The organism is Paracoccus sp. SY (assembly GCF_002901215.1).
GTDB classification, from domain to species: domain Bacteria; phylum Pseudomonadota; class Alphaproteobacteria; order Rhodobacterales; family Rhodobacteraceae; genus Paracoccus; species Paracoccus acridae.
In genome coordinates, this window is the sequence record NZ_NWMQ01000005.1 from 110804 (window position 1) to 167371 (window position 56568).

Sequence of the window (56568 nt, forward strand, 5' to 3'; positions counted from 1 at the left end):
AAGCGCGAGGACGAACAGGCCTTTGCCGAACTCAACGCCTCGAACCCGATCTTCGTCGAGGATGCGGTGCGCGCCTTTGCCCAGCAACTGCTGGCCGATCCGCGCTTCGGCGATTTCCGGGTGGTTGCCAGCCATCAGGAATCGCTGCATTCCCATGACGCGGTCAGCCTGATGGTGAACGGGCCAACCTTCGCCCAGGCATCCCTGGATCCGATGACCTTCGTGGGCCTGCGCGCCTAATAGGCTGCAGACCCGGTGCCTTCGGGCAGCGCGCCATAGGGCAGCCAGATCGTCTTGGCCTGCGTGGCATGGCGCAGGAAGACCTCTCCCTGGGCCTGCGGGCCGCACCAGTCGCGATGGGCGGGCGCCCAGACGGGCTTGAGATTGCCGCCCGCGGCCTTTTCCACCGCCGCCAGATCGCCGCCCACCATCCACATCGCCGCGACCTCGTCATGCGCGGCCAGCACGCGGGCGAGGTCATTGCGGGGGCCGGTGACGATATTGACCACGCCCCCCGGCAGGTCGGACGTGTCGAAGACCTGGTACAGGTCCGTCACGGCCAGCGGATCGTCCTGCGCGGCAATGGCGATGACGCGGTTGCCCATGGCGATGGCGGGCATGACCAGAGACATGAACGCGGCCAGCGGCTGCGCATTGGGGCAGGCGATGCCCATCACGCCGAAGGGTTCGTTGACCACATTCAGCAGGTGGCCGGGCTTGGCCTGAACATTGGCGCCATCGAACTTGTCGGCCCAGGCGGCATAATGGAAGGCGCGGGCGATGGCGGCATCGACCTCGGCCCGGCCGGTGCGGGCGGCGAATTCGTCGGCGCGGGCCGACAGGTTCTCGGCGATGTAATACAGCACCTGCGCGCGGGCATGGCCGCCCATAGCGGCCCATTTCCCGGCCTTGGCGGCGGCTTCGACCGCGTTGCGGATGTCCTTGCGGCTGCCCAGGGGCGCAAGGCCGCCCGGCACGGCATAGCTTGCGCCGCCGTCCGGCCGCTTCTGCGCGCCGCCGATATACAGCTTGGCCGTGCGGTCCAGATCTGTGGCATGGCCTGTCCCGGTGGTGGCCGCGACCGGGGCTGCGGGGGCCGGTTCAACCGCCCTCTCGACCGCCGGTTCGGCCAGATAGTCCAGCATCCCCACGCGCCCGCCTTCGCGGCCAAAGCCGCTTTCGCGATAGCCGCCAAAGGGGGCCGCCGCGTCGAACAGGTTGGCGCAGTTGATCCAGACCACGCCCGCCTTCACCCTGGCGGCGATATCCGTTGCCACCGCCGCGCTTTCCGACCAGATCGAGGCGGCGAGGCCATAGCGCGTGTTGTTCGCCAGTTCGACCGCCTCATCCGCCATGCGGAAGGTCGAAAGCGTGGCGATGGGACCGAAGATCTCCTGCTCGAAGCCGGGATTGGCGGGGCTGATGTTGCGCAGATAGCCCGGCGCGATGAAGCAGCCCTCCTGCGCGCCCCCGCCGACCAGTTCCGCCCCGGCATCGGTGGCCGCCTTGCAGATCGACAGGATGCGGTTCTTCTGGATGGGATCCACGATGGCGCCCACATCGGTGGACTTGTCCAGCGGCGGCCCGACCCGCAGGCGGGACATACGGGCGGCCAGCAGGGTTTCGAACCGTTCCGCCACCGCCTCGGCCACCAGGATGCGCGATCCGGCGCAGCAGACCTGGCCGCCGTTGAACCAGATCGAATCCACCACGCCTTCCACCGCCGCATCCAGGTCGGCATCGGGCATGACCACGAAGGGCGACTTGCCGCCCAGTTCCAGCGTCAGCCGCTTGCCCGTCCCGGCAAGCTGGCCCGCAATCGCGCGGCCCACCTGGGTCGAGCCGGTGAAGGCGATCTTGTCCACATCCGCCGCGACAAGGGCCGCGCCGGTGTCGCCGTCGCCGGTCACGATGTTCACGACGCCTGCGGGCAAGCCGATCTCCTGGCAGATCTCGGCAAAGGCAAGCGCGGTCAGGGGCGTGTATTCGGCAGGCTTCAGCACCACCGTATTGCCCGCCGCAAGGGCAGGGGCGATCTTCCAGGCCAGCATCAGCAGCGGAAAGTTCCAGGGGATGATCTGGCCGCAGACGCCGATCGGGGCATGGCCGGGAAAGGCCGTATCGCGCAGTTCCGCCCAACCGGCATGGTGGTAGAAATGCCGCGCGACCAGCGGCACGTCGATGTCGCGCGACTCGCGGATCGGCTTGCCGTTGTCCAGCGTCTCCAGCACCGACAGGAAGCGTTCGCGTTTCTGCACATGGCGGGCAAGGGCATAAAGGTAACGCGCCCGCTGCGTTCCCGTCAGCGCCGCCCAGCCGGGCTGCGCCTGCCGCGCCACCGCCACCGCCGCCGCCACGTCATCGGCGGTCCCCTGCGACACCTGCGCCAGAACCTCGCCCGTCGCGGGATCGCGGCTGTCGAACAGGTGTCCCGGTTCGGTGAAGCTGCCGCCGATGAAATGGCCGAATGCGCCGCGCCGCGCCAGCCAGTCGCGCACGGCGGCGCTATCCTCGACCGAGGGGCCGTATTCCATCGTTTCCATCAATTCGCTCACGCTGGTCATGCGTCCCTCAGGCAATCGCTTGGCGGTAACCGGCGGCATAGCGGCCCGTCACATGGTGGCTGATCTGGCGTTCGATATCGCCCAGAAGGCTGGAGGCGCCGATGCGGAACAGGTCGGGGCGCAGCCAGTCGCGGCCCAGTTCCTCGGCCATCAGCACCTGCCAGTTCAGCGCGTCCTTGGCGGTCCGCAGCCCGCCCGCGGGCTTGAAGCCCACGACATGGCCGGTCTGGTCGCGATAATCGCGGATCGCCCGGCACATCACCAGCGACACGGGCAGGGTGGCGTTCACGCCTTCCTTGCCGGTCGAGGTCTTGATCCAGTCCGCCCCCGCCTGCATCGCCACATGGCTGGCACGGGCGACATTCTCCAAGGATTTCAGGTCGCCCGTAGCCAGGATCGCCTTCATCCTGGCATCGCCGCAGGCCTCGCGCATGGCGCGCAATTCGTCGTAAAGCGCCGTCCATTCGCCGCGCAGCACATGGGCGCGGGTGATGACGATGTCGATCTCGTCCGCGCCGTGTTCGACCGCGTAAAGGATCTCGGCCAGCCGCAGGTTCAGGGGCATCAGCCCGGCAGGAAAGCCGGTGGCGACGCTGGCGACCGGGATGCCGGAATTGCCAAGGGCACGCTTGGCGGGCGCGATCATGGTGGGATAGACGCAGACCGCGCCGGTCGTCAGGCCGGTGACGCCCATCGCCTCCAGCAGTTCGGACGCGATGGGCTGGCGGGCCTTGGCGCAAAGCCGCGCCACACGGTCGGGCGTGTCGTCGCCCGCCAGCGTCGTCAGGTCGATGCAGCGCACGGCGTTCAGCAGCCAGGCCGCCTGATGGTCCTTCTTCAGGCTGCGCCGGGCGGGCAGGCTGGCCGCGCGGCGTTCGACCGCCGGGGTATTGATGCGGATATCGGCGAACCAGTCGGTCCGCAGATCGGTGCCGGGATTGCGGGTCATGGCTTTCTCCGCCAGCCGCCGAATCCGCGTTCCTGGAACTGCGCCCACATGCGCCAGATCAGCGCCAGCAGCAGCAACAACACGATGCAGACGATGGAGGCTGCCCAGTTGCGCGGGCGTTCGTCCGGCCCGGCCAGCGTGTCGATGCTGACCGCGTTGGGATAGGTGGACAGCCACGCCATCCGCCAGCCATAGGCGGTCACGCTGACCCATTGCGGGTTTTCGCGCGTGGATTGCAGGTTCGTCGCCTCGGCCTGCAGGTTGGCGCTGTCGTATTTGAAATAGGGCGGCCAGATCCAGCCGGTATCCTCGTTGCGGTAAACGAAGACCTTGCCGTTGGGGCGCACGGTTTCGATGAAGCGCACGTCGCGCTGGCCTTGCGCGTTCTCCACCGTGCCGGTGTTGTCGGACGCATAGAAGATCGCGTTCGAGGCCGTGACCGAGGTCAGCCGGTTATAGGTATTGGTGATCCGCACCGTGTTCTTGGACGGCAGCGCATAGTCCAGGAACAGGAACACCGCGATGCCGAACAGCACGCCGGCCGCGACCTTGAGATAATGCATGGATGGCGCGCCCTTACTGCCAGTTGACCCAATAGATGATGCCCACGACCGCCAGGTTGGGCAGAACGAAGACCAGAAGCAACAGCCGCGATTTCAGCGTCCTGTCGAAGCCGATCATGGACCTGCGGACGAACGCGCGCCGCGCGGGGGTGTTCCCCGGCATGGAGGGGTGGCGTTCGTCCCAAATCTCTTCCAGCCGCTCGTGCCGCAGCGACCGGAGATAGACCCGCAGCAGCAGATAGAACACCGTCTCGGCGATCAGCAGGAACAGGATCAGGCGGATGAAGGCGGCCAAGGGCGGTTCCGGGATGGTTTCGCCCGAAGGCTAGCATCGCAGGGGGCAGGGGACCAGCGGTCAGAACGGCACGTCATCCCCGCCCGCAGGCTGGACATAGGCGGCCTTGATGTTCTTGAAGCCCGCCGCGAATTGCACGGTCAGCGTATCCTCGGCGATGCCCATCACCGTGCCCTCGCCGAACTTGGCATGTGTCACGCGGTCGCCCACGGTGAACTTCGACGCAGGCTCGGCGTCGATGATGATGGGCGCGCGGTGGACGGGTGCCTTGCGTTCGGATGCGCGGGCCTGCATCCGCTTCCATCCGGGAGAGTTGTAGACATCGGCCTTGGCCGCGCGTTCGTGCAGCGCATTGACCGGACCGCCTGCCGCGAATGCCATCGCCGCGCCATAGCCGCCGCCGTAAAGGCCGGGGGGCGTCAGGACCTCGACATGTTCGGGCGGCAGTTCATCGACGAAGCGCGAGGGCATGGAGCTTTGCCATTGCCCGTAAAGCCGCCGGTTGCCCGCAAAGCTGATCGTCGCCAGCCGTTCCGCGCGGGTGATGCCGACATAGGCCAGGCGCCGTTCCTCCTCCAACCCCTTGGTGCCGTTCTCGTCCATGGCGCGCTGGCTGGGGAACAGCCCGTCCTCCCATCCCGGCAGGAAGACGATCGGAAATTCCAGGCCCTTCGCGGCGTGCAGGGTCATGATGCTGACCTGCTCGGCTGCCTCGCCCTCGTCCCGGTCCATCACCAGGGCCACATGTTCAAGGAAGCCCTGCAGGTTCTCGAATTCCTCGAGCGCCTTGACCAGTTCCTTGAGGTTGTCCAGACGCCCCGGCGCGTCGGGCGACTTGTCGTTCTGCCACATGGCGGTATAGCCGGATTCGTCCAGGATCCGCTCGGCCAGTTCGACATGGTTCACGCGGTCGTCCAGGGCATCGGCGTGCCAGCGGCCCAGGGCCTCGGTGAACTGGCGCATGCTTGCCGCGGCCTTGCCGGACAGATCGCCCGCCGTCAGCGCCGCGACCGTGCCGTCCAGCAGCGACAGCCCGCGCGCCCGCGCCATGTGCTGAATGGCTTGCAGGCCCTTTTCGCCAAGGCCGCGCTTGGGCGTGTTGGCGATGCGTTCGAAGGCCAAGTCGTCGGCGGGGCTGACCACCAGCCGGAAATAGGCCATCGCGTCGCGGATTTCCGCGCGTTCATAGAAGCGCGGGCCGCCGATCACGCGATAGGGCAGGCCGATCGACATGAAGCGATCCTCGAAGGCGCGCATCTGGTGGGACGCGCGGACAAGGATGGCGATGTCGTTCAGGCTGGTGCGGCCGATGCTGGCGCGATGGCCGCCGTGGAAGGCCTCGATCTCCTCGCCGATCCAGCGGGCCTCCGCCTCGCTGTCCCAGTGGCCGATCAGGCGCACCGGCTCTCCGCCCTCGGCCTCGGTCCACAGGGTCTTGCCCAGGCGGCCCTGGTTGGCGGCGATCAAGCCCGAGGCGGCGGCCAGGATCTGCGGGGTCGAGCGATAGTTCTGTTCCAGCCGGATCACCTGCGCGCCGGGGAAATCCTTCTCGAAGCGCAGGATGTTGCCGACCTCGGCGCCGCGCCAGCCATAGATCGACTGGTCGTCGTCGCCCACGCAGCAGATGTTGCGATGCGCCTGGGCCAGCAGCCGCAGCCACATGTACTGCGCCACGTTGGTATCCTGGTATTCGTCCACCAGGATATAGCGGAATCGCTCCTGCCAAGACCGAAGCACGTCCGGGTGCGCCTGGAACAGCGTCACGCAATGCATCAGCAAATCGCCGAAATCGACCGCGTTCAGCGCCAGCAGGCGGTTCTGATAGGCCTGGTACAGCTTGCCGCCCCAGCCGTCGAAACCCGTGCCCTCGCCCCTGGGCAGGTTGGCAGGGGTCAGGCAGCGGTTCTTCCAGCCGTCGATCAGATGGGCCAACTGGCGGGCGGGCCAGCGTTTCTCGTCCAGGTTCTCGGCCTGGATCAGCTGCTTGAGCAGCCGGATCTGGTCGTCCGTGTCCAGGATGGTGAAGGAGGGCTTCAGGTGCAGTTCGCCATTGCCGATCAGTTCGGCATGGCGGCGCAGGATCTTGACGCTGATGGAATGGAAGGTGCCCAGCCAGGGCATCCCCTCGACCGTCTCGCCCAGCAGGCGGGCGATGCGGTTCTTCATTTCCCGCGCCGCCTTGTTGGTGAAGGTCACGGCCAGGATCTGGCCCGGCCGCGCGCGGCCCAGCATCAGCAGATGCGCGATCCGCGTGGTCAGCGCGCGGGTCTTGCCGGTGCCCGCGCCCGCCAGCATCAGCACCGGCCCGTCCAGCGTTTCCACGGCGGCGCGCTGCGCGGCGTTCAGCCCGTCCAGATAGGGGGCAGGGCGCGCGGCCATCGCGCGTTGCGACAGCGGCACGCCACCCATGTCGTCGGAATCGTCCAAAAGCTCCATCCCGCCAACATAGGCGGGTCGGCGGGACATGGAAAGCCCATGTTCCGCCTTCGTTCGCATCCGCGGTGGAATTACCGTCCCCGGATGCGGGGATCCATCGCGTCGCGCAGCCCGTCGCCGATATAGTTGACGCACAGCACCGTCAGCGAGATGAACAGCCCCGGCAGGATCACCCGCGACGGATACTGGATCATCTGGTCCACCGCGTCGTAAAGCAGCCGTCCCCAGGTCGGGAAGTCGGGCGGAAAGCCCAGGCCCAGGAAGGACAGCGCGCTTTCTGTGATGATCGCCGTGGCGATGCCCAGCGTGGCCGCGACCATGATCGGCGACAGCACGTTCGGCAGCACATGGCGCAGGATCATGCGATGCGCGGGGGTGCCGATGGACTTGGCGGCCAGGATGAATTCGCGTTCCTTCAGGCCCAGCACGTCGCCCCGCACGATGCGCGCGGCCTGCATCCAGCTTGTCGCGCCGATGGCGGAGACGATCAGGATGAAGGTGCCCATGGCGGGACCAAAGGACTGCGACAGCGGCTCGCGGAACAGGGTGACCATCAGCAGCAGCAGCGGCAGCAAGGGCAGGGCCAGGAACAGTTCGGTCATCCGCATCAGCGGCGCATCCAGGCGGCGGAAATATCCCGACGTCACGCCGATCAGGCTGCCCAGCGAGATCGCGATGATCATCGCGGTCAGCCCCACGGCGATGGACACCCGGCCCCCGGCCATCAGCCGGGCCAGCATGTCGCGGCCCAACTGGTCCGTGCCCAGCGGATGCGCGGCGGAAAAGCCCGAATTGCGGGCGCGGATGTCCACATAGGTCGGGTCGATGGTCCAGATGTAAGGGCCGACCAGGACGAACAGGATGGTCAGGATGAACAGCACCAAGGCCACCATCGCGCCCTTGTGGCTGCGGAACTGCCGCCAGACGTCGCGCCACTGGCTGCGGGTTTCCCCGCCGGCGTGAAGGGGATTGTCCGGCGGCAGGGCGGCCGTGGCGCCTGCCGCAGCGGCGGTCGCGTCCACGGTCTCGCGCAGGTCCAGGTGATGCTGGCGTTCGGTGTCAGTCATAGCGGATCCTCGGGTCCAGGATGCCGTAGAGGATGTCGGCAATCAGGGTGAACAGCACGATCAGGATCGCGAAGATGAAGGTCAGCGTCAGCACCATGGGAATGTCGTTGCCGTGGATGGCGGTGATCAGCAACTGGCCCAGGCCGTTCACCTTGAAGACCTGTTCCGTGATGATCGCGCCGCCGAAGACGGCGGGAAGGCCAAGCGCGATCACGGTGATGACGGGGATCAGGCTGTTCCTCAGCACATGCTTCAGGACCACGGTCCGTTCCGACAGGCCCTTGGCGCGGGCGGTGCGGACGTAATCCTGGCCCAGATTGTCCAGCATGGACGCGCGCATGAAGCGGCTGATCTGCGCCGCGTTGTACAAGGCCAGCACCGTCACCGGCATGACCATCTGCCGGACCTGCGCCCAGAAGCTGTCCCAGTCGCGCACCACAAGCGTGGTGTCATAGACCGACGGGAACCATTGCAGCTTCACCCCGAAGATGATGATCAGCACCACGCCGGTGAAGAAGGTGGGCATCGAGAAGCCGATCATCGACACGAAGGTGCCCAACTGGTCGAACCAGGAATACTGCTTGTAGGCCGAGATGATGCCGATTGGCAGCGCGATCAGCACGCCCACCAGATAGGAAAAGCCCACCACGGTCAGCGTCTGCGGCACGCGTTGCGCGATCACGTCGAAGACCGGGCTGCGCGACTGGAAGCTGATGATGCGCTGCATCCCGGCGCTGAACTGCGTGCCGAAGACATGGTCGAACCAGTACAGCGGCTCGACCCAGAAGAACTGCTTCAGCCACAGGACATAGCGCACATACCAGGGCGATCCCAGGCCAAGCGCCTCGCGCATTCGCTCCTTCACCTCGGGCGGGACGGTCAGCGGCACGTCGCCCAGCGGATCGCCCGGCGACGCCTCCAGCAGCAGGAAGATCACCAGCGATATGAACAGAAGCGTCGGGATCGCCAGCAGCAGGCGGCGGATGGTGAATGTCAGCATCGTGTGCCTCGGTCAGGGCGCTTCGTTTCGGCGCGGATGTCGTTGGGATTGACCGGTGTGAAACCGGCCCCGCGACGGATCGCGGGGCCGGGCGGGATCACTGCTGCACGCGGGTCCAGTCGGCCACGTTCCACAGTTCCGAATCCCAGGCGTTGATCTGGACGCCGCCCAGGCTGTTCGAATGGGCCGAGGCCGTGCCGCGATAGATCAGCGGGATGATCGCGTTGCTTTCCTTGGTCAGCATCTCGTTCAGCTTCTGGCCGATCTTGCCGCGTTCGGCGGGATCGACGGTCTTGCCCAGTTCGACCAGCAAGGCGTCATAGGCCGGGTCGCAGTAACGGCTGATGTTTTCGCCCTGCCACTGGTTCGCGGGGCTGGGGGCCTTGTCGCAGGTCCATTTCGCCAGATAGGGCGCAGGATTGCCGCCCTCGAAGTTGTCGGCATACATCTGCACGTCGGCATAGAATTTCTGCAGCGTGTCGGGCGAACCGGGATCGGTGCCGAAGAAGACCGAGGCATCGACGGTCTTCAACTCGGTCTCGATGCCGATTTCCGACCACCACTGCTTGATCAGCGCCTGGAAGTCCTGGCGCACCGCGTTGACCGAGGTCTGGAAGACCATCTTCAACTGCACGCCGTCCTTTTCGCGCACGCCGCTGCCGCCCACGGTCCAGCCCGCCTCATCCAGAAGCGCCTTGGCGCCCTCGATGTCCTGGGTCAGGCATTCCTGGTTGGGCGATGCCCAGGCCTCGGGCGCGGGGACATAGTTGCAGGTCGGCTGCCCCGAGGCGCCATAGCCGATTTCCGTCAGAAGCTGGCGGTCGATGGCCATCGACAGGGCCTTGCGGACTGCCGGGTCGGTCAGGAAGGGGTGGGGATGGGCGTTTGTCGAACGCTCTCCCTCGGGGTGGGACGACGACGGATCGGTCAGGTTGACGTGGATCCGTTCGACCAGGCTGCCGAAGGCCGCGCTGACCTTGCCGCGGCCCATCTGCTCCATCCCGGCGATCACGTCGGGGGAAAGCTGGGTGTTCCAGGCGTAATCGTATTCGCCCGTTTCCAGGACCGAACGCGCCGCAGCGGCCGCATCGCCGCCGCCCTTGATGGTGGCGGTCGCGAAGGCGGGCTTGGCCGGGTCGCGGTATTCGGGATTGGCCTCGAAGGTGATCACGTCGTTGGTCAGGAACTGCGTGACGCGGAAGGGACCGGTGCCGATGGGGTTGAAGTTCTGGTCGGTGCAGGTCGGCGCATTGGCGCCCAGGCAGTTCTCGAACTGGGCCTTCTGGATGATCGGTCCGTTCGCGCCCACAAAGGCCGAATAGGGATCGGGCATCGGTTCGGTGAAGTTGATCTTGACTGTCAGGTCATCGACCGCCTCGATCGACTCGATCCCCTCGAACTTGGCAAGCTGCGAACAGCCGCCCTGGGGGTCCATGCAATACTGGCCGGAGAACACCACGTCGGCCGAGGTGACGGGCGTGCCGTCCGACCATTTCAGCCCTTCCTGCAGCTTCCATGTGACCGATTTCAGATCCTCGGCAATGCCGCCGTTTTCCAGGGTCGGGATTTCGGCCGCCAGGCGCGGGACATGCTCGCCCTCGGGGGTCATGCTGGCCAGCGGCTCCAGCACCATGCTGGACGCGATCAGTTCCTTGGTGCCCCCCGAAAGATACGGGTTCATCGTGGATGGGGCCTGCCACATGATGATGTTCAGGGCGCCGTCGCTGCCGCGTTCGGCCATGGCGGCGGGGGCAAGGGCCAGGCTGGCCGCAGCGCCCATCAGCAGTGTCTTCAGCTTCATCGATCTCTCCTGTCGGAAGTTGCGACCCGCAGGCGCGGGGTCGGAACGCTTGGTGCCTTTGGCAGGCTTATATCGTTGTTTTTCCTTGGGTTGCCGGGACATTGTTCCGATCCCGCCATCCGCGGAATGCAATCAGTTTCAATCGAAGCCCGTTTGGAAAGCAAGCGTTATCGCGTGACACAAGCGGGGTCTTTCGCCTTTGACATTTCCCGCCCGCCCGCTAGCCTTTCCCAAAAGCACAGGCCGGGGGCGACGGGATGCTGGACGACAAGCCGCTTGTTTCCATCGAGAAGCTTCGGGTCGAGTTCGAGACGGGCGACGGCATCGTCGTCGGCGTCAAGGATGTCAGCTTTTCCATCAATCCCGGCGAATGCGTCTGCGTGGTGGGCGAATCCGGGTCGGGCAAGTCGGTCAGTTCGCTGTCGCTGATGCGCCTGGTGGAATTCGGCGGCGGCACCATCGCGGGCGGGCGGCTGATGTTCGACGGGGGCGACGGCAAGGTCATCGACCTGGCCCGGCAATCCTCGCCCGCGATGCGCGACATCCGCGGCAACCAGATCGGCATGATCTTCCAGGAACCCATGACCGCGCTCAACCCGGTCTTCACCGTGGGCGACCAGTTGACCGAAGGGCTGATGGTCCACCGCAACATGACCAAGGCCCAGGCCCGCGCCCGCGCGCTAGAAATCCTGCGCCAGGTCCGCATTCCCGAACCCGAACGCCGCATGGACCAGTATCCGCACGAACTGTCGGGCGGGATGCGCCAGCGGGTCGTGATCGCCATCGCCATGGCCTGCGAGCCGCGCCTGCTGATCTGCGACGAACCCACCACCGCGCTGGACGTGACCATCCAGGCGGAAATCCTGGCGCTGATCGACCGGCTCAAGCGCGAAAAGCGGATCGCGGTCCTGTTCATCACCCATGACATGGCGGTCGTGGCGCAGATGGCCGATCGCGTGGTCGTCATGTATCGCGGCGACAAGGTCGAGGAAGGCCCGGTCGAGCAGATCTTCGAGAGCCCGCAGCAGGATTACACCAAGATGCTGCTGGCCGCCGTGCCGCGCCTGGGCGAGATGACGGGCAAGGCGGCACCAGAACGGATGCGCCTGATGCGCGACGGCACCGTCAGCGCGCCGGAACCGATCATCGTGAAGGATCCGAAGCCCTTGCTGACGGTCGAGGGCCTGACCACCCGCTTTGCCGTCAAGGGCGGGCTGCTGCGCCGAACCGTCGCGCGCGTCCATGCGGTCGAGGATGTCAGCTTCACCATCAACGCAGGCGAGACGCTGTCGCTGGTGGGCGAATCCGGCTGCGGCAAGTCCACCTGCGGGCGGTCGATCCTGCGGCTGGTCGAGCCGGAGGGGGGCAGGGTCGATCTGGGCGGCACCGACATCCTTGCCCTGTCGCCCCGCGAATTGCGCCGGGCGCGCCGCGACATGCAGATGATCTTCCAGGATCCCTTCGCCAGCCTTGATCCGCATATGAAGCTTTACGACCAGGTGGCCGAACCGATGGAGAATTTCGGCATCGGTTCCCGGTCCGAACGCCGCGACCGCATCGCTGCGCTGTTCGACCGCGTGGAACTGCCGCGCAGCTTCATGCGCCGATACCCCCACGAAATGTCGGGCGGCCAGCGCCAGCGCATCGCCATCGCCCGCGCGCTTGCGCTGAACCCCAAGCTGATCATCGCGGACGAGGCGGTGTCGGCCCTGGACGTCTCGGTCCAGGCGCAGGTCCTGAACCTGCTGATGGAATTGCAGGGGGATCTGGGCATTTCCATGCTGTTCATCAGCCATGACATGGCCGTGGTCGAACGCGTCAGCCACCATGTCGGCGTGATGTATCTGGGCCGGATCGTGGAAATCGGCACGCGCCAGCAGGTGTTCGAGAACCCGCAGCACAATTATACCCGGCAGTTGATGGCCGCCGTGCCGGTCGCCGATCCTCGCCAGAAGAAGATCAGCGAGGATCTGAACTTCAGGCCGATCCCCTCGCCGATCCATCCCGTCGATTATCGGGCCCAGCCTTCGGTCTATAAAGAGGTCGCGCCGGGTCACAAGGTGCTGGTCGAGCCTGCGACGCATCACTGATGCCGCTCTGCGCCCAGGACCATGGAACAGGATCGGCACGATAGGGTCTCGTGCCTTGTTCCTTCAGGATTATCGCAATGCCCTGGATCCGGCTGTCGGACCCCGGCAGACGGCTTGCACAGCCTGCATAAAGGGTTCACCCTGTCGCCCGTGAAGGAGACCGAACATGCCCGTCAAGAACCGCTTTGCCGAACTGCTTCCCGAAATCACCGCATGGCGCCGCGATTTCCACGAACATCCCGAACTGCTGTATGACGTTCACCGCACCGCAGGCCGGGTGGCCGAACTGCTGCGCAGCTTCGGCTGCGACGACGTGGTCGAAGGGGTGGGCCAGACCGGCGTGGTCGGTGTCATCAAGGGCAGGACCGACAGCAAGGGCCGCGTGATCGGGTTGCGCGCCGACATGGACGCCCTGCCGATCAACGAGCAGACGGGCCTGGACTATGCCTCCAGGACGCCGGGCAAGATGCACGCCTGTGGCCATGACGGCCATACCGCGATGCTGCTGGGGGCCGCGAAATACCTGGCCGAGACGCGCAACTTCGACGGCACCGCCGTGGTGATCTTCCAACCCGCCGAGGAGGGCGGCGGCGGCGGCGACGCCATGGTGCAGGACGGTCTGGTCAGCCGCTGGAACATCCAGGAATTCTACGGGATGCACAACATGCCGGGGATGCCGGTCGGCAGCTTCTCGATCAAGCCTGGCGCGATGATGGCCGCGGCGGACCAGTTCGACATCACCGTCACCGGCAAGGGCGGCCATGCGGCCAAGCCCCACGAATGCATCGACACCACGCTGACCGCCGCGCAGATCATCGTGGCGCTGCAATCGGTCGTGGCCCGCAACATCGACCCGCTGAAGAACGCCGTGATCTCGGTCTGCGTGGTCAGCACGGATTCGACCGCGCATAACGTAATCCCCCAGGTCGTGAAGCTGAAGGGCACCGCCCGCAGCCTGGATCCGGCGGTCCGCGAGCAGCTGGAGGAAGGCATCACCCGCGTCGCCACCAATGTCGCCGCCGCCATGGGGGCCACCGCGCAGGTCGATTACCAGCGTGGCTACCCGGTCACCATGAACGATGACCAGGCGACCGTCTGGGCGGCCGAGGTGGCGCGCGACATCGCGGGCGACGTGAACCTGGACATGCAGCCGATGATGGGGGGCGAGGATTTCAGCTATATGCTGAACGAAAGACCCGGCGCCTATATCTTCGTGGGCAATGGCGACACGGCGATGGTCCACCACCCGGCCTACAACTTCAACGACGACGCGATCCCGGCCGGTTCCAGCTGGTATGCCGGCATGGTGGAATCGCGGATGCCTGCCGCCTGAACGCCCTTGCCGCCGGGGGATGTCGCGCCAGCCCCCGGCGGTGTCGGAAACATGATTGTCATTCCGCCGCAATCGTCCGAAATGCTGTCAGCCTGACAGCCAAGGAAGCGGAGCCTCATGAAAAGCTATACCCTGCGCGTGACCTGTGCCTCGACCCGCGGGATCGTGGCCGCGATTTCCGGCTATCTGGCGGGGCACGACTGCAACATCACCGACAGCGCGCAGTTCGACGACACCGAGACCGGCCGCTTCTTCATGCGCGTCAGCTTCCGGTCCGAAGGCCAAGCCACGCTGGGGCAGTTGCAGCAGGGCATCACCCCCATCGCCGAACGCTTCGGGATGGAGGCCGAATTCAGCGACGATGCGGTGAAGAAGAAGGTCATCATCATGGTCAGCCGCTTCGGGCATTGCCTGAACGACCTGCTGTATCGCTGGCGGATCGGCGCGCTGCCCATCGACATCGTGGCGGTGATTTCCAACCACATGGATTACCAGAAGGTCGTGGTGAACCACGACCTGCCCTATTACTGCATCAAGGTGACCCACGAAAACAAGGCGCAGGCCGAGGCCGAACAGATGCGCATCGTCCGCGACACCGGCGCGGAACTGATCGTGCTGGCACGCTACATGCAGGTTCTGTCGGACCAGATGTGCCAGGCCATGTCAGGCCGGATCATCAACATCCACCATTCTTTCCTGCCGTCGTTCAAGGGCGCCAATCCCTACAAGCAGGCCTATGAACGGGGGGTCAAGCTGATCGGCGCGACCAGCCATTACGTCACCGCCGACCTGGACGAAGGCCCCATCATCGAACAGGACACCGTTCGCGTCACACACGCCCAGTCGCCGGGCGATTATGTATCCTTGGGCCGCGATGTCGAGGCGCAGGTCCTGGCCCGCGCCGTCCACGCCCATATCCACGGTCGGGTTTTCCTGAACGGCGAAAAGACCGTGGTCTTCCCGCCCTCGCCCGGCAGCTATGTCAGCGAGCGGATGGGATAAGAAGAAGGGGGGCTTTGCGCCCCCGCCGCGCTGACGCGCGACTCCCCCGCAGGATATTTTCGCCAAGGCAAAGAGGCGAAAGGTTTTCTTAACCTTTGCCTGCTATGACCGTCTCACGGTACAGGCGGGGACGCCGATGACCGTCCAAGGCAAAGCGCCCCGTTTCCTTGCGGAAGCGGGGCGTCATCCTGTTTGCCTTGGCTGAAATATCCCGGGGGGTTCGGGGGGCTGGCCCCCCGTTCCTTCTTATTGCGGCAGTTCGGCGTTGATGCCTTCGACGAAGAAGTTCATGCCCGACAGTTCCTCGTCCGTGGCCGTCTGGCCTTCGGCCAGCCAGGCGGAGCCGTCGGCCTTGTTCAGCGGGCCGGTGAAGGGATGGTATTCGCCCGCCGCGATCTTGTCGCGCAGGGCCTCGGCCTCGGCCTTCACCTCGGCGGGGACGGCCTCGGTGATCTCGCCGATGGCGACGATGCCGTCGCCGATGCCGCCCCAGACGGCTTCGGGCTGCCAGGTGCCGTCCAGGATGCGGCCCACGCTTTTGACGTAATGCGCCCCCCAGTTGTTATAGACCGAGGACACGCGCGGCGTCGGCGCAAAGGAGGCCATGTCGCTGGCCTGGCCGAAGCCGATCTTGCCCTGCTGCTGCAACTGCGCCAGGGGCGCGGTCGAGTTGGTGTGCTGCAGGATCACGTCCACGCCCTCGGCCATTAGGGCGTTGGCGGCGTCGGCCTCCTTGGCGGGGTCGAACCAGGTATAGGCCCAGACCACGCGCATCTCGACATCGGGATTGACCTTCTTGGCATGGATATAGGCCGAGTTGATGCCCTGGATCACCTCGGGGATGGGGAAGGTCGCGATATAGCCGATCTTGTTCGACTGGGTCATGCGGCCGGCGATGGTGCCGGTGACGGCGCGGCCTTCATAGAAGCGGCCGTCATAGGTGCCCACATTGTCGGCGCGCTTGTAGCCGGTGTTGTGTTCGAACTTCACGTCGGGGAACTTGGCCGCGACGTTGATGACCGCGTCCATATAGCCGAAGCTGGTCGCATAGATCACGTCGTTGCCCGCCAGCGCCAACTGGGTCAGCGCGCGTTCGGCATCGACGCCTTCGGGGATGCTTTCCAGATAGGTGGTTTCGACCCGGTCGCCGAATTCCTCCTCGACCGCAAGGCGGCCCTGGTCGTGCTGATAGGTCCAGCCGCCGTCGCTGACCGGGCCGACATAGATGAAGCCGACCTTCAGCGGCTCGTCCTGCGCCCAGGCGGGCAGGGCGAGGCTGATCGTCGTCATGGCGGCGACGCTGGCGATAAGCTGTCTGCGGTTCATGTGTCCCTCTCTCTGATTGGCCCGGCGCGGTCAGCGCAGGGCGTGGAAATCCTGCCCCAGCGATCCGGGGGCCGCGCCGCCCGCGCGGCGGCTGAACTTTTGCCGGGCCGAGATGGCGACCAGCACGATGATCGTCGCCAGATAGGGCGCCATGGACAGAAGCTGCACCGGCACCCGCACGCCTGCCGCCTGCAGGCGCAGTTGCAGCACCGTGACGCCGCCGAAAAGCCAGGCCCCCGCCAGCACGCCGACAGCCGTCCAGTTGGAAAAGACCACGATGGCAAGCGCGATCCAGCCTGCGCCCGCGGTCATGCCTTCGGTCCATTGCAACACGGTCGCGACCGAGATGAAGGCCCCGCCGATCCCCGCCATGGCGCCGCCAAAGGCGATGGCCGCGATGCGGACGCGCCGCACGTCATAGCCAAGCGCATGGGCCGCGTCGTGGTTTTCGCCCACGCCGCGCAGGATCAGGCCCGCGCGCGACCGGTTCAGGAACCACCAGATCGCGGGCACCATCGCCAGGCCCAGCCAGACGATCCAGTTCAGGCCCAGTGGTCCGGCGGCCATGCTGGGCGCCTTCACGCCCTCGACCGGTTTGCCGAACAGCGCGGCCAAGCCCAGGCCGAACAGCGTCAGCGCAAGGCCCGAGGCGACCTGGTTCGACATCAGGAACTGCGTCAGGATCGCGAAGGGCAGGGCGACCAGTGCCCCTGCCAAGGCCGCCACGGCGAAGCCCAGGAAGGCGTTGCCGCTGTAATAGGCGGTGGCAAAGCCCGACAAGGCGCCCACGATCATCATCCCCTCGACGCCCAGGTTCAGGACGCCCGCGCGTTCCACGACCAGTTCGCCCAAGGCCGCGAACAGGATCGGGGTCGAGGCCGACAGAAGCAGCAGGAACAGGGCTATGGGGTCGATCATGCCGTGACCCTTCTGGTGATGCGGTAACGGGTCAGCAGGTCGAAGCCCAGCAGGAAGAACAGCAGCATCCCCTGGAAGACCTGGACGGTGGCGGCGGGCAGGTTCAGCGTCAGTTGCGCCAGTTCCCCGCCGATATAGGTCAGCGCCAGAAGCAACCCCGCCAAAAGGATGCCCACCGGATGCAAACGCCCCAGAAAGGCCACGATGATCGCGGTGAAGCCATAGCCCACGCCGACCTTGTCGGTGATCTGGCCCGCCGGGCCCGCGACCTCGAACAGGCCCGCCATGCCGGCAAGCGCGCCTGACAGGCCCAGGCAGAAGGCCACCAGCGTCTGGGGCTTCACGCCAGCAAAGCGCGCAGCGCGGGGGGCGGTGCCTGCGGCGCGGATATGGAATCCGCGGATATGGCGGCTCATCAGGAACCAGGTCGCCAGCACCGCGATCACCGCCGCGACCACGCCCCAATGCGCGCCGGTCCCGGCGATCAGTTCCGGGTTCGAGGCGGCGGGATATTGTTGCAGGTTGCGCGATCCGGGCATCCCGAAGCCCTCGGGGTTCTTCATCGGCCCGAAGGCCATCCAGGCGGCGATACGCTGCGCGACATAGACCAGCATCAGCGACACCAGGATCTCGGACGCGCCGAACCAGTTGCGCAGCAGCGCGGGGATCATGCCCCAGGCCCAGCCGCCAAGGGCGCCCGCGATCACCATGGCGGGAAAGATCCACATCTCGGGGGCGGGATAGGCGGCAAGGGCGACGGCGGCGCCGGTGATGGCGCCGATGATGTATTGCCCTTCGGCCCCGATGTTCCAGATGCCAGCGCGAAAGCCCACGGCAAGGCCGGAGGCGATCAGGATCAGCGGCGCGGCCTTGACCAGCAGTTGCGGGCGGGAATAGCCGGCGGCGGGTCCGAACAGCGGATCCCAGAAGATGGTGCGGATCGCGGAGACGGGGTCATAGCCCATGATCGCGAACAGCAGCCCGCCCGCCAGCATGGTGGCCGCCACCGCCATGACCGGCGTCGCGATCTGCCAGAAGACCGAGGTTTCGGTGCGGGGGACAAGGCGGATCATAGGTGGGCCACCTCCATCCCATGCGCGCCGCCCAGCATCAGGCCGATCTGGTCCAGGGTCAGTCCATCGGTCGGAACGGGGGCGGAAAGGCGGCCTTCGTTCAGCGCGCAGAAACGGTCGGAAAGTTCCAAAATCTCGTCCAGGTCCTGGGAAATCACGATCACGCCCGCGCCCTGGCCCGCCAGGTCCAGCAGCGACTGGCGTACGGCGGCGGCAGCGCCTGCATCGACGCCCCAGGTGGGCTGGTTCACCACCAGCACGCGGGGGGCCTGCATCACCTCGCGCCCGATGACGAATTTCTGCAGGTTGCCACCCGACAGCGCCTTGGCGGCGGTGCCAGGGCCGGGGGTGCGAACGTCGAAGGCGCGGATCACGTCCTGCGCGAAGGCGCGGGCGGCGGCGCGGTCGATCAGGCCCTTGCGGACCAACTGCTTGCGCGCGCCCGCCGTCAGCAACGTATTGTCGGTCAGGCTGAAATCGGGAACGGCGGCATGGCCCAGCCGATCCTCGGGCGCGGCCAGCAATCCCGCCGCGCGCCGTGCCTCGGGGCCAAGGCGCGACATGTCGGCCCCTTCCAGCAGGATCGTGCCGGGGGCGCTGCGCGTCTCGCCCGACAGGGCGGCCAGCAATTCGTCCTGGCCGTTGCCCGCGACGCCGCCGATGCCCAGGATCTCGCCTGCGCGCAGGGTCAGGGCGACGGATTTCAGCGCCGTGCCTTCCGCCGTGGGGGCAGGCAGGGACAGGCCCTTGACCTGCAACAGAACCTCGCCCGCCTGGCGGCCGCTGCGGTCGATGGGACGCAGTTCCCCGCCCACCATCATCGCGGCCAGCGTCCGGGCGGAATGTTCACGCGGATCGCAACTGTCCACCACCCGGCCATGGCGCAGGATCGTGGCGCGGTCGCAATGGGTGCGGATTTCTTCCAGCTTGTGGCTGATATAGAGGATCGCGGTCCCGTGGCCCGCCAGCTTGCGCAGGGTCGCGAACAGCAGTTCGGCCTCTTGCCGGGTCAGGACGCTGGTCGGTTCGTCCATGATCAGCAGGCGCGGGTTCTGCAACAGGCAGCGGATGATCTCGACCCGCTGGCGTTCACCCGCCGACAGGGTGACGACGCGGCGGGCGGGGTTCAGGGGCAGGCCGAAATCCTGGCTGACCTGCGCGATCCGGGCGGAGAGTTCGCGCCGGCGCGGCGGGTTTTCCATCCCCAGGGCGATGTTTTCGGCCACCGTCAGCGCGTCGAACAGGCTGAAATGCTGGAACACCATCGCCACGCCTGCCGCCCGCGCGGCCCGAGGGTCGGCGGGCTGGTGCGGCTGGCCGTTCAGGGTCATGTCCCCCTCGTCCGGGCGGACAAGGCCATAGATCATCTTCACAAGCGTGGATTTGCCTGCGCCGTTCTCGCCCAGCAGGGCATGGATTTCGCCCGGCGCGACGGTGAAGGACACATCGTCATTGGCGCGGACACCGGGATAGGATTTGCCGATCCCCCTGGCCTGGAAAACTGCCGCGTCGGTCAAACTTTGTCCCCTTGGTCAAATCCTTACCCATGCTTATCGCGCAAGTGACGCCCAGGGCAATTGCGCTGTTTCGGCAGGTTGCGATAGATGTCTGACCATGCCCGCAAAAACCCCCCGATTCATCCATCTCCGCACACATTCCGAGCATTCCTTGCTGGAGGGCGCCATCCCCGTGGGCAAGCTGCCTGGCTTGGCGGCGGATGCGGGAATGCCCGCCGTCGCGCTGACCGACACCAACGCGATGTTCGCCGCGCTGGAATTCAGCGTGAAGGCGATGGACAAGGGCGTGCAGCCCATCATCGGCTGCCAGATCACCCTGCTGGACGGGGCGACGGGGCCGGTCGTGCTGCTGGCGCAGAACCAGGCGGGCTGGCTGAACCTGATGGCGCTGTCCACCTGTCTTTACCTGCGCGACGGCGGCGCGCTGCCCCATGTCACGGTCGATGAGTTGTGCAAACATGCCGAGGGCCTGATCTGCCTGACCGGGGGGGCGACCGGGCCGCTGGGCTGCCTGATCGCGCAAGGGCAGCGCGACAAGGCCGATGCCCTGGCCGACCGCCTGGCGGCGGCCTTTCCGACGCGGCTTTACGTCGAATTGCAGCGCCATCCGGGCGAGAACGGCCAGTTGATGCCCGCCGAGGCCGCGTCCGAGGCCGGGCTGATCGACCTGGCCTATGCGAAATCCCTGCCGCTGGTCGCGACGAACGACGTCTATTTCCCCAAGGCGTCGATGTTCGAGGCCCATGACGCGCTGATCTGCATCGCGGAAAAGGCCTATGTGGACCAGTCTCAGCCCCGCCGCCGCCTGACGCCGCAGCATTACTTCAAGACGGCCGAGGAAATGGCCGTGCTGTTCGCCGACCTGCCCGAGGCGCTGGAAAACACCGTCGAGATCGCCCGCCGCTGCGCCTTCGCCGTCAAAAAGCACGCCCCGATCCTGCCGCGCTTCGCCGACGACGAGGTCAGCGAGTTGCGCCGCCAGGCGCGCGAGGGGCTGGAGCGTCGGCTGGCCGTCATCCCCCATGCCGTCAGCGTCGAGGAATACCACCAGCGGCTGGAGTTCGAGCTGGGCATTATCGAGCAGATGGGCTTTCCCGGCTATTTCCTGATCGTGGCCGACTTCATCGGCTGGGCCAAGGACCACGACATTCCCGTGGGGCCGGGCCGGGGGTCGGGCGCGGGGTCGTTGGTGGCCTATGCGCTGACCATCACCGACCTGGATCCGCTGCGCTACAACCTGCTGTTCGAACGCTTCCTGAACCCCGAACGCGTCTCGATGCCGGATTTCGACATCGACTTCTGCATGGACCGGCGCGAGGAAGTGATCCGCTATGTCCAGGGCAAATACGGGGCCGAGAAGGTGGGCCAGATCATCACCTTCGGCGCGCTTCTGTCCAAGGCCGCCGTGCGCGACGTGGGCCGCGTCTTGCAGATGCCCTTCGGCCAGGTGGACCGCCTGTCCAAGATGATCCCGGTCGAGGGCGTGAAGCCCGTCAGCATCGCCAAGGCTCGCGCCGACGAGCCCCGCCTGCGCGAGGCCGCCAAGGAGGAGGTCGTCAAGCGCCTGCTGGACTATGCCGAGCAGCTTGAAGGGCTTTACCGCAACGCGTCCACCCATGCGGCGGGCGTGGTGATCGGCGACCGGCCGCTGGATCAGCTTGTGCCGCTGTATCGCGATCCGGCATCCGACATGCCGGCCACGCAGTTCAACATGAAATGGGTCGAGCAGGCCGGGCTGGTGAAGTTCGACTTCCTTGGCCTCAAGACGCTGACGGTGATCCAGAACGCGGTGGACCTGATCAACGGCGGCGGGCGCCCGCTGCATGTGGCGGCCGACGGGCGCAAGCTTTACGATCCGGCGCCGGGGACGGAAAACCAGATCAACCTGATCCCGCTGGACGACAAGGCCACCTATGACCTGTTCGCCAGCGCCAAGACGGTGGCGGTGTTCCAGGTGGAATCCAGCGGCATGATGGACGCGCTGCGGCGCATGAAGCCCACCTGCATCGAGGATATCGTGGCGCTTGTCGCGCTGTATCGTCCCGGCCCGATGGAGAACATCCCGACCTATTGCGAGGTCAAGAACGGGCTGCGCGAACTGGAATCGCTGCACCCCTCCATCGACCCGATCCTGGCGGAAACCCAGGGCATCATCGTCTATCAGGAACAGGTGATGCAGATCGCGCAGGTCATGGCGGGATATTCGCTGGGCGGCGCGGACCTTTTGCGCCGCGCCATGGGCAAGAAGATCGCCAGTGAGATGGCCAAGGAACGCCCGAAATTCGTCGATGGGGCGGTGGCGAACGGCGTGGACGCCAAGAAGGCGGGCGAGGTCTTCGACCTGCTAGAGAAATTCGCCAACTACGGCTTCAACAAGTCGCACGCGGCGGCCTATGCCGTGGTCAGCTATCAGACCGCCTGGCTGAAGGCGAACCACCCGGTCGAATTCATGGCCGCGGTGATGAACTGCGACATCCACCTGACCGACAAGCTGGCGATCTACAAGCGCGAATGCGACCGCATGGGGATCACGATCGTGCCGCCCTGCGTGAACCGGTCGGCCCCCACCTTCAGCGTCCGCGAAGGCCGCATCCATTACGCCCTGGGCGCGCTGAAGGGCGTGGGGGTGGAGGCGATGAAGCTGATCCAGGACGCGCGGGGCGACACGCCCTTTCGCGACATCCACGATTTCGCCCGCCGCGTGGACATGAAGCGCGTGGGCAAGCGCCCGCTGGAGATGCTGGCCCGCGCCGGGGCCTTCGACGTGCTGGACGACAACCGCGCCCGCGTGGTCAAGGGCCTGGACGCGCTGTGTGCCTGGTCGGCGGCGGTGCAGGACCAGGCGGCCTCAAGCCAGACATCGCTGTTCGGCGGGGGCGAGGATTTGCCACCGCCGCGCGCGCCCATCACCGGGGTCTGGCTGCCGACCGAGAAGCTGGCCGAGGAACACAAGGCCGTGGGCTTCTATCTGTCGGGCCACCCTCTGGACGATTATCTGCCCGCGCTCAAGCGCAAGAAGGTCATGACCCTGGCCGAGATCAGCCAGGAGGCCTTGGGCGGGCCCCTGGTCGCCAGCATCGCGGGCACGGTCGCCGCGCGGATGGAACGCAAGTCCGCCAAGGGCACGCCATATGCCTTTGTCAGCCTGTCGGACCCGACCGGACTGTACGAGGTGACGGTGTTCTCGGACCTGCTGACCGCCTCCCGCGACCGGCTGGAGCCGGGGCAGAACGTGGTCTTGCAGGTCAAGGTCGAACCCTCGGGCGACGGGGTCAAGATGCTGGCGAACTCGGTTGCGGCCATGGACGAGGTGGTGGCGGACGCCGGGGCGGGCTGCCTTGCCGTGGAAATGCAGGGTAGCGACACCATCGCCCGCCTGGCCGAGACGCTGGCCCGCATCCGGACCGAGATCACCGTGCCCGCCCGGTCGCGCGGCCCCGTGTTGCTGCGCATTCGCGAAGGCGACGAGGTGATCGAGATCGAGGTGGCGAACGACGCGCCCCTGACCACCCCCGCCCGGCAGGCCCTGCGCGCCGTGCCGGGCGTTCTGGACGTGGTCGAGGAATAGCTTTGGCCCTAGGCAAATGTTCGCGTTTCGTGCTAGGCCTGCGGAAAACCGAAAGGGCAGTTGATGCGCGTTCTGGGCATTGATCCGGGGCTAAGGAACATGGGTTGGGGCGTGATCGCGGTTGACGGATCGCGCCTGCGCCATGTGGCCAATGGCGTGATCCAGACCGACGCGGGTGACCTGGGCGTGCGGCTGTTGCAGCTTTATCGCGGCCTGACGGCGGTGATCGCGGCCCATGCACCGGATGCCGCAGCGGTCGAACAGACCTTCGTCAACAAGGACGCGGTCGGCACGCTGAAGCTGGGCCAGGCGCGCGGCATCGCCCTTCTGGCCCCGGCGGAAGCCGGGCTGGCGATCGGCGAATACGCCCCCAATGCCGTGAAGAAGACCGTGGTGGGCGTGGGCCACGCGGGCAAGGAACAGGTGCAGCACATGGTCAAGGTCCAGCTTCCCGGCGTCACCTTCGACAGCGCGGACGCGGCCGACGCCCTTGCCATCGCGATCTGCCACGCCCGCCACCTGCAGGGCCGCAGCCTGCGCATCGTGGAACGGTCCGCATGATCGGCCGCATCGCCGGGATCATCCTGCACCGCGCCCGCGACCACGTCCTGATCGACGTGCGGGGCGTGGGCTATATCGTCCATGTCAGCGAACGCACCGCCGCCAGCCTGCCGCCGGTGGGACAGGCGGTCGCGCTTTATACCGACCTGATGGTGCGCGAGGATCTGCTGCAACTGTTCGGCTTTCCGTCCATGCTGGAAAAGGAATGGCACCGGCTGCTGACCAGTGTGCAGGGTGTCGGCGCCAAGGTGTCGCTGGCGATCCTGGGCACGCTGGGGGCCGAAGGGCTGGGCCGCGCGATTGCCCTGGGCGACTGGGCGTCCGTCCGCAAGGCCAATGGCGTCGGGCCGAAGCTGGCGCAGCGGGTGGTGCTTGAACTCAAGGACAAGGCGCCCTCGGTCATGGCGCTTGGGGCGACCCTGACGGTGGACATGGGCGTCCCGCTGGTCGAAGCCGATACAGGCGGATCTGTTCCCGAACCCGCCGCCGTCGCCGCACCTGCGGCGCCATCGGACGCCATGCTGGCCGCGCGCGCGACCTCGGACGCGCTGTCGGCGCTGACCAATCTGGGCTATGCTGCCAGCGAGGCCGCGCAGGCCGTGGCCGAGGCGCAAGCGCGGGAACCGAACCTCCAGACCCCTGCGTTGATCCGCACGGCGCTGCGCCTGCTGGCGCCGAAGGAATAGGGGACGCCGATGCACGGGAACGCCAAGGTCTTCATCCTGATGGCCGCCATGACTGCCTTGGTCATGGTGCTGGGCTGGATGCTGGGCGGGCAGGGGGGCGCGGTGGTCGCGCTGTTGCTGGCCGGTGGCATGAACGTCTTTTCCTGGTGGAACAGCGACAAGATGGTCCTGCGCCAGCAGGGCGCGGTGGAACTGTCGCCCCAGCAGGGCGGCGATCTTTATGCCATGACTGCCGAGTTGGCGCGGCGCGCCGACCTGCCGATGCCCAAGCTTTATCTGCTGCCCACCGAACAGCCCAATGCCTTTGCCACCGGCCGCAACCCGGAAAACGCCGCCGTGGCCGTGACGCAGGGGCTGGTCCGTTCCCTGTCGCGCGACGAGATCGCCGGCGTGATCGCGCATGAACTGGCCCATATCAAGCATCGCGACACCCTGACCGTGACCGTGACGGCGACCATGGCCGGGGCCATCGCCATGATGGGCAACATGATGCTGTTCACGGGCGGGCGCGACGACCGGGGTGGCGGGCTTGGGGCGATCCTAGCGATGATCTTTGCCCCCATGGCGGCCATGATGGTGCAGATGGCGATTTCCCGCGCGCGGGAATTCGAGGCCGATGCGACGGGCGCGCAGATCTGCGGGCAGCCGCGTGCCTTGGCCTCGGCCCTTGCGAAGATCTCTCAACTGGCGGGGCGCACGCTGAACATCCCGGCGGAAAAGAACCCGGCGGCTGCGTCCATGTTCATCGTCAACCCGCTGGGCGGGCTACGCATGGACCGCCTGTTCGCCACCCATCCCGCGACCGAGGACCGGATCGCACGCCTTGTGGCGATGGAGGGGCGCCCGGCCATGGCCGAACGTGCCTCGCCCATTCCGCGCAGCGGCGGGCGGCGCGACGATGGCCCCTGGGGGCGCGGATGATCCAGCCCGATCCCACCCTGCGCCCCGAACCGATGGACAGCGATTCCGAGGACCGCGCCCTGCGCCCGCAGATGCTGTCCGAATTCGTGGGCCAGGCCGAGGCGCGCGCCAACCTGCGCGTCTTCATCGAAAGCGCCCGGATGCGCGGCAAGGCGATGGACCACACGCTGTTCTTCGGCCCGCCTGGCTTGGGCAAGACCACGCTGGCGCAGATCATGGCGCGCGAACTGGGCGTGAACTTCCGCATGACCTCGGGTCCGGTGCTGGCGCGGGCGGGGGATCTGGCGGCGATCCTGACCAACCTGGAAGCCCGCGACGTGCTGTTCATCGACGAGATCCACCGCATGAACCCGGCGGTCGAGGAGATCCTTTATCCCGCGATGGAGGATTTCGAACTGGACCTGGTGATCGGCGAGGGTCCCGCCGCGCGCACGGTGCGGATCGAGCTGCAGCCCTTCACGCTGGTGGGGGCGACGACGCGGCTGGGCCTGTTGACCACGCCCCTGCGCGACCGTTTCGGCATCCCGACGCGGCTGGAATTCTATACGATCCCCGAACTGGACCTGATCGTTCAGCGGGGGGCGCGGTTGATGGGCATCGACGCCGACCCCGAGGGCACGCGCGAGATCGCCCGCCGGGCACGCGGCACGCCACGGATCGCCGGCCGCCTGCTGCGCCGCGTGGTGGACTTTGCCTTGGTCGAGGGCAATGGACGCCTGACCCGCGAGATCGCCGATACCGCGCTGACACGCCTGGGCGTGGACGACATGGGGCTGGACGGCGCCGACCGGCGCTATCTTCTGCAGATGGCCGACCATTACGGCGGCGGCCCGGTGGGCGTGGAAACCCTCTCGGCCGCCTTGTCCGAAAGCCGCGACGCGATCGAGGAGGTGATCGAGCCCTATCTGCTGCAGCAGGGCCTTATCGCGCGCACGCCGCGGGGGCGGCAGCTGACCTCGGGCGCCTGGCGGCATCTGGGGCTTGCGGCGCCGGTGCCGGCGCAGCAGGGGACGCTGTTCGACGGCTGATGCGGCAGGGGGCGCTGCCCCCGTCGCGCCTTGCGCGACTCCCCCGGGATATTTTCACACAGAAGATGCAGCGGCCGGTGTCACGGTGTCAGGCCCTGGGGGTCGGGCAGGCCATTGGCGCGGGCCGTGGCGGTCAGGGTATTGGCCAGAAGGCAGGCGATGGTCATGGGGCCGACGCCGCCCGGAACCGGGGTGATCGCACCGGCCACGCGCGCCGCCGCATCGAAATCCACATCGCCGACAAGCCCGTCATCGCCGCGGTTGATGCCCACGTCGATCACCGTCGCGCCCGGCTTGATCCAGTCGCCCTGGACAAAGTTCGGCCGCCCCACGGCTGCGACGACGATATCGGCCTGGCGGCACAGATCGGGCAGGTTGGCGGTCCGCGAATGGGCGACCGTCACCGTCGCGCTGTCGCGCAGCAGAAGCTGAGCCATCGGCTTGCCGACGATGTTGCTGCGCCCGATCACCAGGGCATTCTTGCCTGACAGGCTGCCCAGCCGATCGCGCAGCAGCATCAGGCAGCCCAGCGGCGTGCAGGGCACCATGGCCTTTTGCCCGGTCGCTAGCCGCCCGACATTCAGGATGTGAAAGCCGTCCACATCCTTCGCAGGGTCGATGGCGTTGATGACCGCCGCCTCGTCCATGTGGGGTGGCAAGGGAAGCTGGACCAGGATTCCATTGACGTCCGGATCGCCATTCAGCCGCCCGATCAGCGCCAGCAGGTCGTCCTGCGACGTCTCGGCGGGCAAGCGGTGTTCGTACGAGTTCATGCCGACCTCGCGGGTCATCCGCCCCTTGGACTTCACATAAACCTGGCTTGCCGGATCCTCGCCCACCAGCACCACGGCCAGTCCCGGTGTTATGCCGTTGTCCTTCATCGACCGGACCTGCGTGGCGATGCGGGTGCGCAGGTCGGCGGCGAAGGCCTTGCCGTCGATCAGGGTGGCTGACATGGGCGTCGTTGCTGTCACGGGCGGTCTCCGTTCAGATGGCGGTCTTCCTGCGCGATGGCGGCTTCGACCAGTTGCCGCCAGATATTCTCGATCAGCGCGGGATCCAGGCCGCGCGATGCGGCGTGACGGCCCGCATTTGCGACCACTTCCTCGACCCGGTCATCAATCCGGGCGGGCAGGCCGATCCGTTCCTTGATCCGGGCCGCCTGGGCAATCAGGGCGTGACGCTGCGCCAGAAGACCCACAAGCTGTTCGTCCAGTTCGTCGATACGGGCGCGCAGCGTCGCCATGTCCGGGATGTCCTCGATCCGCATCGGACCCTCCAATTCGCTGGCAGGGGGATGCACCGGACCGCACCGGGGTGCAAGGCCAAAGAAAAACCCCGGCGCAATGGCCGGGGCTTGTCGGTTCAGGCGGGCGCAGGATCGCCCGTGGCAGGCTTGCCCGTCTTGGGGATCGCCGTGACCGAGGGGATCAGGCTGCCCGGCGTGTCGTCGTCCCCGCCAAGGGGTTCGCCGCGCAGCACCTTGCCGATCTCCTCGCCGGTCAGGGTCTCGTATTCCAGCAGGCCTTGGGCCATGCGCTCGAATTCGGCTTCCTTCTCGATCAGGATGCGGCGCGCTTCCTGATAGCCTTCCTCGATCAGGTCGCGAACTTCCTGCTCGATCAGTTCCTTGGTCGCGGCCGAGATCGAGAAGCCCCCGGTCGAGCCGTTATAGCCCTCATGCGCCTCGGCATAGTCGATGTTGCCGACCTTGTCGGACATGCCCCAGCGCATCACCATGGCGCGGGCCAGCTGGCTGGCCTGCTGGATGTCGCCGGCGGGGCCGTTCGACACGCCTTCCTCGCCATACTTGATGATCTCGGCGGCCTTGCCGGCCATGGTCATGGCCAGCTTCTGCTTGGCCTCGTCCTTGTGGAAGTTCAGGCGGTCCATTTCAGGCAGGCTGACCACCATGCCAAGCGCGCCGCCGCGCGGGATGATCGTGGCCTTGTAGACCGGATCGCATTTGGGCAGCGACAGGCCGACCACGGCATGGCCCGCCTCGTGATAGGCGGTCTTTTCCTTCTGCTCGGGCGTCAGGACCATGCTGCGGCGTTCCACGCCCAGCATGACCTTGTCCTTGGCATTCTCGAAATCTTCCATGCTGACGAAGCGGCGGCCGATGCGGGCGGCCATCAGTGCGGCCTCGTTCACCAGGTTCATCAGGTCGGCGCCCGAGAAGCCGGGCGTGCCGCGAGCGATGATTCGCAGGTCCACGTCGGGGCCGACCGGCACCTTGCGGGCATGGACGGACAGGATCTTCTCGCGACCCTTGATGTCAGGGTTGGGGACGTGGATCTGGCGGTCGAAGCGGCCGGGGCGCAGCAGGGCGGGGTCCAGCACGTCGCGGCGGTTGGTGGCGGCGACGATGATGATGCCTTCGTTGGCCTCGAACCCGTCCATTTCCACCAGAAGCTGGTTCAGCGTCTGTTCGCGTTCGTCATTGCCGCCGCCGATGCCCACGCCGCGCGCGCGGCCCACCGCGTCGATCTCGTCGATGAAGACGATGCAGGGGGCGGATTTCTTGGCCTGTTCGAACATGTCGCGGACGCGGGATGCGCCGACGCCCACGAACATTTCCACGAAGTCCGACCCCGAGATGGTGAAGAAGGGGACGCCCGCCTCGCCCGCGATGGCACGGGCCAGCAGGGTTTTACCCGTTCCCGGAGGGCCGACCAGCAGGGCGCCCTTCGGGATCTTGCCGCCCAGACGGCTGAACTTCTGCGGATTGCGCAGGAATTCGACGATTTCCTCAAGTTCTTCCTTGGCTTCGTCGATGCCAGCCACGTCGTCGAAGGTCACGCGACCGTGCTTTTCGGTCAGAAGCTTGGCGCGCGACTTGCCAAAGCCCATCGCGCCGCCTTTGCCGCCGCCCTGCATCCGGTTCATGAAGAAGATCCAGACCCCGATCAGCAGGATGAAGGGCAGCCAGACCCCCAGCAGGGACATGAAGCCCGACTGCTGCTGGCGCGTCACCTTCACATCGACATTCTTGGCGATCAGGCGGTCCGCGATATCCTCGCCCTGGGGACGGACGGTGGAATACTGGTTGCCGTCGGTGCCGATGATCGCCAGTTCCTCGCCGTCGATGGTGACGGCGGACACCTGGTCGTTATCGACGCGCTGGATGAAATCGGAATAGCTGATCTGCCGGCTGTTCATGGTCGTGGCCCCGTCGCTGAACAGATTGAACAGCGCCAGGATCATCAGGAAAAGAACGACCCAGAAGGCCAGGTTGCGTGCGTTGCCCAATATCGGACCTCCGGCAGAAAGCGGTTTGGCTTGAAAATAGGGATTATCGGCGCAGGTTCAATGCGCCATGACAAGCCTGCGGAAATGTGACGCAACACGCACCGGCCGCACGTCATAGGGCGCGGTCGGGCGGATCAGGGGGGCGGCGATCAGGCGGTCGCCTTCCCAGATGGCGGGGGTGGCGGCGGCCTCGTCCCGGGCAAGGCCCGACAGGCGCCATTTGACCCGCGCGACTTCGCCCATGCCCAGCGCCGCGACATGCTGGCCGGGCTTCAAGCCGCTGACATGCCAGCGATTATCCCAGATGCCGTCCTGGGTATCGGGCGCGCGCAGGGCGGCGGCGGCCTCGCGGAACAGCCGGATCCGATCGCCCGCCGGTTCGATCAGCGCGCCGTCAAGCGTGACGCGGTGCCCGGTCGCGATGGCGTTCAGGGCGTGCAGGACCGTGTTGCGGCGCGGCGGATAATCCGCGCCGGTGATCCAGCGGCAGGCGGCCACGATCAGGCGGCGGCGAATTTCCGAAGGCGCATCGCCATAGGCGCGGCGGGGCAGGGTCAGGCTGCCGTTATATGCCTCGGCGTCCCGCGCGGCATGGGCCGCGTAATGCGACAGGGCATCGCGCGCCTCCTGGATGTGATTCGCGGCGCGGGCAAGGGCGGCAATGTCCAGGCCCATGGCCGAGATGGCGCGGCGGACGCGGATGCGGTCGAAGTCCTCGTTGTCGTTGCTGGGATCGTCCAGCCAGGGAATGTTCCGCATCCGCAGCCAGTCCCGCAATTCCTGGCGGCCCGCCCCCAGCATCGGCCGCAGCCAGCGGCTGCCGAAGGCATCGCGCCATTCCGCCATCGAGGCCAGCCCGTCGATCCCCGATCCCCGGCCCAGCCGCATCAGCAGGGTTTCGGCCTGATCGTCCGCCGTATGGCCAAGGGCGATGGCAGGCAGGTCGTTGCGCTGCGCCCAGCCGGACAACAGGCGCAGCCGGGCGTCGCGGGCATTGGCCATCAGGTTTCCGGTTTCCGTCCCGCGCTGCCAGACCAGCGTGGCATGGGACAGGCCAAGCGCACGGGCGGCGCGGCCGACCTGCCGCGCCTCGGCCGCGCTTTCGGGGCGAATGCCGTGATCGACGGTGGCGACCATGATCCTGCGGCCCCCGCCCCAAGCGGCGATCATGTGCATCAAGGCCACGGAATCGCCGCCGCCCGACACCGCGACGCCGATGGCTGGCATGTCCCCCGCCAGCCGGTCCAGGGCGGCATGCACGCGAAGGGCCGGATCGGCGGGGGGCAGGGTCATGGGCGGCTATTGATGCTCGGCCAGATCGGCCTCGGCCTCGGGGTCAGATGCGGGTGGCGGGACGCCCAGGTCGTTGGCTCCGCAGGCCAGGCGGCTGAGCCGGGTTTCGGCCTCGGCGGCGAAGGGGCTGCCGGGAAAGCGCGCCGGGATTTCGGCCAGATAAAGACAGGCCGCCGTCGCGTCCCCCTCGGCCTCGATCACCCGCGCGATGCCCAGCAGGCTTTCAGCGGCGCGTGGTCCGTCGGGATCGGCGGCGAACCCCTCCAGCCAGGCGGCAGCCGCGCCCTTGGTATCGCCCGCGCTGTCAAGCGCCGCGCCGCGCAGGAACAAGGCCTCGGCCGTCAGCGCCCCGCCGGCATGGGATTCCGCCACGGCCCCGAACATCTCGGCCGCCCTGCGGAAATCGCCGCTGGCCATGACCTGCTGGGCGGCATCGAAATCGGCCTTCTCGCCGGCTCCGGCAGGTTTGCCTTGCTGGGCCTGGGGCGTCGCCGGACCCAGGTTCGGCACCGGGATGCCGGTGCGGCCCAGATCCTGCATGGTCAGGGCCGAGAGGTCACAGCCCTCGTCCATCTCGCACAGGCGGAATTCGAGGTCGGCGATGCGGCGGCTGGCATCGGCGGTGATCCGGTCGATGCGGTTCCCCAGTTGTTCGGTCCGGTCGGTCAGGCGGGCCAGCCGCTGTTCCATCGCATTCATGCGGTCGATGGCGGCGTCGCCCCCCGCCGCCTGGAAACCGGCCGCGCCCGATGCGACCAACTCGCCCCGCAGCGTCTGCACCTGCGCGCGCAGATCGTTCAGGTCGGCCCGCAGGTCGGCCAGCGTCGGTTCCTGGGCCATCGCAGGCCAGGCCAGCGACGCCGCCAGAAGGGCCGCGGCGATGGCACGGGTGATCACGATCCCGCCCCCGTTGCGCTGACCACCGTCACCGCCCGGCGGTTCTGGGCATAGCAGGCCTCGTCCGAGCAGACCTCGCGCGGGCGTTCCTTGCCAAAGCTCAGCGTGCGGACCCGGTCGGGGCTGACACCTTGGGCGATCAGGTATTCCTGGACCGCCCCGGCCCGTCGCGCGCCAAGGGCAAGGTTGTATTCGCGCGTGCCGGTTTCCTCGGCATGGCCCTGGACGACGGCGTTGAAGCCCGTATGCGTGTTCAGCCACTGCGCCTGCCGCGCCAGGATCGTGCGCGCCTCGGACGTCAGGGCTGTCTGGTTCGCGGCGAACAGCACCGTGTTCCCGACAGTGTTGTTGAAATACTGGGGCGTGGCCTCGGCCCCAAGGGTGCCGCCCGCAAGATCGCCCTGATACAGCGCGCCGCCCGCCGCGTTGGCGTAAGGGTCCATGACAGTCTGCGTCACCGGGGGCGCGGGCTGCGCGCAGGCGGCAAGGGTCAGCAGCAGGGCGGCGGCGGCAGGCTTTTTCCAGGCGATCATCGGGTCATCCTTATGGCGCGGGGCTTCAGGGCATCAAGGGACCCCAAGAGGGATCCGAGGCAGCAAAGTCAAGGCTCAGCGGTCGCATATTGCGCCCGGTGATGTCCACCGAATGCAGCTTGGGCTGGCCGTTCCCCCCAGGCGCGACCCGCGTGAACATGACGACCCGGCCATTGGGCGCCCAGGTCGGGGACTCGTCAAGGAAAGATCCGGTCAGGGTCTTTTCGCCCGATCCGTCGGTGCGCATGGTGGCGATGTGGAACTGGTTGCCCACCTGCTTGGTGAAGGCGATCAGGTCCCCCTTGGGCGACCAGGCAGGCGATCCGTAACGCCCGTCGCCAAAGCTGATCCGCGAGGGCTCGCCCCCGTTTATCCCCACCACATACAACTGCGGATTGCCCGAACGGTCGGATTCGAACACGATCCGCTGCCCGTCCGGGCTGAAGCTGGGCGCGGTGTCGATGGCGGGCGACTGGACCAGCGGCCGCTGCGCCCCCGATGCGGCATCCATCAGCCAGATGTCGGTATTGCCGCCCTGTTCGCGCGAATAGACGATCCAGCGCCCGTCCGGGCTGAAGCGCGGCGAGAATGCCATGCTGTTCGCGTCCTGCGTCAGCGGGCGCGACGACACCGTGGCGATGTCCAGCACGCGGATCTGGGGAAAGCCGCTGTCGAAGCTGGTATAGGCCAGCCGCCGCCCGTCGCGCGAAAACTGCGGCGCCAGCACCAGCGACGCGCTGTCGGTCATCCACAAGATGTTCTGGCCGTCATAGTCCATCACGCCGATGCGCTTGATCCGCGCGTCCTTTGGCCCGGTTTCCTGGACAAAGGCCACGCGGCTGTCGAAATAGGGCTGTTCCCCCGTCAGGCGGGCATAGATCTGGTCGGCGATCTTGTGCGCGGCCCGGCGCCAGTCGGTCGCGCGGGCGTCGAACTGCATCCCGTCGCCCTGCGCCTGGCCGGCATAGACGTCATACAGCCGGAACTTGACGCTGATCGCGTCGCCCCCCTGCGTCACCTCGGCCGAAACCAGCGCCTGGGCGTTGACCGCGCGCCAATCCTCATAGGCGATCGCCTCGCCGAAGCTGCCGGGACGGGCGACCTGGGCATCGCGAGAGATTTCGCGGAACAGGCCGGTGCCGGTCAGATCGGCGGCCACCACGTCGCGGATCTGCTGCGCCACGGCGGCGTCGCCGTGAAAGGCGGGAATGGCGATGGCCATGGGTTCGGTCACACCATCGGTGATCTCGATCTTCAGCGGACCATCCTGCGCCAGGGCGGGCAGCGAAGCGGCAAGGGCCATCGAAAAGGCCAAAGTCAGCGATCGAAGCATCATATCCTCATCATCCTTGCGACAGGGCCGGTCCGGCCTCAGTCAAACCCGATTCCGTCTGGGCGAAACTCGACCACCACATCGCGCCAGCGGCTGTATTTGTCGAAGGGCAGGGGAAAGCCCGCGCCGCCGCACATCATGATCGCCCGCCGCGCCACCTCGAAGGCGTGCCGGGCACCGGCCTGGGACCCGCCGTGATAATCGGAGATCCGCAGGCTTGCCTCGATCGGCCGGGCATCGGCGGTCATGCTGAAGGCCACCGAGACCGACATGCCCGACGCCTCGACCGACAGCGCGCCTTCGTTCCAGCACTGGCGCAGCGCGGTGCGGAAGGCATCCCGTTCCGCCTGCGACAAGGGCTGGGCCTGGGACAGGCTGGACATGTCGATGCCGTCCAGCGGCGTGGGCCGGATGGCCGAAGGCGCAAGTTGCATGGGTTCCGCAAATCCGCCCTGCGCGCCGCCGGCATCCGCCGGGGCAGGGGAACCTGACATCGCCCCCGCCAGGGCCGCCGCCAGCGGATCCTGCACGGCGGATGCGCCGGATCCCCCGTCGATCATCTGGCTGTTGCCCCCTGCCGTATCACCGGTCGAAGCGGTGTCAGTCCCACCCGCACCGGCGCTGCCATCCTGTGCCTCGCGCAGCGCATCTTCCAGCGCCTGCTGGCGGGCTGCCTCGGCTGCGGCCTGTTCCTCGGCGGCGCGGGCTGCGGCGGCGCGGCGTTCTTCCGCCTCGCGTTCGGCGGCAAGACGACGTTCCTCGGCTTCGCGTTCGGCGGCCTCTGCAGCGGCGCGGCGCTCTTCTTCGGCTTGGCGGGCTTCCTCGGCAAGGCGTTCGGCTTCGCGGGCTTCCTCGGCCCTTCGCTCTGCCTCGGCCTGGCGCTCTGCTTGCCGTTCTTCTTCGGCCCGACGTTCCGCCTCGGCCCGGCGTTCTTCTTCCGCCCGACGCTCAGCTTCGGCCCGGCGCTCGGCTTCCTGTTCCTCCGCTTCGCGGGCGGCAGCGGCGCGGCGTTCTTCCTCGGCGCGGCGTTCTGCCTCTGCCTCGCGCCGTTCTTCCTCTGCGCGCGCCTCGGCTTCGCGTTGTTCCTGTGCCTCGCGCTCCGCCCGTTCCGCAGCCGCCCTGCGTTCGGCGGCTTGGCGGCGCTCCTCGGCTGCCTGTCGTTCTTGCTCGGCCTCCTCGGCCCGCTCGGCTTCGGCCCGGCGCGCCTCCTCGGCGGCTTCGCGCTCGGCGGTCAGGCGGCGTTCTTCCGCTTCGGCGGCGGCTGCGGCGGCAGCAGCCTGGGCCGCTTCCTCGGCCGCGCGGGCTGCCTCGGCGGCTGCCTGTCGCTCGGCCTCTTGCTGCGCCAGTCGGGCATTGCGGCGTTCGACCAAGCCTTCGGGCCGCAGCCGGGGTAGGGCGGATCGGTCAAGCGCCAGTTCCGATCGAGGCGAAGCAGAGGCATCGGCCAAGGGCGCCTCGGGCCGGGAGGGCTGCGCACCGGCCGTCGGCACGCCGCCGTCGACGGGCGGCAAGGGGGCGGCATCGTCGGCAGTCTGGTTGTCGGCGGGCGCGCCCAGATCGGTCGCCACGGCCACAGGATCCGGCCGGTCGAAATCGGACAGGTCGGGACGTGCCTCGGATCCGTCGGGCTGGGCCAGATCCTGCGCCGCATCCTCGGCATCGGGGATGCTGGCCTCGGCGGGTGCCTGCGCGGCATCCTGATCCATCGCAGGCGCGGGCATCGTCGCCACCGCCGTGGCCTCGCGCCCGACCGGCCCCGCGCCGCGCGATGCGGCGGCCAGGGCCTCAAACTCGGCCCCGCTCATGGTCGCCACCTCGGTCGTGCGCAGCGGCGTGGACGGTTGCGGGCGAAAGAACACCCCGCCCAGGATCGCCCAGAGGATCAGCGCGGTATGCGCCGATCCCGAAACCCACCAGCCGATGCGATCCTCGCGGTCCTCCATGGCGTCAGCCGTCCATCCTGGGCCCGCCGGTATCCGTCACCAGCACGATATCGGAAAGGCCGGCCGCATTCAGCGCGCCCATCACCTGCACCACGCGGGCATAGGGGATCGCCCCATCGGCGCGCAGGAAGACCCGCTGGCTTTGCCGCTGGGCCAGGATTTCGCGCAGGCGTGTGACGATCTGGCCCTGCGCCACGGGCGCGTCCATCAGCACCACGTCGCCATTGGCGGGGATCGAGATGACCAGCGGTTCTTCCGGCTCGGTGGGAACGGCGGTCGCGGCGGTCTGGGGCAGGTTCAGCGGCACGCCCGCCGTCATCAGGGGTGCCGCCACCATGAAGATCACCAGCAGCACCAGCATCACGTCCACGAAGGGGGTGACGTTGATTTCCGCCATCGGCGCGTTGCGGCGCCTGCCTCGGCCCTTGCGGCTGACCCGCTTGACGACGGCGCCCGACATCTATGCCTCATCCATCTGGCGCGACAGCAGGGTCGAGAATTCGTCGGCAAAGGCTTCCCAGTTGCCGGTCACGCGTTCCGCGTCGCCCGACAGCTTGTTGTAGAAGACGACGGCCGGGATCGCGGCCAGCAGGCCCAGGGCGGTCGCCAGCAGCGCCTCGGCGATGCCGGGGGCCACCACGGCCAGGCTGGTGTCCTGGGACATGGCAATGCCCTCGAAGGCGGTCTTGATGCCCCAGACGGTGCCGAACAGGCCGATGAACGGCGCGGTGGATCCCACGGTCGCCAGGAAGGACAGGCCGCGGAACAGGCGCGACTCCTCTCGCTGGATGGCGACGTTCATGGCGCGGTCGATGCGCGCAGGACCCCCGGGGATCAGCGCGCCGTCGTCGCGATGGCTGCGGCGCCATTCGGTCATCCCTGCCGCGAAGATGCGTTCCGACGCCCCCGACGGACGGTCGCCCAGCCGGTCGTAAAGGTCGTCCAGCGGTTCCCCGGACCAGAAGGCGCGATCGAAGCGGGCGGCCTCCTTGCGGGCCTTGGCGAAGGCCAGGAACTTCTGGATGATGATCGCCCAGGCCCAGACCGAGGCGACGATCAGCATCACCATCACCACCTGCACCGTCAGCGAGGCGCGCGCAAACAGCGCCATCAGCGAGAAATCAATTGCCTGCGCGGCCTGGATCGGTTCCATCGTCACTGCCTTTTCGTCGTGATCCATCACGGACCCGGCCGGTGTTCCGGTCGGTTTTCAGGCCTTCTAGCGCCTTCCCGGCAAAGGTTGCAGCCCCTTGATGCAACACAATGGCGTCACCTTCGGACAGTGCGACCCAATCGCCTCACCCTGACGCCAAGGTCTCCGCCAGGCCTTTCGGCAGCCTCACGGGGCGGCCCTGGGCGTCCAGGCAGGCCAGCGTGACCCTGGCCGTGAACAGCGGGTCGCCCTCGCGCCTGACGGTCTGGCTGACGACGATCCGCGCGGCGGTCATCTGGTCCAGCGTGGTTTCCACCGCCAGAAGGTCGTCGAAACGGGCGGGCCGCAGATAGTCGGCCTCGATCCGGCGGACGGCGAAGACATGGCCGCTGTCTGTCTTCAGCCGCAGCTGGTCAACGCCAAGCGCACGCAGCCATTCCGACCGGCCTCGCTCGATGAACTTCAAATAGTTCGCGTAATAGACGATCCCGGCAAGGTCGGTGTCCTCGTAATAGACGCGGACGGCAAGGCTGTGCATCATGCGCCCCCCAAACGGGCCGCAAGCCGCAACGCATGGGCAGGATCGGTGGCCGCAACCGGCAGAACCGGATCATAGGCCGCGCGGATCACCCCCGCGATGTCTGCCGAGGGGGTGATGTCGCGCGCGAATGTCAGCGCGCAGCGCATGAACAGCGCCTCGGCCAGTTGCGCAGGGTGGCTGTCGGCCAGGGCCCCCGACATGCGCAGGAAGCCCAGGCAGGCGCGGATGCCGCCATCGGCGTCAAAGCGGAACATCCGATACTGGTCCGCATCCGCCCGCGCCAGACGGGCCGGCAGATCCGGCGCGTCGGTCAGACGGTCAAGATCGGGGACATTCCCCAGGTCAGGCCAGTCACGGACGAAGAACAGCATCAGGTTCGCCCCCATGTCAGGGTCCGTGTCCGCCAGCGGATGGCGCGCATGGGCAAAGCCCGCGCGGATCGCGCCGCGAAAGATGTCCAGGCTTTCATCCGCCAGGCCGAAGATCACCGGCGCCACCGGCCGTCCCCAGCGGGCACAAAGGAATGTCCCGTCGGCCCGGGTGAACAACGTGGCGATCTGGTCTGCGGTCATGCCCGTCATCTTCTGTGTCCAAATATCCTGGGGGGAGTCGCCGAAACGGCGACGGGGGGCAAGGCCCCCCGCCACCTTTTCCAGCCTGCGCGACGCATCACCCGACGATGGTGGCTTCCGTCGCGGCGCGCAGTTCCTCCTCGGTCACGCCCTCGGCGGTCTCGACGATCTTCAGCCCGCCCTCGACCACGTCCAGCACGCCCAGGTTGGTGATGATGCGGTCCACTACGCCCTTGCCGGTCAGCGGCAGGGTGCATTCGCGCAGGACCTTGGACTCGCCCGCCTTGTTGGTATGGTCCATGACCACGATCACCCGGCCCACGCCCGCGACCAGATCCATCGCGCCGCCCATGCCCTTGACCAGCTTGCCGGGGATCATCCAGTTGGCCAGATCGCCGTTCTCGGCCACCTCCATCGCGCCCAAGATGGCGGCGGCGATCTTGCCGCCCCGGATCATGCCGAAGCTGGTGGCGCTGTCGAAATAGGCGGTGCGGTTCAGTTCGGTGATGGTCTGCTTGCCCGCGTTGATCAGGTCGGGGTCTTCCTCGCCCTCGAACGGAAAGGGCCCCATGCCCAGCATCCCGTTTTCGGACTGCAGCGTGATGTCCTTGTCGCCCACATAGTTCGCGACCAGCGTCGGGATGCCGATCCCGAGGTTCACATACATCCCGTCTTCCAGTTCCTGCGCCGCCCGCGCGGCCATCTGGTTGCGATCCCAAGCCATTACGCAGTCTCCTTCTTGCGGGTGGTGCGCTGCTCGATGCGCTTCTCGTGCTGGCCTTGCACGATGCGGTGGACATAGATGCCGGGCAGGTGGATCATGTCGGGATCCAGACTGCCGCGCGGGACGATCTCCTCCACCTCGGCCACGCAAACCTTGCCGCACATCGCCGCCGGCGGGTTGAAGTTGCGCGCCGTCTTGCGGAACACGAGGTTGCCGGTGTCGTCGGCCTTCCAGGCCTTGACGATGGACAGATCCGCCACGATGCCGCGTTCCAGAATGTAATCCTCGCCGTCGAAGGTCTTGACCTCCTTGCCCTCGGCGATGACGGTGCCCACGCCCGTCTTGGTATAGAAGCCGGGGATGCCGCAGCCGCCCGCGCGCATCCGTTCGGCCAGCGTCCCTTGCGGGTTGAACTCCAACTCCAGCTCGCCCGACAGATACTGGCGCATGAACTCTGCGTTCTCGCCCACATAGGAGGAGATCATCTTCTTGATCTGGCGCGTCTGCAGCAGGATCCCCAGTCCGAAGTCATCGACGCCGCAGTTGTTGGACGCGACCGTCAGATCCTTGGTGCCCGCGTCGCGGATGGCCGCGATCAGCAGTTCGGGGATGCCGCAGAGGCCAAAGCCGCCCGCCGCGATGAACATCCCGTCATGCAGCAAGCCCTCCAGGGCCTCGCTTGCCGTGGCATAGACCTTTTTCATTGTCCCTCCCCAAATTGAACCGCTGCGGATTTGTCGCTTGCGCGTCAGGCCAAGTCAATGCGGCGGTGCAGCATGGTTGACATCGGCGGTGCCCGCCGCCATCAAACGGGGATGAAAGCCCGCAACGCTGCCTTTGCCAACTATTACCGCCCGCTGACATAGCGGGGGCAGCGTCATGTCAACCGCGCGGGGTGCGGTTGACGGGAAAGATCACAACGGCCTTGCGCAAGCCCGGAAGGTCCGTCCCATGCGTCCCCAAACCCTGTCCATCATCGGCTTTGGCACCTTCGGCCAGCTGATCGCGCGGCATTTGCGCCCGCATCTGGCACTGTCCGTCTGCGATCCCTGCGTCCGGCCGAACGACCTGCCGCAGGTCGATCCCGCGCAGGCGGCCCGCGCCGACATCGTGGTGCTGGCTGTGCCCCTGCCGCAGCTTGAAGCCGTCCTGCGCGCCATCGCCCCGCATCTGCGGCCGGGATCGACGGTGATCGACGTGTCGTCGGTCAAGGTCGAACCCGCGCGGCTGATGCTGGACCTGCTGCCGGATCATGTCGGGATCGTCGCCAGTCACCCCCTGTTCGGTCCGGCCAGCGCGGCGGACGGCATCGCGGGCCATCGCATCGCCTGGTGCCCGCTGCGCAGCCGGGGACACCGGCGGCTGGCAGCCTTTCTGAAGGCCAAGGGGTTGCAGGTGATCCCGACGACCCCCGACCAGCATGACCGCGACATGGCGGTGGTCCAAGGCCTCACGCATCTGATCGCGCGCAGCCTGTCGCGGCTGGGTCCGCTGCCGCGGGACATGGCGACCCGCAGCTTCGCGATGCTGGCGGAGGCCGCCGCCATGGTCCAGGACGACTCTCCCGAACTGCTGGCGACGATCCTGAAGGCGAACCCCCATGCGGCCAGCGTCCGCCAGCGCTTCCTGGCGGAAGCCTCCGGGATCGCGGACGAACTCTAGCCCTTGGCCGCCTTCTTGGCGGAGGACTTTTGAGTAGGGGCCTTCTTGGCGGCAGGCTTTTTCGCAGCGGCCTTGGCCTTGGGCGCGGCCTTTTTCTTGGCGGGCGACTTGCCGGCCTTGGCGGCGATCAGTTCAAGCGCCTGCTCGACCGTCAGGTCCTCGGGCGCGACATCGCGGGGCAGGGTGGCATTCACCTTTTCCCATTTCACATAAGGACCATAGCGCCCGTTCATCACCTGGATCGCGCCGCCGTCGGGATGATCCCCCAACTCGCGCAGTGGCGCGGCGGCAGCGGCGCGGTCACGCGTTTGCTTGGCCGCCAGAACCTCGACCGCGCGGTTCATGCCGATCGTGAAGACCTCGTCCACGTCCGGCAGGTTCGCGTATTTCGAGCCATGCTTCACATAGGGACCAAACCGGCCGATCCCGGCCTCGATCAGTTCGCCATCCTCGGGGTGGTTGCCCACCGGACGCGGCAGCGACAGAAGCTGCACGGCCTTTTCCAGATCCAGCGTCGCCGGATTCCAGCCCTTGGGGATGGATGCGCGGGCAGGCTTGGGGTTGTCCTCGGTCGCCTCGCCCCGCTGGACATAGGGGCCGAAGCGCCCGGTCTTGAGGCTGATCGGATCGCCGTTATCCTCGCCCAGGATGCGGTCGCCCACGGCTTCCTCTCCGTCAGGGGCGGAAATCGGGCGCGTATAGCGGCATTCGGGATAGTTCGTGCAGCCGATGAACGCCCCGCCCGACCGAGCCGTCTTCAGGTTCAGCCGTCCCGCGCCGCAAACCGGGCAGACGCGCGGATCGCCGCCATCCGCGCGCGGCGGATAAAGATGCGGGGCCAGCGCCTCGTCGATAGCGTCCAGAACCTCGGTGATGCGCAGTTCGGACGTGCCTTCCAGCGCCTTTGAAAAATCCTTCCAGAAGCGACCCAGAACCTCGCGCCAGACCAGGTCGCCCGCGCTGATCTCGTCCAGTTCGTTTTCCAGATCCGCCGTGAAGTCATAGCTGACGTAACGCGGGAAATACTTGGTCAGGAAGATCGTGACCAGGCGGCCCTTGTCCTCGGGGATCAGGCGGTTCTTGTCCTTGCGGACATATTCGCGGTCCTGGATCGTGGTGACGATGCTGGCATAGGTCGAAGGCCGGCCGATGCCCAGTTCCTCCATCCGCTTGACGAGCGTGGCCTCGGTATAGCGGGGGGGTGGCTGGGTGAAATGCTGGCGCGCGGCCACGGCGGCCGTGTCGTTCAGCAGCAGGCCGGGGGCGGCGCGCTGACCCGCAGGGGCGGCGGGCGCGGGGTCGTCCTTTTCGCGCGCTTTGGCGAACTCGGCCTCGAAGGCCTTGCCGACCAGCTTCGCGGGCTCGCCCTGCTGGATCGCGGGCAGGCGGGCGCTGTCCTCGCCGTCGTCGTCGTCGCGGCCCTGGTCATAGACGCGCAGGAAGCCGTCGAACAGGATCACCTGGCCCGTCGCGCGCAGGCCGACCTGGTTGTCCGGGCTGGCGATCTCGACCGTGGTGCGCTCCATGCGGGCGGCTTCCATCTGGCTGGCGATGGTGCGCTTCCAGATCAGGTCATAAAGCTTGCGCTGGTCGTCCGCCGTGACCTTCAGCCTGTCGGGCGACAGCATCATGTCGGTGGGGCGGATACATTCATGCGCTTCCTGCGCGTTCTTGGCCTTGTTCTTGTACATCCGCGGGCTGGAGGGGACGTATTTGTCGCCGAACTTGGCGCGGATCGCGTCGCGGGCGGCATGGACGGCCTCGGGCGCCATGTCGATGCCGTCGGTCCGCATATAGGTGATCAGCCCCGCCTCATACAGCCGCTGGGCCGCCGACATGCAGGCCTTGGCGCCCATGCCCAGCTTGCGGGATGCTTCCTGCTGCAGGGTCGAGGTCATGAAGGGCGGCCAGGGATTGCGGGTCGCGGGCTTGGCCGCGACGCTGGTCACGCGCAGGTCGCGGCTGGCCACCGCGCTGACGGCCATCGCGGCCTTTTCGGCATTCGGCAGGTCGAAGCGGTCCAGCTTCGCGCCCGCCAGCGACACCAGCGTGGCGTCGTATTCCGCGCCGCCCGGTGTCGCCAGGCGCGCATGGACCGACCAGTATTCGCGGGCCTTGAAGGCCTCGATCTCCATTTCGCGGTCCACGATCAGGCGCAGGCAGACCGACTGCACCCGGCCCGCCGATTTCGCGCCCGGCAGCTTGCGCCACAGGACCGGGGACAGGTTGAAGCCCACCAGGTAATCCAGCGCGCGTCGCGCCAGATAGGCATCGACCAGCGGCTGGTCGATCTGGCGGGGATTGGCCATGGCCTCGGTCACGGCGGTCTTGGTGATGGCGTTGAAGGTGACGCGATTGACCGCCGCACCCTTCTTCAGCGCCGGTGACAGCGCCTCCAGCAGGTGCCAGGAAATCGCCTCGCCCTCGCGGTCGGGGTCGGTCGCCAGGATCAGGGTCTGGTCGTCCTTCAGCGCGTCCTTGATCGCCTTGAGGTGCTTGCGGCTGTCTGCCGCGACCTCCCATTTCATGGCGAAATCGTCGTTCGGATCGACGCTGCCGTCCTTGGGCGGCAGGTCGCGGACATGGCCGAAAGAGGCCAGCACGCGATAATCGCCGCCGAGGTATTTCTCGATGGTCTTGGCCTTGGCCGGGGATTCCACGACGACGACGGGCATTCTTACCTCAGGGGACCTTGCGATGGGCCGGGAACATGGGTCGGGGGCCTGCCAGTGTCAACCTGCCGAAATCATCCGCCGCGTGTGCGCCCGTCAGCCAAGCGCCAGCCGCCCGCCCGGCACGCGCAGCAGCCGGCCCTGCAATTCCAGCGACAGGATCGCCGCACTTGCCGTTGCGGCAGGCAAGCCCAGGTCGCGGATCACGTCGTTTTCATCCGAAGGCGAAGGCCCGAGACGCGACAGGATCCGCGCCTCGATCTGCGCGGGATCGGCGGGTTCGGGGCAGGGGACTGGGACCGCAGGTGCCTCGGCCATGCCGGCAAGCTCCGGCTCCTGGCCAAGCGCCGCGCAGACATCGGCCGAATTGCGCACCAGCAGGGCGCCGTCGCGGATCAACTGGTTGCAGCCGCCCGCGCGGGCATCCATCGGATGGCCGGGCACCGCCATCACCTCTCGCCCCTGATCCAGCGCGTTCTTGGCCGTGATCAGCGTGCCGGACCGATGCGCGGCCTCGATTACCACCACGGCCAGCGACAGGCCCGACACGATGCGGTTGCGGGTCGGGAAGTGGCGCGCCTGCGGTTCGGTGCCGGGCGGCTGTTCAGAGACAAGCGCGCCTTTTTCGGCGATCTGCGCGGCCAGGATGACGTTTTCCGCCGGATAGATCACATCGACGCCACCCGCCATCACCGCGATGGTGCCGGTGGGAAGGGCTGCGTTGTGGGCGGCGGTGTCGATGCCCCGCGCCAGACCCGCGACGACGGTATGCCCCGCTTCGCCCAAGCCCGCCGCCATGCCGCGCGCCATGCGCAGGCCCAGCGAAGACGCGTTGCGCGCCCCGATCACGGCCACCGGCTTTCTGGACAGCCAGGAGGGATCGCCGCGAAGCCACAGGACAGGCGGTGCGCCATCAATCTCGCGCAGCGCGGAAGGATAAAGGGGCGAATCGCAGCGGACCAGCCGGGCACCGCATTTGCGGCCCGCAGCCAGTTCGGCGGCCGCAACGCCTTCGGGGCAGATTTCGTAGCCGGCGATGCCCGCCGCCGCCGCGATCTCGGGCAGGGCATCCAGCGCCGCCCGCGCGCTGCCGTGTTCGGCCACCAGCCGGTGATAGGTCGCCGGACCCACCCGGCGGGACCGGATCAGGCGCAGCACCGACAGGTCGTCGTCCTGCGCGCCGCGCGTATCAAAAGGAAGATGTCCGGTATCCATGCTGCCTCCGGCCCTTGTCCGGGAATCAGCATTACGCCGCAGCGGTTAACAACCGGTTAGCGTCCCCTAGGCCGCCGAGCCGCCGACCGTCAGCCCGCCGATTAGCAGCGTCGGCTGGCCCACGCCCACCGGCACCCATTGGCCCTGCTTGCCGCAATTGCCGATGCCCGGATCCAGCGCCATGTCGTTGCCGATGGCGCGCACCTGCTGCAGCGCGGTCGCCCCGTCGCCGATCAGCGTGGCGCCCCGGATCGGGTCGCCCACCACGCCGTTCCTGACGCGGTAAGCCTCGGTGCAGGAAAACACGAACTTGCCGTTGGTGATGTCCACCTGGCCGCCGCCGAAGCCCACCGCATAGATGCCGTCGCGCAGATCCGCCAGGATCGCCGCCGGATCCGCGTCGCCGCCGGGCATATAGGTGTTGGTCATCCGGGGCATCGGCGCGTGCGAGAAGCTTTGCCGCCGACCGTTGCCGGTCGGATCCACCCCCATCAGCCGGGCGTTCTGGCGGTCCTGCATGTAGCCCACCAGGATCCCGTCCTCGATCAGCACGTTGCGGGCAGGGGGCATTCCTTCGTCATCGACGCCGATGGACCCGCGCCGGTCGGGGATGGTGCCGTCGTCCACCACCGTCACGCCGGGGGCTGCGACACGTTGTCCCATCAGTCCCGCAAAGGCCGAGGCCTTCTTGCGGTTGAAATCGCCTTCAAGCCCGTGGCCCACGGCCTCGTGCAGAAGGATGCCGGGCCAGCCGGGGCCAAGCACGACATCCATCACCCCGGCAGGCGCGGGGACCGAACGCAGGTTGACCAGGGCGATGCGCAGCGCCTCGTCCACGGCGGGCTGCCAGTGGGCTGGATCCATCAGGCCCGCAAGCGACACGCGCCCGCCGCCGCCATGGCCGCCGGATTCGCGCCGGTCGTTGTTTTCCACGATCACGCCGACATTCAGCCGCGCCATGGGGCGGATATCTGTCACCAATCCCCCTTCGGGCCGCAGGATCGCCACCTGCTGCAGGGACGAGGCCAGGGAAACGGTCACCTGCACCACGCGAGGATCGCGCGAGCGGGCGTAATCATCAATTTGGCGCAAAAGTTCAATGCGTTGGGCGAAGGGGATCCCCTCGGCCGGGTCGGCCGCCATGTAAAGCGGCTGGACCTGCATGGGCGCGGCAGGCGCCATCACGCCGCCGCCCTGGCCCACCGCCAGGCGCGCGGTTTCCGCCGCGCGGCGCAGGGCAGGTTCGGAAATCTCGGTCGAGTGGGCATAGCCCGTGACCTCGCCGCGCACGGCGCGCAATCCGAAGCCCTGTTCGGCGGTATAGCCCGAATTGCGCAGCCGTCCGTCGTCGAAGACCAGCGATTCCGACACCGTATGCTCAAGAAACAGTTCGCCATCCTCGGCCCCCGCCGTGGCCTCGCGCAGGATCGCCAGGGCACGGTCGCGGTCCAGGTGGGTCGCGAAGGGGTCGAAGGGGGTTCGGCTCATGACGGGGTTCATCCTTCTGGCGGCCCAATGCCGGTAATTTGCGCAGGCAGGCTTATGTATCACTTGCCCGTGGGGTCGAGATATGGTCATAGAACGGGGATTGTTAAAGGAAAAGGGCCGCCTTTGGGCGACCTGCGGTCGCGCGGCCGCGCCAGGATAACGGGATGGGATGATGGCAATAGCGATGATTCGCCGGACAGTCGCGGCAGCTTCCGGGCTTGCGACGGCGGGAATGGTAGCCGGGTCGGCCTTTGCGCAGGACGTGTTGGGTGAACTGCCCGTGATCGGCAAGCCCGAGCCGCGCGGCGTGAACTTCCAGCCGGCGGCGACCGAACTGGCCCGCGATCAGCAGTGGCTGGACCACTTCGTGCTGATCATCATCACCGTGATCACGGTCCTGGTCTGCACGCTGCTGCTGGTCGTGATCCTGCGCTATAACAAGCGGTCGAACCCGGTCCCGGCCAAGTTCACGCACAACACGCCGCTGGAAATCGCCTGGACGCTGGTTCCCGTGCTGATCCTGGTGATGATCGGCGCGTTTTCGTTGCCCGCGCTGTTCCGCAGCCAGGAAATGCCGGCCGACCCGGATGTCGTGATCAAGGCGACCGGGAACCAGTGGTACTGGTCCTATGAATATCCCGAAAACGGTGTCAGCTTCGATTCGATCATGCTGACCAAGGAAGAGCTGGCGGACTACGGCTATTCCGAGGATGAATACCTGCTGGCCACCGACACCGCCGTGGTCGTGCCCGTGGGCCAGACCGTGCTGCTGCAGGTGACGGCCAATGACGTGATCCATTCCTGGTCGATCCCCGCCTTCGCCGTCAAGCAGGACGCCGTTCCGGGCCGCATTGCGCAGGCTTGGTTCAATGTCGAACAGGAAGGCGTCTATTTCGGTAACTGCTATGAACTGTGCGGCATCAACCATGCCTATATGCCGATCGTCGTGAAGGCGGTCAGCCCCGAAGTCTATGCCCAGTGGGTCGCCGAACAGGGCGGCACGCTGGAAGGCGCGCCTGCAACCGCAGCCGTGGAAACCACCGCTGCCGATGTTCAGGTGGCCAAGGCCGACTGACCGTCGGCCCAACCAGCGACAGAAGCCAGACCGAAGACGACATGACCGACATCAACACCTATGAAGGCGCCCCCGAGGCCGAGTTCCGCGATTTCGTCGCGCTGCTGAAGCCGCGGGTGATGTCGCTGGTCGTCTTCACGGCCTTTGTCGGCCTGTGGGTCGCGCCGGTGGATGTGCATCCCTTCATCGCCTTCTGCTCGGTCCTGTTCATCGCGCTTGGCGGCGGGGCATCGGGCGCGCTGAACATGTGGTATGACGCCGACATCGACGCGGTGATGCGGCGCACCCAAAGCCGTCCCATCCCGGCAGGCCGGATCGACGGGGGCGCGGCGCTGTCGCTGGGCCTGATCCTTGCGGGCTTTGCGGTGATGATGCTGGGGCTGGCGGCGAACTGGTTCGCGGCGGGCTTCCTGGCCTTCACGATCTTCTTCTATGCCGTGGTCTATACGATCTGGCTGAAGCGCTGGACGCCGCAGAACATCGTGATCGGCGGCGCGGCGGGGGCATTCCCGCCGATGATCGGCTGGGCCTGCGCCACGGGCGGGATCAGCATCGAATCGCTTCTGATGTTCGCGCTGGTCTTCTTCTGGACGCCGCCGCATTTCTGGGCGCTCGCGCTGTTCATGAAGTCCGACTATCACGAGGCCAAGGTGCCGATGCTGACGGTCACCCATGGTCGCCCGGCCACGCGGCGCCACATCTTCGCCTATACGCTGGTGCTGGCGCCCTTTGCGATCTGGCTGGGGCTGACCCAGGTCGGCGGGCCGGTCTATCTGGCGGCCTCGGTCGTGCTGAACGCGCTGTTCATCCATGGCGGCTGGCAGATCCTGCGCCGATCCGAGGAAACGGCCGTCGCCGATGGCTATGCTGTAGAAAAGCGGGTCTTCAAGCTGTCGCTTTATTACCTGTTCCTGCATTTCACGGCCCTTCTGGTGCAGAACTGGGTGGGGGGCTGGTAATGCCGCTGAGCGCAGAACATGAGATCCACAAGCGCCGCCGGTCCCGCAATGTCGGACTGGGGCTGGTGCTGGTGGCCTTTGTCGCCCTGGTCTTCGGACTGACCGTGGTCAAGGTGCAGCAGGGCGACATGATGGAGGCTTTCGATCACCAGCCTCGCGTGTCAGAACTGCCGGTCGAGGAGCCCCGCCCATGAGCCGCATGTCCCCCGAAAAGAAGACCGTCACCTGGCTGGTGGGCGTCGTCATCACCATGGGCGCCCTGGCCTGGGCCGCCGTTCCCTTCTATGACTGGTTCTGCCGCGTCACCGGCTTTGGCGGCACCACGCAGGTCGCGGTCGCGGCCCCCGATCAGGTGCTGGACGAGGTCGTGCGCGTCCGCTTCGACGCCAATGTCGACAAGAACATGGAATGGACCTTCCGGCCCATGCAGACCAGCATGGAGATCAAGCTGGGCGAGAACGGCCTTGCCTTCTACGAGGCGATCAACAATTCCGGCGTGCCGATCACCGGCACCGCCAGCTATAACGTCGCGCCGGAAGTGTCGGGCTATTACTTCAGCAAGATCGAGTGCTTCTGCTTCACCGAGCAGACCTTGCAGCCGGGAGAACGGATCGAGATGCCGGTCAGCTTCTATGTGGACCCGGACCTTCTCAAGGACCGTGATGCAAGCTGGATCAGGGACATCACCCTGTCCTATACCTTCCACCGGACCGAGCCGAAGCAGGCGGCGCTTGACGCCGAGCCGGCCGATAACGTCAATTGAATACTTGAGGAGCCGACGGGGACAGCTCATGGCGCACGCAAAGAACCACGATTACCATATCCTTCCGCCGTCGATCTGGCCCTTCGTCGCTGCCATCTCGGCCTTCCTGATGCTTTATGGCGCGGTGGGCTGGATGCATGCGGACGAAGTCAGCCTGCTGGGAATTCCCGTCAACGGTCCCTGGCTGTTCCTGATCGGCCTCGTCGGCGTGCTGTATGTGATGTACAGCTGGTGGGCCGACGTGATCCGCGAAAGCCAGGCGGGGGATCATACCCCGGTGGTGCGGATCGGCCTGCAATACGGCTTCATCCTGTTCATCATCTCGGAACTGATGTTCTTCGTCGCGTGGTTCTGGAACTTCATCAAGAACGCGATGTATCCGATGGGGCCGGAAAGCCCGATCAAGGACGGCGTCTGGCCCCCCGAGGGCATCGTGACCTTCGATCCCTGGCATCTGCCCTTCATCAACACGCTGATCCTGCTGTTGTCGGGCGTGGCCGTGACCTGGGCGCACCACGCGCTTGTCCACGACAACGACCGCAAGACGACCATCAACGGCTTGATCGTCGCGGTGGTCCTGGGCGTGATCTTCACGTTCCTGCAGGGCTATGAATACAGCCATGCGGCCTTCGGCCTGGCCGACACGTCCTATGCCAGCGCCTTCTATCTGGCGACCGGCTTCCATGGCTTCCACGTCATCATCGGCACGATCTTCCTGGCGGTCTGCCTGTTCCGGATGCTGAACGGCCAGATGGACCAGGAAAAGCACATCGGGTTCGAGGCTGCTGCCTGGTACTGGCACTTCGTCGACGTGGTCTGGCTGTTCCTGTTCGCCGTGATCTATATCTGGGGCAGCTGATCCCCGCCCTTTCCGAAACGCGACGCGCGGGGCCGACCCCGCGCGTTTTTCTTTGATGGCTTTCCCTTCATGCGCCGCATCCTGTTTCCCCTGATCCTCGGCATCGTCGGCTGCGCGATCCTGATCCAGCTTGGCCTGTGGCAGTTGCGCCGGATGGAGTGGAAGGAAGGCGTGATCGCCAACATCGAGGCCGGGATCGACGCCGATCCCGTGCCCCTGCCGGACGTGATCGACCCGTCGATGAAATACCTGCCGGTCACCGTCAGCGGCACCACCACCGGGGCCGAGATCGACGTGCTGTCCCATACCCGCGAACAGGGCGGCGGATACCAGGTCGTGTCGCGCTTCATCACCGATGACGGGCGGGCGATCATGCTGGACCGCGGCTTTGTCCCGCAGGAACTGCGCCATGTCGAACGCCCCCCGACCCGGCTTTCCGTGCGCGGCAACCTGCATTGGCCGGACGAAAAGGGCGACGCCACCCCCGATCCGAACCTGGACGAAAACATCTGGTTCGCTCGCGACGTGCCCGCCATGGCCGAGGTGCTGGATACGGAACCCGTGCTGGTCGTCGCAAGCTTCGTCGAGGGCGACGCCCAAGGGGTCGAACCGATCCCCGTCGCGGTCGAGGGGATCCCCAACAACCACCTGTCCTATGCTGTCCAGTGGTTCCTGATCGCGGCGACCTGGGCAGGGATGACAGTCGGCCTGATCTGGCGTATCAGGCAGCGGAAATACTGAGGGAATACGGATGCGCTACGTCTCGACGCGGGGTCAGGCCCCGGTGCTGAACTTCGAAGGGGCCATGCTGTCGGGACTGGCCCGCGACGGCGGGCTGTACCTGCCCGAGACGATCCCGGCCTTTGGCGGCCTGAACGACCTGGACGGGTTGCCCTATGAGGAAGTGGCCTTCCGCGTCATCCGTCCCTTCACCGGCGACAGCTTCACCGACGCGGAACTGCGCGGCGCCATCGACCGCGCCTATGGGCGCATCGAACACACGGCCAAGGCCCCCCTGCGCCAGTTGGCCCCCGGCCATCACCTGCTGGAACTGTTCCACGGCCCGACCCTGGCCTTCAAGGACTTCGCCATGCAGTTGATCGCGCAACTGTTCGAGATCGCGTTGAAGCGGTCGGGCCAGCGGATCACCATCGTCGGCGCGACCTCGGGCGATACCGGATCGGCGGCCATCGAGGCCTTCAAGGGTATCGACAATGTCGATGTCTTCATCATGTTCCCCCATGGCCGCGTCAGCGAGGTGCAGCGCCGCCAGATGACCACGCCCGACGCGCCCAATGTCCATGCGCTTGCCGTGACCGGCCATTTCGACGACTGCCAGGCGCGGCTGAAGGATCTGTTCAACGACCATGCCTTCCGTGACAACGTGGGCCTGGCGGGCGTCAACAGCATCAACTGGGCGCGTGTGGTGGCGCAGATTGTCTATTACTTCACCGCAACCGCCAGCCTGGGGATGCGCGAGACGGACTTCACCGTTCCCACCGGCAATTTCGGCGATATCTTCGCGGGGTCGATCGCACGGGCCATGGGCCTGCCGATCCGCCGCCTGATCGTGGCGACGAACCAGAACGACATCCTGCACCGCGCGCTGACCACGGGCGAATACCGTGTCGGCACGGTCGAGCCCTCGATCAGCCCGTCGATGGACATCCAGGTCAGCTCGAACTTCGAACGCGCGCTTTATCTGGCCTATGGCGGCGACGCGGCGGCGATTTCGCAACTGATGGACGAATTGAGGGCGGGCGGCTTCACCATCAGCCAGGGCGCCTTGCAGGCCCTGCGCGAACAATACCTGTCGGGCCGCGTGTCCGAGGACGAGACCATCGCCATGATCCGCACCATCCGCGCCGAAACGGGCGAGGTTCTGTGCCCGCACAGCGCCGTGGGCGTGGCGGTGGCGCGCCAGCACATCGAACCCGGCGTGCCGATGGTGACGCTAGCCACCGCCCATCCCGCCAAGTTCCCCGACGCGGTGGAACAGGCCATCGGCCTGCGCCCCCCGCTGCCGCCGCATATGGCGACCCTGTTCGACCTGCCCGAGCGTGTGACGCGGGTTGAAAACGACGTCGAGGCGCTTAAATCGCTGATCCTTGACCGGAGAACCCAGTGAACAAAGACGCCCACCTGCAGGTAACGACCCTTTCCAACGGCTTGCGCATCGCCACGCGCCTGATGCCGGGGCTGCATTCCACGGCGCTTGGCGTCTGGGTCAATGCGGGCGGGCGCAATGAACGGCCCGAACAGAACGGGATCGCGCATTTCCTGGAACACATGGCCTTCAAGGGCACGGCGACCCGAACCGCCCTGCAGATCGCCGAGGCGATCGAGGATGTGGGCGGCTATATCAACGCCTATACCTCGCGCGATGCGACGGCCTATTACGTCCGGGTGCTGGAAGACGATGTGGACCTGGCCTTCGACGTCATGTCCGACATCGTGCTGAACCCGATCTTCGACGAGCGCGAGATCGAGGTCGAGCGCGGCGTGATCCTGCAGGAAATCGGGCAGTCGATGGACACGCCCGACGACATCATCTTCGACTGGCTGCAAGAGGCCGCCTATCCGAACCAGCCGATGGGCCGCACCATCCTTGGCCCGGCCGAACGGGTCAGCAGCTTCGGCCGCGCCGACCTGGCGGGCTTTGTCGCGGAAAACTATGGCCCCGGCCAGATGATCGTGGCGGCCGCCGGCGCGGTCGATCACGACCGCATCGTGCGGCTGGCCGAACGCGCCTTCGGGCATCTTGCCCCCGTGACCCAGGCACCCCGAGAGGCCGCGCGCTGGCAGGGACTGGAAACGCGCAAGGTCAAGAAGCTGGAACAGGCGCATTTCGCCCTGGCCCTGGAAGGGCCGGGCTATCTTGCGCCAGATTTCTATGCCGCGCAGATCTTCTCCTCGGCACTGGGGGGCGGCATGTCCTCGCGCCTGTTCCAGAAGATCCGCGAGGAACGGGGCCTGTGCTATACGATCTTCGCGCAGTCGGGCTTTCACGACGACACCGGGATGCTGACCATCTATGCCGGCACCGGGGCCGAGGATCTGGCCGACCTGTCCACCCTGACCATCGACGAGATGAAGCGCGCCGCCGCCGACATGTCCGAGGCCGAGGTCGCCCGCGCCAAGGCGCAGTTGCGCGCCAGCCTGCTGATGTCGCTGGAAAGCCCCTCGGCCCAGGCCGAGCGCATGGCGCGGACGCTGGCGATCTGGGGCCGGGTGCCCGACGCGGCCGAGGTCGCCGACCGCATTGCGGCGGTGACAGTGGCCGAGGTGCGCGCCCATGCCGAAGGCCTGATCGGCCAGGCCCGTCCGGCCTTGGCGCTCTATGGCCCCGTCAAGGCCGCCCCCGACCTGGGAACCCTGGCCGAAAGGCTTGCCGCCTGATGTTCCTGCGATCGCGGCCCGTCAGGTTGGAAACCGAGCGGATCGTGCTGCGCCTGCCTGCCCATGGGGATTTCCACGCCTGGACATCCCTGCGGCAGTCCAGCCGGGATTTCCTGACGCCTTGGGAGCCCGTCTGGTCCCCCGACCACCTGTCGCGCAAAAGCTTCGTGAACCGCGTCTATTGGGCGGCGCGCGCCGCACGCGGGGGCACGGCGCTGCCCTTGTTCCTGGTCCGCCGGGACGGCGTGTTGCTGGGGGCGATCACGCTGGACAATATCCGCCGCGGCCCGGCGCAATCGGGGACCATCGGCTATTGGATCGGTCAGCCCTTCGCCCGCCAGGGCTATATGCGCGAGGCGATCGGCCTCCTGGTGCATCATGCCTTCACAGCCATGGACCTGAGCCGGGTCGAGGCCGCCTGCCTGCCGGAAAACGCCGCCTCGCGCGGGGTTCTGGAAAAGTCGGGCTTCAAGTATGAAGGCGTCGCGCAAAGCTATCTGCAGATCGACGGGCGGTGGCGGAATCATGTGCTTTACGCCAACCTGCGCAGCGACCGGCGGGGCCGGACCGACGCCCGATAGGACAAGATCATGCTGAACGACGCCACCGACGCGCTTGGGCGATTGCTTCCCCAGGGCGTGCTGAGGGAAACCGCGCCCGCTTATCTGGAGGAACCGCGCGGCCGCTATCGCGGGCGGGCCGGGCTGATCGCCGCCCCGCGAACCGTGGATGAGGTGGCGGCCGTCGTCCGCGCCTGCGCCGATGCGCGCGTGCCCATCGTTCCGCGCGGCGGCGGCACCGGCCTTGTGGGCGGGCAGGTGATGGTCGATGGCGCCGTGCCCCTGCTGCTGTCGCTGGAACGCATGAACGCCATCCGCGCGACCTATCCCGAGGAGGGCGTCATCGTGGCCGAGGCGGGCGCCACCCTGCAACAGGTCCGCGAGGCTGCGGCCCGCGTCGGACGGCAGTTCCCCCTGGCGCTGGCGTCCCAAGGCACCGCGCAGATCGGCGGGGTGCTGGGCACCAATGCGGGTGGCGTGAACGTGCTGCGCTACGGCAATGCCCGCGCCCTGTGCCTGGGGGTCGAGGCGGTCTTGCCGCAAGGCCAGGTCATGCATGACCTCAAGCGGTTGCGCAAGGACAACACCGGATACGACATCCGCGACCTGCTGGTCGGAGCCGAGGGCACGCTGGGCATCATCACCGCCGCATCCCTGGTGCTGGCCCCCGTGCCGGCCGAGGTCGGCGTTGCCATGCTTGTCGTGGAATCGTCCGAGGCCGCCTTGACGCTGCTGTCCCTGGCCCAGGCCCGCATGGCCGGGGGTGTGACCGCGTTCGAGCTGATCTCGGGCCAGGGGCTGCGCTTCCTGGACGCGGCCTTTCCCGACCTGCGCCAGCCTTTCCCGGACCGCCCCGACTGGCTGGTCCTGATCGAGGTGGGCTTGCCTGCGGGCCTGTCGGCCGACGAGGCGCTTGAAGGGATGTTCACCGACGCGGCCGAGGCCGGCCTGGTCAGCGACGGCGTGATCGCCCAGTCCGGCCAGCAGGCCGCCGATCTTTGGGCGATCCGCGAAACCATCCCCGAGGCGAACCGCCATGTCGGCGCCATCGCCAGCCACGACATCAGCCTGCCCTTGTCGGAAATCGCCCGCTTCATCCGCGATGCCAGCGCCATGCTGGCGGAGATGGCGGATCTGCGGATCAACTGCTTCGGCCACTTGGGCGACGGCAACCTGCATTTCAACCTGTTCCCGGTTCAGGGACAGACCCGCGACGCCTATGACGACATCCGCCGGTCCCTGTCGCGCGCGGTTCACCAGATGGTGGTGGCGCGCGGGGGATCCTTTTCCGCCGAACACGGGGTAGGACGGCTGAAGGCCGCGGAACTGGCCGAATGGGGCGATCCCGCGCGCCTTGGGGCGATGCGCGCGATCAAGGACGCGCTGGATCCTGCGGGGATCATGAATCCGGGGGTGATCCTGGCGTAGGCTGCGTGCCTGCACGCACCGTCGCAGGCAAGGTGCGTGAAATCACGCACCCTACGGGTCAATCGCCCTCGAACGCCGTCAGGGCATGAACCTCGTGCCCCAGACCTTCCAGCAGCTTGCGCCCGCCCAGATCCGGCAGGTCGATCACAAAGGCGCAGCCCACGACCTTGGCGCCCAGCCTTTCGCACAGCGAAATCCCCGCCGCCGCCGTGCCGCCGGTGGCCAGAAGGTCGTCCACGATCAGAACACGTTCGCCCGGTTGCAGGGCGTCGTCATGGACCTCGACCACGGCCTCGCCATATTCCAACTGATAGGCTTGGGAGATCACCGCGCCGGGCAGCTTGCCCTTCTTGCGGATCGGCACGAAGCCCGTGGACAACTGGTGCGCCACCGCGCCGCCCAGGATGAAGCCGCGCGCTTCCAGCCCCACGACCTTGTCGATCCGCGCGCCCGCATAGGGGGCCAGCAACTGATCGATCGCGATGCGAAAGCCGCGCGCATCGGCAAACAGCGTGGTCACGTCGCGGAACATGATCCCTTCATGGGGAAAGTCCACGATGGTGCGGATATAGTCCTTGACGTTCAGGCTCATGCAGGGCGTTCCATTTCGAACAGGTCGGTGACGGCTGCGTAATCCCTGTATCCCAGCCGCGCAATCCAGCCGCCCGCAGGACGCGGGTCGAAACGGCCGTTCACCACGCAATCGTCGCGGATATGCACGCCCGTGACCACGCCGAAGACGACGTAATTCGCCTCGCCCGCCAGTGGCACCACGCGGGTCATGCGGCATTCCAGCGCGGCGGCGGCGCCCGCGACGCGCGGGCATGCGATGGTCTCGCATTCCGCAGCCGCGATCCCCGCCGCGTCGAATTCGCTGATCCCTGCGGCCAGTGGGGCCGAGGACGCGTTCACCTGGTCGCGCAGGTCGCCGGTGGCGATGTTGACGCAGAAGACGCCGGTTTCGATGATCTGCGCCACGCTGTCCTTGGTGCCCTTGCGATCCGGCTTGGCGCTTGTCGATGCGAACATCACCTGGGGCGGGACATAGGCCACCGCGTTGAAGAAGGAATAGGGCGCCAGGTTGTCGCCTTGGGGTCCCCGCGTGGAAATCCAGCCGATGGGACGGGGGGCGATCAGGGCGTTGAAGGGATTATGGGGCAGCCCGTGGCCGTTTTCGGGGCGGTAGAACATCGCGGGCCTCCTGTGATTTCTGCGCCGACAACCTGCCATCTGCCGCGCCGCGCCGCAATGGCCCGGATGTTTCATCACCTGCAAGCCCGTGCTAAGGCACCCCCAGACCCGACAGGAGGCGCGATGTACGAAATCTGCCCCGAAACCGCCGCCGCCGAAGCCGAGGTCGAGGCCCTTTACGACCTGTGCTTCGCGCCGGGCCGCACCGCCCTGTCGTCATACCGCCTGCGCGACGGCGTGCCCAAGGTCGCCGACCTGTGCCTTGTGCTGCGCGCCGACGGTATCCTGCAGGCCGCGATCCGCTTCTGGCCGGTTCGCGTCGCGCACAAGCCGGTGCTGCTGCTGGGACCGATTGCGG

The 56568-nt window shown here is 67.0% G+C and carries 51 protein-coding genes and 1 pseudogene (2 of these 52 only partly in view); 21 read left to right on the top strand and 31 right to left on the bottom strand.

What is annotated here, in order from left to right; all coding sequences use genetic code 11:
* Positions 1 to 240, top strand: partial view of a GTP cyclohydrolase FolE2 gene (folE2, locus tag CK944_RS06490; RefSeq protein ID WP_103172234.1) — the 3' end only. The gene continues 723 nt to the left of window position 1, outside the view; only the last 240 of its 963 coding nucleotides appear in the window; the start codon falls outside the window, past its left edge; its stop codon occupies positions 238 to 240.
* Here folE2 and CK944_RS06495 read toward each other — a convergent pair.
* The 8 genes from CK944_RS06495 to CK944_RS06530 all read right to left on the bottom strand — a co-directional run bounded on the left by CK944_RS06495 (position 237) and on the right by CK944_RS06530 (position 10675).
* The gene (locus CK944_RS06495; protein ID WP_103172235.1) at positions 237 to 2564 is read right to left on the bottom strand and encodes an aldehyde dehydrogenase family protein; all 2328 of its coding nucleotides are present in this window, start codon (positions 2562 to 2564) and stop codon (positions 237 to 239) included. The genes folE2 and CK944_RS06495 overlap by 4 nt on opposite strands.
* A 7-nt stretch (positions 2565 to 2571) precedes the next feature.
* The gene (deoC, locus tag CK944_RS06500) at positions 2572 to 3513 is read right to left on the bottom strand and encodes a deoxyribose-phosphate aldolase (protein ID WP_103172236.1); all 942 of its coding nucleotides are present in this window, start codon (positions 3511 to 3513) and stop codon (positions 2572 to 2574) included.
* On the bottom strand, positions 3510 to 4076 hold the full coding sequence (locus CK944_RS06505; protein ID WP_103172237.1) for a DUF1523 family protein: 567 nt from the start codon (positions 4074 to 4076) through the stop codon (positions 3510 to 3512). Before CK944_RS06505 ends, deoC begins: the two co-directional genes overlap by 4 nt.
* Before the next feature lie 13 nt (positions 4077 to 4089).
* On the bottom strand, positions 4090 to 4371 hold the full coding sequence (locus CK944_RS06510) for a hypothetical protein (protein ID WP_103172238.1): 282 nt from the start codon (positions 4369 to 4371) through the stop codon (positions 4090 to 4092).
* 60 nt (positions 4372 to 4431) lie between these two features.
* On the bottom strand, positions 4432 to 6807 hold the full coding sequence (locus CK944_RS06515; protein ID WP_103172313.1) for an ATP-dependent helicase: 2376 nt from the start codon (positions 6805 to 6807) through the stop codon (positions 4432 to 4434).
* Positions 6808 to 6878: 71 nt separating this feature from the next.
* On the bottom strand, positions 6879 to 7874 hold the full coding sequence (locus tag CK944_RS06520) for an ABC transporter permease (RefSeq protein WP_103172239.1): 996 nt from the start codon (positions 7872 to 7874) through the stop codon (positions 6879 to 6881).
* Positions 7867 to 8874, bottom strand: a complete 1008-nt coding sequence (locus tag CK944_RS06525; protein WP_103172240.1) for an ABC transporter permease — start codon at positions 8872 to 8874, stop codon at positions 7867 to 7869. Before CK944_RS06525 ends, CK944_RS06520 begins: the two co-directional genes overlap by 8 nt.
* A gap of 97 nt (positions 8875 to 8971) precedes the next feature.
* Positions 8972 to 10675 carry a peptide ABC transporter substrate-binding protein gene (locus CK944_RS06530; RefSeq protein WP_103172241.1) on the bottom strand — a complete coding sequence of 568 codons (1704 nt, stop codon included), beginning with the start codon at positions 10673 to 10675 and terminating at the stop codon, positions 8972 to 8974.
* Positions 10676 to 10932: 257 nt separating this feature from the next.
* Between CK944_RS06530 and CK944_RS06535 the strand changes: the two genes are divergently transcribed.
* The 3 genes from CK944_RS06535 (at position 10933) to purU (ending at position 15100) form a co-directional block, all read left to right on the top strand.
* Positions 10933 to 12765: an ABC transporter ATP-binding protein gene (locus CK944_RS06535; RefSeq protein WP_192877731.1), complete on the top strand. Its 1833-nt coding sequence runs from the start codon at positions 10933 to 10935 to the stop codon at positions 12763 to 12765.
* 166 nt (positions 12766 to 12931) lie between these two features.
* Positions 12932 to 14098, top strand: coding sequence for a M20 aminoacylase family protein (locus CK944_RS06540; RefSeq protein WP_103172242.1), 1167 nt, complete (start codon positions 12932 to 12934; stop codon positions 14096 to 14098).
* A 117-nt stretch (positions 14099 to 14215) separates the two neighbouring features.
* The gene (purU, locus tag CK944_RS06545; protein ID WP_103172243.1) at positions 14216 to 15100 is read left to right on the top strand and encodes a formyltetrahydrofolate deformylase; all 885 of its coding nucleotides are present in this window, start codon (positions 14216 to 14218) and stop codon (positions 15098 to 15100) included.
* A gap of 246 nt (positions 15101 to 15346) precedes the next feature.
* Here the strand turns inward: purU and CK944_RS06550 are convergent, their stop codons facing one another.
* From CK944_RS06550 to CK944_RS06565, 4 genes are read right to left on the bottom strand one after another with little or no spacing between them, the layout of a single operon-like run.
* A complete protein-coding gene (locus tag CK944_RS06550) occupies positions 15347 to 16426 on the bottom strand; it encodes a BMP family ABC transporter substrate-binding protein (protein WP_103172244.1) in 1080 nt (359 codons plus the stop codon).
* A gap of 30 nt (positions 16427 to 16456) precedes the next feature.
* The gene (locus CK944_RS06555) at positions 16457 to 17344 is read right to left on the bottom strand and encodes an ABC transporter permease (protein ID WP_103172245.1); all 888 of its coding nucleotides are present in this window, start codon (positions 17342 to 17344) and stop codon (positions 16457 to 16459) included.
* The gene (locus CK944_RS06560; RefSeq protein WP_103172246.1) at positions 17341 to 18417 is read right to left on the bottom strand and encodes an ABC transporter permease; all 1077 of its coding nucleotides are present in this window, start codon (positions 18415 to 18417) and stop codon (positions 17341 to 17343) included. The genes CK944_RS06555 and CK944_RS06560 overlap by 4 nt, the downstream gene beginning before the upstream one ends.
* Positions 18414 to 19934: an ABC transporter ATP-binding protein gene (locus tag CK944_RS06565; RefSeq protein ID WP_103172247.1), complete on the bottom strand. Its 1521-nt coding sequence runs from the start codon at positions 19932 to 19934 to the stop codon at positions 18414 to 18416. Before CK944_RS06565 ends, CK944_RS06560 begins: the two co-directional genes overlap by 4 nt.
* A gap of 97 nt (positions 19935 to 20031) precedes the next feature.
* Here CK944_RS06565 and dnaE point away from each other — a divergent pair, with 97 nt between their 5' ends.
* The 5 genes from dnaE to ruvB all read left to right on the top strand — a co-directional run bounded on the left by dnaE (position 20032) and on the right by ruvB (position 26698).
* Positions 20032 to 23502: a DNA polymerase III subunit alpha gene (gene dnaE, locus CK944_RS06570; protein WP_103172248.1), complete on the top strand. Its 3471-nt coding sequence runs from the start codon at positions 20032 to 20034 to the stop codon at positions 23500 to 23502.
* A gap of 63 nt (positions 23503 to 23565) precedes the next feature.
* Positions 23566 to 24063 (top strand): crossover junction endodeoxyribonuclease RuvC, encoded by a 498-nt coding sequence (gene ruvC / locus CK944_RS06575; protein ID WP_103172249.1) that lies wholly within the window; start codon positions 23566 to 23568, stop codon positions 24061 to 24063.
* Positions 24060 to 24749, top strand: a complete 690-nt coding sequence (ruvA, locus tag CK944_RS06580) for a Holliday junction branch migration protein RuvA (RefSeq protein ID WP_103172250.1) — start codon at positions 24060 to 24062, stop codon at positions 24747 to 24749. The genes ruvC and ruvA overlap by 4 nt, the downstream gene beginning before the upstream one ends.
* Before the next feature lie 9 nt (positions 24750 to 24758).
* The gene (htpX, locus tag CK944_RS06585; protein WP_103172251.1) at positions 24759 to 25670 is read left to right on the top strand and encodes a zinc metalloprotease HtpX; all 912 of its coding nucleotides are present in this window, start codon (positions 24759 to 24761) and stop codon (positions 25668 to 25670) included.
* Positions 25667 to 26698 (top strand): Holliday junction branch migration DNA helicase RuvB, encoded by a 1032-nt coding sequence (gene ruvB / locus CK944_RS06590; RefSeq protein ID WP_103172252.1) that lies wholly within the window; start codon positions 25667 to 25669, stop codon positions 26696 to 26698. Before htpX ends, ruvB begins: the two co-directional genes overlap by 4 nt.
* A gap of 80 nt (positions 26699 to 26778) precedes the next feature.
* Here ruvB and folD read toward each other — a convergent pair whose 3' ends face one another.
* The 14 genes from folD to CK944_RS06660 form a co-directional block, all read right to left on the bottom strand.
* On the bottom strand, positions 26779 to 27654 hold the full coding sequence (folD, locus tag CK944_RS06595) for a bifunctional methylenetetrahydrofolate dehydrogenase/methenyltetrahydrofolate cyclohydrolase FolD (protein ID WP_103172253.1): 876 nt from the start codon (positions 27652 to 27654) through the stop codon (positions 26779 to 26781).
* A gap of 14 nt (positions 27655 to 27668) precedes the next feature.
* On the bottom strand, positions 27669 to 27968 hold the full coding sequence (locus CK944_RS06600; protein WP_103172254.1) for a chorismate mutase: 300 nt from the start codon (positions 27966 to 27968) through the stop codon (positions 27669 to 27671).
* Between the two features lie 95 nt (positions 27969 to 28063).
* On the bottom strand, positions 28064 to 29950 hold the full coding sequence (gene ftsH, locus CK944_RS06605; protein WP_103172255.1) for an ATP-dependent zinc metalloprotease FtsH: 1887 nt from the start codon (positions 29948 to 29950) through the stop codon (positions 28064 to 28066).
* 57 nt (positions 29951 to 30007) lie between these two features.
* Positions 30008 to 31243 carry a tRNA lysidine(34) synthetase TilS gene (tilS, locus tag CK944_RS06610; RefSeq protein WP_103172256.1) on the bottom strand — a complete coding sequence of 412 codons (1236 nt, stop codon included), beginning with the start codon at positions 31241 to 31243 and terminating at the stop codon, positions 30008 to 30010.
* A 6-nt stretch (positions 31244 to 31249) separates the two neighbouring features.
* Complete coding sequence (locus tag CK944_RS06615; RefSeq protein ID WP_192877732.1) at positions 31250 to 32140, bottom strand: tetratricopeptide repeat protein; 891 nt, start codon at positions 32138 to 32140, stop codon at positions 31250 to 31252.
* The gene (gene pal / locus CK944_RS06620; RefSeq protein ID WP_103172257.1) at positions 32137 to 32673 is read right to left on the bottom strand and encodes a peptidoglycan-associated lipoprotein Pal; all 537 of its coding nucleotides are present in this window, start codon (positions 32671 to 32673) and stop codon (positions 32137 to 32139) included. The genes CK944_RS06615 and pal overlap by 4 nt, the downstream gene beginning before the upstream one ends.
* 25 nt (positions 32674 to 32698) lie before the next feature.
* Complete coding sequence (gene tolB, locus CK944_RS06625) at positions 32699 to 34006, bottom strand: Tol-Pal system beta propeller repeat protein TolB (RefSeq protein ID WP_188713919.1); 1308 nt, start codon at positions 34004 to 34006, stop codon at positions 32699 to 32701.
* 38 nt (positions 34007 to 34044) lie between these two features.
* On the bottom strand, positions 34045 to 35949 hold the full coding sequence (locus CK944_RS06630; protein ID WP_103172258.1) for a hypothetical protein: 1905 nt from the start codon (positions 35947 to 35949) through the stop codon (positions 34045 to 34047).
* Positions 35950 to 35953: 4 nt separating this feature from the next.
* On the bottom strand, positions 35954 to 36409 hold the full coding sequence (locus tag CK944_RS06635; RefSeq protein ID WP_103172259.1) for an ExbD/TolR family protein: 456 nt from the start codon (positions 36407 to 36409) through the stop codon (positions 35954 to 35956).
* On the bottom strand, positions 36410 to 37129 hold the full coding sequence (tolQ, locus tag CK944_RS06640; RefSeq protein ID WP_370463824.1) for a protein TolQ: 720 nt from the start codon (positions 37127 to 37129) through the stop codon (positions 36410 to 36412).
* A gap of 118 nt (positions 37130 to 37247) precedes the next feature.
* A complete protein-coding gene (ybgC, locus tag CK944_RS06645) occupies positions 37248 to 37643 on the bottom strand; it encodes a tol-pal system-associated acyl-CoA thioesterase (protein ID WP_103172260.1) in 396 nt (131 codons plus the stop codon).
* Positions 37640 to 38224 carry a hypothetical protein gene (locus CK944_RS06650; RefSeq protein ID WP_192877733.1) on the bottom strand — a complete coding sequence of 195 codons (585 nt, stop codon included), beginning with the start codon at positions 38222 to 38224 and terminating at the stop codon, positions 37640 to 37642. Before CK944_RS06650 ends, ybgC begins: the two co-directional genes overlap by 4 nt.
* An 88-nt stretch (positions 38225 to 38312) precedes the next feature.
* Positions 38313 to 38939: a CoA transferase subunit B gene (locus CK944_RS06655; RefSeq protein WP_103172261.1), complete on the bottom strand. Its 627-nt coding sequence runs from the start codon at positions 38937 to 38939 to the stop codon at positions 38313 to 38315.
* A complete protein-coding gene (locus CK944_RS06660; RefSeq protein ID WP_103172262.1) occupies positions 38939 to 39643 on the bottom strand; it encodes a CoA transferase subunit A in 705 nt (234 codons plus the stop codon). The genes CK944_RS06655 and CK944_RS06660 overlap by 1 nt, the downstream gene beginning before the upstream one ends.
* Positions 39644 to 39890: 247 nt before the next feature.
* On the opposite strand from CK944_RS06660, the gene CK944_RS06665 reads away from it, so the two are divergent.
* Positions 39891 to 40601 (top strand): prephenate dehydrogenase, encoded by a 711-nt coding sequence (locus tag CK944_RS06665; RefSeq protein ID WP_103172263.1) that lies wholly within the window; start codon positions 39891 to 39893, stop codon positions 40599 to 40601.
* On the opposite strand, the gene topA is transcribed toward CK944_RS06665, so the two are convergent.
* The 3 genes from topA to tldD form a co-directional block, all read right to left on the bottom strand.
* A complete protein-coding gene (gene topA, locus CK944_RS06670; protein WP_103172264.1) occupies positions 40598 to 43276 on the bottom strand; it encodes a type I DNA topoisomerase in 2679 nt (892 codons plus the stop codon). The genes CK944_RS06665 and topA overlap by 4 nt on opposite strands.
* A gap of 93 nt (positions 43277 to 43369) precedes the next feature.
* Entirely contained in the window at positions 43370 to 44488 is a 1119-nt protein-coding gene (dprA, locus tag CK944_RS06675) for a DNA-processing protein DprA (RefSeq protein WP_103172265.1), read from the bottom strand.
* Positions 44489 to 44554: 66 nt separating this feature from the next.
* The gene (gene tldD / locus CK944_RS06680) at positions 44555 to 45976 is read right to left on the bottom strand and encodes a metalloprotease TldD (RefSeq protein ID WP_103172266.1); all 1422 of its coding nucleotides are present in this window, start codon (positions 45974 to 45976) and stop codon (positions 44555 to 44557) included.
* 184 nt (positions 45977 to 46160) lie between these two features.
* On the opposite strand from tldD, the gene coxB reads away from it, so the two are divergent.
* From coxB to CK944_RS06730, 10 genes are all read left to right on the top strand, one after another.
* A complete protein-coding gene (gene coxB, locus CK944_RS06685; RefSeq protein WP_239985980.1) occupies positions 46161 to 47051 on the top strand; it encodes a cytochrome c oxidase subunit II in 891 nt (296 codons plus the stop codon).
* A gap of 41 nt (positions 47052 to 47092) precedes the next feature.
* A complete protein-coding gene (gene cyoE / locus CK944_RS06690) occupies positions 47093 to 48010 on the top strand; it encodes a heme o synthase (RefSeq protein ID WP_103172268.1) in 918 nt (305 codons plus the stop codon).
* Positions 48010 to 48204 (top strand): hypothetical protein, encoded by a 195-nt coding sequence (locus tag CK944_RS06695; protein ID WP_103172269.1) that lies wholly within the window; start codon positions 48010 to 48012, stop codon positions 48202 to 48204. Before cyoE ends, CK944_RS06695 begins: the two co-directional genes overlap by 1 nt.
* Positions 48201 to 48773: a cytochrome c oxidase assembly protein gene (locus tag CK944_RS06700; RefSeq protein WP_103172270.1), complete on the top strand. Its 573-nt coding sequence runs from the start codon at positions 48201 to 48203 to the stop codon at positions 48771 to 48773. The genes CK944_RS06695 and CK944_RS06700 overlap by 4 nt, the downstream gene beginning before the upstream one ends.
* A gap of 28 nt (positions 48774 to 48801) precedes the next feature.
* Positions 48802 to 49632 carry a cytochrome c oxidase subunit 3 gene (locus tag CK944_RS06705; RefSeq protein WP_103172271.1) on the top strand — a complete coding sequence of 277 codons (831 nt, stop codon included), beginning with the start codon at positions 48802 to 48804 and terminating at the stop codon, positions 49630 to 49632.
* A gap of 69 nt (positions 49633 to 49701) precedes the next feature.
* A complete protein-coding gene (locus tag CK944_RS06710; protein ID WP_103172272.1) occupies positions 49702 to 50373 on the top strand; it encodes an SURF1 family protein in 672 nt (223 codons plus the stop codon).
* Positions 50374 to 50383: 10 nt separating this feature from the next.
* Positions 50384 to 51760: a threonine synthase gene (thrC, locus tag CK944_RS06715; protein ID WP_103172273.1), complete on the top strand. Its 1377-nt coding sequence runs from the start codon at positions 50384 to 50386 to the stop codon at positions 51758 to 51760.
* Positions 51757 to 53031 carry a M16 family metallopeptidase gene (locus CK944_RS06720; protein ID WP_371411651.1) on the top strand — a complete coding sequence of 425 codons (1275 nt, stop codon included), beginning with the start codon at positions 51757 to 51759 and terminating at the stop codon, positions 53029 to 53031. The genes thrC and CK944_RS06720 overlap by 4 nt, the downstream gene beginning before the upstream one ends.
* Positions 53031 to 53612 carry a GNAT family N-acetyltransferase gene (locus CK944_RS06725; protein WP_192877734.1) on the top strand — a complete coding sequence of 194 codons (582 nt, stop codon included), beginning with the start codon at positions 53031 to 53033 and terminating at the stop codon, positions 53610 to 53612. The genes CK944_RS06720 and CK944_RS06725 overlap by 1 nt, the downstream gene beginning before the upstream one ends.
* 9 nt (positions 53613 to 53621) lie before the next feature.
* Entirely contained in the window at positions 53622 to 55019 is a 1398-nt protein-coding gene (locus CK944_RS06730) for an FAD-binding oxidoreductase (RefSeq protein ID WP_103172274.1), read from the top strand.
* Between the two features lie 58 nt (positions 55020 to 55077).
* Here CK944_RS06730 and CK944_RS06735 read toward each other — a convergent pair whose 3' ends face one another.
* Together CK944_RS06735 and CK944_RS06740 are read right to left on the bottom strand one after the other, a co-directional pair.
* Positions 55078 to 55611 carry an adenine phosphoribosyltransferase gene (locus CK944_RS06735; protein ID WP_103172275.1) on the bottom strand — a complete coding sequence of 178 codons (534 nt, stop codon included), beginning with the start codon at positions 55609 to 55611 and terminating at the stop codon, positions 55078 to 55080.
* Positions 55608 to 56210, bottom strand: a complete 603-nt coding sequence (locus CK944_RS06740; protein ID WP_103172276.1) for a flavin reductase family protein — start codon at positions 56208 to 56210, stop codon at positions 55608 to 55610. The genes CK944_RS06735 and CK944_RS06740 overlap by 4 nt, the downstream gene beginning before the upstream one ends.
* Before the next feature lie 123 nt (positions 56211 to 56333).
* Between CK944_RS06740 and CK944_RS06745 the strand changes: the two are divergent.
* Positions 56334 to 56568 (top strand): annotated as a pseudogene (locus tag CK944_RS06745) (GNAT family N-acetyltransferase); its annotated part runs 245 nt beyond the window's last position; the annotation flags it as partial.

What these genes read in the sequence shown, in the direction of transcription:
- CK944_RS06495 (WP_103172235.1), bottom strand. Translation starts at nt 2,564, where the DNA reads ATGACCAGCGTGAGCGAATTGATGGAAACGATGGAATACGGCCCCTCG.
- deoC (WP_103172236.1), bottom strand. Translation starts at nt 3,513, where the DNA reads ATGACCCGCAATCCCGGCACCGATCTGCGGACCGACTGGTTCGCCGAT.
- CK944_RS06505 (WP_103172237.1), bottom strand. Translation starts at nt 4,076, where the DNA reads ATGCATTATCTCAAGGTCGCGGCCGGCGTGCTGTTCGGCATCGCGGTG.
- CK944_RS06515 (WP_103172313.1), bottom strand. Translation starts at nt 6,807, where the DNA reads ATGGAGCTTTTGGACGATTCCGACGACATGGGTGGCGTGCCGCTGTCG.
- CK944_RS06520 (WP_103172239.1), bottom strand. Translation starts at nt 7,874, where the DNA reads ATGACTGACACCGAACGCCAGCATCACCTGGACCTGCGCGAGACCGTG.
- CK944_RS06525 (WP_103172240.1), bottom strand. Translation starts at nt 8,874, where the DNA reads ATGCTGACATTCACCATCCGCCGCCTGCTGCTGGCGATCCCGACGCTT.
- CK944_RS06530 (WP_103172241.1), bottom strand. Translation starts at nt 10,675, where the DNA reads ATGAAGCTGAAGACACTGCTGATGGGCGCTGCGGCCAGCCTGGCCCTT.
- CK944_RS06535 (WP_192877731.1), top strand. Translation starts at nt 10,933, where the DNA reads ATGCTGGACGACAAGCCGCTTGTTTCCATCGAGAAGCTTCGGGTCGAG.
- CK944_RS06540 (WP_103172242.1), top strand. Translation starts at nt 12,932, where the DNA reads ATGCCCGTCAAGAACCGCTTTGCCGAACTGCTTCCCGAAATCACCGCA.
- purU (WP_103172243.1), top strand. Translation starts at nt 14,216, where the DNA reads ATGAAAAGCTATACCCTGCGCGTGACCTGTGCCTCGACCCGCGGGATC.
- CK944_RS06550 (WP_103172244.1), bottom strand. Translation starts at nt 16,426, where the DNA reads ATGAACCGCAGACAGCTTATCGCCAGCGTCGCCGCCATGACGACGATC.
- CK944_RS06555 (WP_103172245.1), bottom strand. Translation starts at nt 17,344, where the DNA reads ATGATCGACCCCATAGCCCTGTTCCTGCTGCTTCTGTCGGCCTCGACC.
- CK944_RS06560 (WP_103172246.1), bottom strand. Translation starts at nt 18,417, where the DNA reads ATGATCCGCCTTGTCCCCCGCACCGAAACCTCGGTCTTCTGGCAGATC.
- dnaE (WP_103172248.1), top strand. Translation starts at nt 20,032, where the DNA reads ATGCCCGCAAAAACCCCCCGATTCATCCATCTCCGCACACATTCCGAG.
- ruvC (WP_103172249.1), top strand. Translation starts at nt 23,566, where the DNA reads ATGCGCGTTCTGGGCATTGATCCGGGGCTAAGGAACATGGGTTGGGGC.
- ruvA (WP_103172250.1), top strand. Translation starts at nt 24,060, where the DNA reads ATGATCGGCCGCATCGCCGGGATCATCCTGCACCGCGCCCGCGACCAC.
- htpX (WP_103172251.1), top strand. Translation starts at nt 24,759, where the DNA reads ATGCACGGGAACGCCAAGGTCTTCATCCTGATGGCCGCCATGACTGCC.
- ruvB (WP_103172252.1), top strand. Translation starts at nt 25,667, where the DNA reads ATGATCCAGCCCGATCCCACCCTGCGCCCCGAACCGATGGACAGCGAT.
- folD (WP_103172253.1), bottom strand. Translation starts at nt 27,654, where the DNA reads ATGTCAGCCACCCTGATCGACGGCAAGGCCTTCGCCGCCGACCTGCGC.
- CK944_RS06600 (WP_103172254.1), bottom strand. Translation starts at nt 27,968, where the DNA reads ATGCGGATCGAGGACATCCCGGACATGGCGACGCTGCGCGCCCGTATC.
- tilS (WP_103172256.1), bottom strand. Translation starts at nt 31,243, where the DNA reads ATGACCCTGCCCCCCGCCGATCCGGCCCTTCGCGTGCATGCCGCCCTG.
- pal (WP_103172257.1), bottom strand. Translation starts at nt 32,673, where the DNA reads ATGATCGCCTGGAAAAAGCCTGCCGCCGCCGCCCTGCTGCTGACCCTT.
- tolB (WP_188713919.1), bottom strand. Translation starts at nt 34,006, where the DNA reads ATGCTTCGATCGCTGACTTTGGCCTTTTCGATGGCCCTTGCCGCTTCG.
- CK944_RS06630 (WP_103172258.1), bottom strand. Translation starts at nt 35,949, where the DNA reads ATGGAGGACCGCGAGGATCGCATCGGCTGGTGGGTTTCGGGATCGGCG.
- CK944_RS06635 (WP_103172259.1), bottom strand. Translation starts at nt 36,409, where the DNA reads ATGTCGGGCGCCGTCGTCAAGCGGGTCAGCCGCAAGGGCCGAGGCAGG.
- tolQ (WP_370463824.1), bottom strand. Translation starts at nt 37,129, where the DNA reads ATGGATCACGACGAAAAGGCAGTGACGATGGAACCGATCCAGGCCGCG.
- ybgC (WP_103172260.1), bottom strand. Translation starts at nt 37,643, where the DNA reads ATGATGCACAGCCTTGCCGTCCGCGTCTATTACGAGGACACCGACCTT.
- CK944_RS06650 (WP_192877733.1), bottom strand. Translation starts at nt 38,224, where the DNA reads ATGACGGGCATGACCGCAGACCAGATCGCCACGTTGTTCACCCGGGCC.
- CK944_RS06655 (WP_103172261.1), bottom strand. Translation starts at nt 38,939, where the DNA reads ATGGCTTGGGATCGCAACCAGATGGCCGCGCGGGCGGCGCAGGAACTG.
- CK944_RS06660 (WP_103172262.1), bottom strand. Translation starts at nt 39,643, where the DNA reads ATGAAAAAGGTCTATGCCACGGCAAGCGAGGCCCTGGAGGGCTTGCTG.
- CK944_RS06665 (WP_103172263.1), top strand. Translation starts at nt 39,891, where the DNA reads ATGCGTCCCCAAACCCTGTCCATCATCGGCTTTGGCACCTTCGGCCAG.
- topA (WP_103172264.1), bottom strand. Translation starts at nt 43,276, where the DNA reads ATGCCCGTCGTCGTCGTGGAATCCCCGGCCAAGGCCAAGACCATCGAG.
- dprA (WP_103172265.1), bottom strand. Translation starts at nt 44,488, where the DNA reads ATGGATACCGGACATCTTCCTTTTGATACGCGCGGCGCGCAGGACGAC.
- tldD (WP_103172266.1), bottom strand. Translation starts at nt 45,976, where the DNA reads ATGAGCCGAACCCCCTTCGACCCCTTCGCGACCCACCTGGACCGCGAC.
- coxB (WP_239985980.1), top strand. Translation starts at nt 46,161, where the DNA reads ATGATTCGCCGGACAGTCGCGGCAGCTTCCGGGCTTGCGACGGCGGGA.
- cyoE (WP_103172268.1), top strand. Translation starts at nt 47,093, where the DNA reads ATGACCGACATCAACACCTATGAAGGCGCCCCCGAGGCCGAGTTCCGC.
- CK944_RS06695 (WP_103172269.1), top strand. Translation starts at nt 48,010, where the DNA reads ATGCCGCTGAGCGCAGAACATGAGATCCACAAGCGCCGCCGGTCCCGC.
- CK944_RS06700 (WP_103172270.1), top strand. Translation starts at nt 48,201, where the DNA reads ATGAGCCGCATGTCCCCCGAAAAGAAGACCGTCACCTGGCTGGTGGGC.
- CK944_RS06705 (WP_103172271.1), top strand. Translation starts at nt 48,802, where the DNA reads ATGGCGCACGCAAAGAACCACGATTACCATATCCTTCCGCCGTCGATC.
- CK944_RS06710 (WP_103172272.1), top strand. Translation starts at nt 49,702, where the DNA reads ATGCGCCGCATCCTGTTTCCCCTGATCCTCGGCATCGTCGGCTGCGCG.
- thrC (WP_103172273.1), top strand. Translation starts at nt 50,384, where the DNA reads ATGCGCTACGTCTCGACGCGGGGTCAGGCCCCGGTGCTGAACTTCGAA.
- CK944_RS06725 (WP_192877734.1), top strand. Translation starts at nt 53,031, where the DNA reads ATGTTCCTGCGATCGCGGCCCGTCAGGTTGGAAACCGAGCGGATCGTG.
- CK944_RS06730 (WP_103172274.1), top strand. Translation starts at nt 53,622, where the DNA reads ATGCTGAACGACGCCACCGACGCGCTTGGGCGATTGCTTCCCCAGGGC.
- CK944_RS06735 (WP_103172275.1), bottom strand. Translation starts at nt 55,611, where the DNA reads ATGAGCCTGAACGTCAAGGACTATATCCGCACCATCGTGGACTTTCCC.
- CK944_RS06740 (WP_103172276.1), bottom strand. Translation starts at nt 56,210, where the DNA reads ATGTTCTACCGCCCCGAAAACGGCCACGGGCTGCCCCATAATCCCTTC.